This window comes from Nostoc sp. (assembly GCF_036916735.1).
Lineage (GTDB): Bacteria > Cyanobacteriota > Cyanobacteriia > Cyanobacteriales > Nostocaceae > Nostoc.
Window position 1 is genome coordinate 57,672 of sequence record NZ_JBALFV010000041.1, and the last position, 57,671, is coordinate 115,342.

The following is a 57,671-nucleotide window of genomic DNA, read 5'->3' on the forward strand; positions in this document are numbered from 1 at the left end:
TACGTGCTGGTAAAACTTTATATCGTTCTCTAGAGTCAGGATTCTACCGAGCTTGGTCTAGCATTTTAGATAGTCATGTCACATCATTAATTTCTTGTGCAGCACTGTTTTTCTTAGGAGCAGGTTTAGTTAAAGGCTTTGCTTTGACATTGGCGCTAGGGTTAGGGGTAAATTTGTTTACTGCCATTACTTGTAGTCGCACACTGCTGTTTTTAACATTGGGATTTCCCAACTTGCGTAAGCCAGAGTTGTTTTGTCCCAATCTTTCAACATCAATTAAGTCTAGTGCGGAGGTGCAGTCATGAAATTTAGTGTCATCAAACGTCAAAGACTTTGGTGGACAATTTCTGCCACCCTGATAATCGTTAGCATTGTAGCGATGGTGATTTCTTGGCAACAACTAGGCGCACCACTACGTCCCAGCTTAGATTTTGTTGGTGGTACACGACTACAATTTGAACGTGATTGTACACAACCAAACAGCTGCACTCAACCGATTAATATTTCTGATGTCAGGGAAGTAGTTGACGCTCAAAATCTAAATAATAGTAGCATCCAAGTTGTTGGTCAAAAACAACAGGGAATATCTATTCGCACAAAGACATTAAATGTCGAACAACGCACCCAGTTGCAAACAGCTTTGACTGAAAAAATTGGAGTTTTTAATCCAAAAGCTACTCAAATTGACACCGTTGGTTCAATACTTGGTCGTCAGCTATTTTCTCAAGGGTTATTAGCTCTGGTTGTCTCCTTTGCTGGAATTGTTATTTATTTAAGTGTGCGGTTCCAGGTAGACTATGCTGTAATTGCAATTCTTGCCTTGTTCCATGATGTTTTGATTACGCTGGGTGTTTTCTCAATCTTAGGATTAGTAGTAGGTATTGAAGTTGATAGCCTTTTCGTGGTTGCTATTTTGACTATTACTGGTTTTTCGGTAACAGATACTGTGGTCATTTATGATCGCATTCGGGAAATACTGAATCTACATCCTAATGATCGCATTGACAAAGTTGTTGATGATGCAACCAATCAAACTCTAACGCGATCAATTAATACCACGTTGACCGTTTTGCTAACATTATTTTCCCTGTTTCTATTTGGTGGTGAAACCCTGAGAAACTTTGCCCTTGCCTTAATTATTGGATTTACAATGGGTGCATATTCAAGTATTTTCATCGCCAGTACTCTCCTTGCTTGGTGGCGAGAACGCAGGGGTGAATCTCAGATGCTAGACAACGCAGAGTCGATTGATACATCTGCTAGTTCCCAGGATGGTTAAACTTGTATATATTTCACAATTGGGTGAAAGGATTTTGAATTGCTCACCCACACCTTGCAATTTTATTCCCCTATGGATCAACCCGAAGAACCATTAACTACTGTCCCAGACTTAGACAAATCTGACCCATCCTTTGCTCAACAAGTACAAAGGTTACACCAGCTAACAGTATATGGCAGGTGGCTGTTTGTGGGCTGTTTATGGCTCACCATTGCGCCTGTCTCTTTGTGGGGTCTACGTGCAGAAATCTCTCTATGGGAACAATATTTTACCTGGGTAGCGGTGCGATATGGACTCTTCTACCATCCACTGTCTACCTTCGGTTTAGCTTTTTGTATTGGAATGACTGCTGCTGTTTTAGTTTGGCAAAGTCGAAATATCTTACTCGGACTCCCGAAACAGGAAAAACAACGTTTAGAAAAACAAGTTTATCGGATACGTCAGCAGGGGCCAACTCATCCTTTATGGAAGTGGGTTTGTCATTAAATTTTCTTTTTCGTTGCATATACATATATACGTACAGCCATTTCTCGCAAAATATGACTTAAATATACAAAGATATTGCCAAAACTGGATGCCATACATGAACGAGTCTCAGATTCAATTTAGCGATCGCAAGTCTGAAATTGACCTTTACCAACTCCAAGAACTGTTAAACATTTCAGCTTTCTGGGCAAAAGGTCGCAGTATTGAAGATTTAGGTATAGCCATTGTTAACAGTGAGCCAGTAATTTCCGTTTGTGATCGCGATCAACTCATTGGCTTTGCTAGAGCAACATCTGATGGCATATATCGCGCCACAATTTGGGATGTTGTGATTCATCCAAAGTATCAAAGTAGTGGGTTGGGAAGCAAGTTAGTAGAAACCGTTTTGAGTCATCCCCACATGAGGCGGGTTGAGCGCATTTATTTAATAACTACTCACCAGCAGGGTTTCTACGAAAAGATTGGTTTTCAACCCAATACTACCACTACGATGGTGTTACACAACCTACCTAACCTTACTTTTGTTCCTGATACAGAAGTTCAGTTTCAGGAATCACTAGGGGGATAGAGATTTGTAATCTGCTAATCTCTTGAGGTGATTCCTTCGCAATGGTCGAGGACAAGATTTCTAACTTTCCTCCCATAACTTCCACCAGAGTCTGATTGATTAATAGCCTCATTCCTGGGGAAAGAGCAGCTTTTTCTTGGTCAATGGCCGGCTGATTTTCAGATTCAATCAAATCAATCGCTTCGCTCGAGGGTATGGCATGGGTTGGTACATCCAACCAAATGTTGACAAAATTACTTGTAGGCACTGTGCTGCTAGAAATACAGATGCTGCCTTCTTGCATTTGATTAATAGCAGTGTCTATTAAACTTATTAATATTTGGCGCAGCCAAAGGTAATCTGTCAAAACATAAATTTCTGGGTCGGCGGGTAACAATTGTAAGGGAAAATTGCGATTGGCCGCCAGCATATAAGTTAATTTATGAACATCTTCTAAAATTTGAGCTAATGATCTAGCCTGAATATCTAATTTATTAGTACCGTGTTCAGTTCTGGCAACGCTGAGAATTTCATCCATCAGCTTGAGTAGCTTCAGCGTTCGTTCGTGAGCTTGGGCAATAAATTCTCGCTCTTCAGCCGGATCTTCACACAGATCCGACAAAATTAACTGATGTAAGCCTATTAGACCACTGAGGGGCGATCGCAATTCATGGGTAGTCCGCGCCAAGAAACCACCTTTAAACTGGCTCATTTCCTTTGCCATCTCGTATGCCAGCTGCGTTTGCTGTAGCTGTTGCGATATTGGTGGCATCTCCTGTTGATTTAATGGCGCTACTGGAGATGAGCTAGATGAAACATTAGGCGATGCCTGCGGGGGGCGTAGCCATCGCACAAATAACTGACGGAAAATCATACCTAGTGCTATTCCTGCTCCTAGATATATCCAGTTGCTCCAATTCATAATCTGGCAATTATTAACTTGTTAATTAACCACACCAGCGCAAACCAAAGTTCCAGATTTCTCTGTTGTTAAAACCACGAAAACAACATTATACCTACCTATATTTAGTTATCACTGGAAATATCTAACTTTATCGCACCTTGCCGCAAAATCTGCCAATTTATTCCTGTCCATTTAGCAACGGTGGAAGGTACACCCACCCCCAGCATTTCACCCTGATATTCTAGAGTCAGAACTTTCGGAAACTGAACTTCAATTTCTGCCATCGTTGGCAAAGGCGGCTGACCAGAAAAATTGGCGCTAGTAGTAGCAAGGGGTCCTGTTTGCGCCAAAATAGTTTGAGCGATCGCACTGTTTGGGACTCGAATACCAATTGTCGTTGGATCAGTAGGGTTCATTACTTTTGGAACGCTATCTGAAGCTGGTAAAACTAGCGTCAACCCTCCTGGCCAATATTTATCTGCTAATTCTTGCCAAACTTTATACTCATTCTTATCACCTTTAACATAGAGCCACAAATCTTCAGCACTAGCAGCCATCAAAATCAAAGGTTTATCCTGACTGCGTTGCTTCGCTGCAAAAATTAATCCTGCTTTTTCTGGTATAGCTGCAAGTGCAGGCACAGTATCGGTGGGAAAACTCACCAACAAGCCAGCGCGTGCGCCAGCTATTAGGTCTGGGAGGAAAACTTGCGTCATCTATTTTACTAAATAAGTTGGCAAGAACAATTCCATATACAGTAGCTTTCATTTGCATGAAGTACAAAACTACGGGTTTTGAGGCAGGAAGCAGAAGGCAGAAGCTCTTTAATATCTGATGCATGAGTCCTACATTCTGTACCTCACTTTCTTGCAAGCTGCTGTAAGTGATTTTGTGTAAACCTAAAATTTCTCATATTTGCGAAATCAGTAATTAAGATAATGTATTTAACATTTAAGTATTATGTTGCTAAATAACCTGGTGGAGCTATTAACTGCTATTGCTTGGATAAAATATTAAAACTTCGGTTTTTCTTGAGGGTATTTTTCAAAAGTATCTAAGAGTAAGCTTACATAATTACGGTATTTATTCAATAGATTGGGGTTTACATAACCAGGAATCCATTCTTGGAATCTTCTGTCAACTATCAAAAACTGAGCCATTTCAGTACATGACTCTATGCATTTTGCATCATCTTGTATATATTTGTGTTCCCTTAATGTTACACGCCTTATCCCGTCCCCATAAACTCTTAATTCTGCTGTAAAATCTGGCTTTCTACCTTTTGTATTTCTATATAACTCAAGTAGGTCAAAACTTTTACCTAGTGCTTCGTTATAACTTATATTTAATGCTTGTGGGTCTATAATTCGGCAAATAACTGTATGTGGCTCAACTACTTTAACTGTAATAACTGCGGATGCAATTGATGATATTCCAGTGATATTGCAATGGCTCAAACAGATGGAGATAGCGAAATTAAGCAAGGGGAACCCTAACTTCTATAAGCTAGGGCAAAGCGTTCAATTCCAGCTAAATCAGCATGAATTTGAATTTTACAATAGCTACCTTGATTTTGCAAAAGTTCTTGCACTGCATCGGCCTGTCCTGCCATCATCTCAATCAGCCACACCCCACCCGATCGCAAATAGCTGGGAGAAATTTCTATCAAATGGCGAATGCAATCTAAGCCATCACTGCCACCATCTAAAGCTAAATGTGGTTCATGGTTAACTACTTCTGGTTGCAGGGTAGGTAAGGTACTGGTGGGTATGTAAGGGGGATTCGACACCATACCACTGAATTGACCTTTGAGAAATGTCAGTGGCTCCCACCAGGAACCTTGATAAAATTTAATCCGGTCAGCAAAACCTAAATTACGGGCGTTAGTTTGGGCGATCGCTAAAGCTTCCAAACTGTAATCAACAGCATGAATAGTTGCTTTTGGCAAGACATCTGCCAATCCCAATGCGATCGCTCCACTCCCAGTGCCTAAATCAGCCCAGTTTCCTGAAGAATTACTAGCAGATGCTAAAGCTAAATCTATTAAGCATTCTGTCTCTGGTCTGGGAATCAAAACCGCACTTGACACTGCAATTTGAAAGTTACGCCAAGGTGTAATTCCGGCAATATACTGCACTGGTAAGCGGTCATTTAATCGCCTCTGCCACAAACGATCTAACTCTTCTAGAGGTAATTGCAGTTGAATTTGGGGCCAGTTTTTAAAAGACTCCAAACGCAGTGCCAAGCGGTCTAACCCAGCAACTTCAAGCAGCAGCCAATCTACCTCGGTAGGTGGGACATCAGTGGCGATCGCTGCTTGGTGAGCTACATTTCGCCACTCCCAAAGTTGTAAACCAGAAACGATCAGATGTTTCTCCCCCATACCTCAACCTTGGAGCGCATATCCCTTATTTTTTCGGAGCGGGTGCTGCAGCAGGCTTGGCAGCTGGAGATTGATTCTGTACAAGGGAGCGAATAAAATTGATCGATTCCCGCGATGGATAGAGAACAATTTTATTGATACTAGGGTCGGTACTGCTATTAAGAGCCTCCATAACACCGTATAAATCCACCACCTGAATTTCAGTGTTGTTTGCTTCCTTTGGAACGGCTTTTTTGAATTGGTCTAACAGAGCCGTTGCTTGCTCTTTCTCAAAAAAGAAAGGGATATACCGCTCTTTGCCGTTGGCAACAGGAATGGTCAAATAGCTATTATCTTTCTTAAATTTGGGTACAAATAAGGGAATACCATTGAATTGCTCCCCTTTTTTACCATTTTGATTTAGCATACTTGTTGCTGAAGCTACCTGTGCTTGCGTCGGTACTAGAGTATAAATTACAGAGTCTGATTTCTTTTTACTTTCTTGGACTATTTTATAATAGTCTGCCAACGACAAAGGTCTAACCTGTAGGGTGCTTGCCAACTGAGGGTTTTCTTTTTTGAGGCGATTGTCAAGGAATTTTTGAGCATCTTGCTTGCTAATAAAAAATCCCACTTGCGAGATTGGTTTGGATGCGTTGTTCCTCGAAAGTACTACAAATTCGCCTTTAGGATTGGTGAGCGTGAATACAGGCACTTCTTGGAGCTTTTTCACTACCTGATCTTGTGGTAATGCGATCGCCTCTTGATTGCCTATTCCTGGTAAATTGCCTATTCCTGAAAGCCCTGTTAAAAATACAGTGCCAGCTATACTCAATGTTGCGCCCAAGCGAATAAATGATTTCATGATTGCCCCTCGTATTAATAGACTAATTAGTTAAACAAATGGTTGGATGTTGCACAGCATCAACTAGCTTTAGTTATATAGCAATCTATTTCAATTGTAAAAAATTCATTGTGCGCGTTGAGGTTAAGCGTTAACCGTCAACGGTCAAGATCCAATATTCCGCAACTATTTAGGCTTGCTATAGTAGCGTTTTGAAAAATCGACTGTGCAAAAGTTGTGTTTTTCTCGATTTCGTTTTTTTATTGACGACGAAATGCTGTAGATGCTTATTAGATGTCTTCTCAAACAGTCAAAAGTCTCTCTGTCTCTCGAACTTGGAGCTGATAAATGCCATTTTATCTGCTTTCTCTAATATCGGGTGACGCTATTACTTAATCAATCGTTCCATCGTGTTTGCTTTAATATCTTCTCAAATCTATACAAACCTTAATGCCAGGAATATCTTACTGCTTAAAAGGTAAATTTGCCTGTTAGACTTCAACACTAATTCAACACTATAACAGGCAATTTGTTTTTATCGGTAAAAATTTACAATTTAATTGCACACCTTATAAAGAAAGCTTGAGTGCAATGTGCCTTAACTGTTAAGCATATTAATTATTTAAAAAATCGGGATGACAGGATTTGAACCTGCGGCATCCTGCTCCCAAAGCAGGCGCGCTACCAAGCTGCGCTACATCCCGTTTCAACTTATGTGCTTTTTGTGGTTTGCTTTTATCCCATCAAAGCGATCGCGCTTTGCCAAAAGCATTAAGCTTACTATATCACATTAGACCGCTTATGCCTAATCTTTTTTATTCTTTGGCAAAGACAAGATAGATTACATTTTCACACTGATAAAGGTTTTTGCCGACTTAGTTTTACAAGATAGATACTTGCGCCTTCGTCGGCTGAAAAAAAGCAAAACCACATCAAAATAATAGATTTTCACTATTTTACCTGATTTACACAAGAAAATCAGGTTTGATTTTGATTAAGTGTTAGTGAGGATACCAGAACATGCCTTTAATGCCTTCCGGATCAGCCATAAACCCCATAGTTCGGTAGAAATCTACAACATGGGGGTCAGCAAAGAGAGTGACATTACTAATTTCTTCACTCCTAAGTTTTTTGAGAACGTATTTCATCAGTGCCTTACCCAGTCCTTGACTTTGAAAGTCTGGGTGAACCACGACATCCCAGATAGTGGCATTAAAGGCGTGATCTGAGGTAGCACGGGCAAAACCAATGAGCCGCTTTTGGTTTCCTCTCACCTGCCACATTGAGGCGACAAGAAAACTATGCTCAATAGCTTTTTTCACTTTTCTTAGAGGACGACGCGACCAACCAACTGCATCACAGAGTTCTTCTAGCTCATACAGGTCAATGTCTCGCTCCGTACTGAAGACGATGCGAGTCTCCTTTGAAGAAGCTTCGCTAATGCTGCTGGGGTTGGAGTTGCCTGCAGTATCGGCTCTATATTCTTCAAAAGGGTTTGTCCTACTAGGCGCTACAGATTCAGGAGTACTAAACCAAGTTTTCCAAAAACCCATGCCAACGTGGTTCGGGTAGTATAACTGAATTGGTTTCCACTCTCAGGAGTGTTGATTCCCGTCTAACATAGCTATCCCATTTACTACCTTTTACACTCAAATTTTTTCGGTTGTTTTCGGGATTTGCAATGGTAACAGCCAGTTAGGGCGTGTTTCACACCAATCATTTTCAACTTTAGCATTTTGTTGTAGAAGCTAGGAGAAATTCACCAAAAGGGTAAGGATATGAATACAGGAGTTTTCTTTTGCATGAAATATTGCAGGTTTTGAGGCAGGAGGTAGAAACTTTGTATAGATGATGCGTGAGTCTTACATTTTGTACCTCACTTCAAAAGCAAACTGCTGTAATTCAAAATTCAAAATGGAAAAACCTAATCTTGGCAATTGCTCGTATAGAGCTTAAATGCACGTTAGTTTAGGAGTGAATCGTATATAAGAGATTGAGTATTTGATAAAATTCTTCCCCAGTCTCTAGTCCCCAACATCCAGCCCCTAGTCCCCAAGTGATGAAAGCAAGCGAGTCTTACCTTTAACAATGGCTTCTGGTTTAAAATCTTCGACACTAGAACTCCTAAAACGCTTTAATCGAGCGTTTCCCCAGTTTTATGAGCAATTCGTCAGCAGTGAGATTCAACTGCAAAATTTGCGGCTAGCCTACCGTCTCTATAAAACTAGACGCGCTGTTATTGAGCTAAAACCTGAAGGTAGCAAAAGTGCCTTGCATTTTGCTTACCGTAACCAGTCTTTTCTTCTAAGTGATATTTTTGGTGTACTAGCAGCTTATGGGTTGACTATTCACGGTCTGAGTCTATACGGTCAGATCCGTCCGCCAATGTTAGTTTTTATCAAACTGTTGGTATCTCGTGGTAGTAAAGCCTTGACCGAGAAAACCGCAGAAAATGTCTGTCGTGCTATTCGTGAAGCTTTAGGAGGTCGGTTTGAGGTAGAAGAGATGTTGGCAGTAGAATTCAATCTTGATACTGGCTTAGAGCAGGTACAAACTGAGTTCTATGTCGATCCGGTCTTTCATCTTCCTGCTCTAATGATTGAAGCCGATAATCAACCAGGATTATTTTACAAAGTGATGTACGCCATCTGGCAGGAAGACCTGCTGGTAGTCAATGCAAATTTACTGGTTTGGCGCGGACGCACACGGCTAATTCTCTACTTGTTGGGGCCGAATGAAAGTCTTATCCCTGAATATCTGGGTCACAAAATTGCTGAAGGGGTGCGACAGAGGTTGCTAGATAAATGAAAAAGTTATGAGTTAGGAGTTATGAGTTATAAGTTAAAAACTAACAGATCCTCACTCTTGTAAAGACGCGATTAATCGCGTCTCAACTCCTAACTTTTCGCACTCCGTATTTAGTGGCACCCATCCTTCGGGGTACGATATAAGTATGGCAACTATTGAAATCTTGGGCGTTCCACACGCATACGAGCTAACGGCTCCCACTTCCTGCCTTCATGCTTTAGTATTTATCCACGGTTGGCTCAATAGCCGTGGATATTGGCAACCTGTGATTTCTCGCTTATCAGATGATTTGCAGTGCCTTTCTTATGATTTGCGGGGTTTTGGTGAATCTCAGTCTCAGGTAAAAACCGATTTTAGTCGGGCAGAAACGTCTTTTAGCCTGACGCCCATCTCCAGTAGTGCGCTTGGCTCAACAATCGATTCTCTTTATACTCCTGCTGCGTATGCTCAGGATCTAGCAATTCTCCTGAAACAGTTGAATATTAACAGTGCTTGGCTCATTGGTCACTCTTTGGGAGGCACGATCGCTCTTTGGGGAGCAGATCAAATACCTGAGTGTGTTAAGGGAGTGATCTGTATCAACGCTGGTGGTGGTATTTACCTCAAAGAAGCTTTTGAGCAGTTTCGCTCGGCGGGTCAGAAATTTTTACAAATCCGCCCGCGCTGGCTGTCCCAAGTACCTTTGATTGATTTGCTGTTTACCAGAGCCAGTGTCGCTCGTCCTTTGGGACGCCATTGGGCACGTCAACGCGTAATAGATTTTGTTGTGGCTGACCCAGAAGCGGCTCTGGGAAGTCTGTTAGACTCCACAACCGAAGAAGAAATCAATCGTTTACCTGAACTAGTATCCCAATTGAAGCAGCCAGTTTATTTTTTGGCTGGTGCTGAAGATAAGGTTATGGAACCTAAGTATGTACGCCATTTAGCTAGCTTTCATAGACTTTTCCAATATTGTGGTGACAATGTTTTGGAAATTCCTGATTGCGGACACCTGGCTATGTTGGAACAGCCGGATGCTGTAGCTGAACACATCCGATCAATAGTCAATAGTTATAGGGCATAGGGCATTGAAGCAAACAGAAAGTTTTTCTCTCCTGACAAATGAGCAATGACTAATGACTAATAACTAATGACTACTCTACAGATTGATACAACTTCATCACTTGGGTAAGGGCTAACCTAGACTCAACGCCTAGTGTGAGGGGGGATGTATGACCACGAGATAGGTGTTCGGCGGCAGCACAGCCGATCATGGCGGCGTTATCGGTACAGAATTTTAGAGGTGGGAATAGGACGCGTAGGTTATGTTCGACGGCGGCGGCTTGGAGGTTTTTTCTCAAGCCGCTATTGGCTGCTACACCGCCACCAATTGCAATTGTGTCTAGACCATAGTCTAGGGCACAGGCGAGCGCTCTTTTTGTAAGCGCTCGCGCGACAGTTTCCTGAAAGCTAGCTGCTACGTCTGCCACTGGTACTTGTCCACCATCTTTCTCTAACTGCTGCACTAAACGCAATACAGCCGTTTTTAATCCACTAAAACTCGCATCATAACGATGAAATCCTCCACCAGGTAAAGAAACTTTTCCTTCTGGTAGAGCAAAGGCTTGGGAATTTCCTTGTTGCGCCAACTTGTCAATTATTGGGCCACCCGGATAACCCAGGTTTAACAATCGCGCCACTTTATCAAAGGCTTCACCCGCAGCATCATCACGAGTTTGTCCCAGCGTTTCATAGTTACCACAATCTTTGACATAAATCAAGCTTGTATGTCCGCCAGAAACTAATAAACTCAAGAAAGGGGGATTTAAACTTGGTTCGCTCAAATAAGTTGCGTAAATGTGACCTTCAAGGTGATGAACTCCCAAAAATGGTTTGTTGTGTACCATCGCCAGGGTTTTGGCAGCAGTTAATCCAACTAACAGCGCTCCTACGAGTCCAGGGGCAGAAGTGGCAGCAATTGCGTCAATTTTCTCCCAGTTTAGTTGGGCTTGCTCTAAGGCTTGAGCGATCGCAACATTTATCGTTTCCAAGTGTTCACGAGACGCTACTTCTGGCACTACCCCGCCATACTGCTGATGGACTGGAATTTGCGAGGCTACAATGCTACTGCAAACTTTACGATTGTTTACAATTGCGACTGCTGTTTCATCACAACTGGTTTCTATTGCTAAAACGGTTGCCATTGAGGGTGCTGAGTGCTGAGTTTTGAGTATTAGAGATAAAATCTTGCTTCTTTACTACCCTACAACAACAATTCTGATACTCAGGAATCGTTTTCACCACTTAGCACTCGATAAAGACTTGGTTGAGAAGCTTTAACTTTTATTTACTTAAACTTTACTCGGTTCCCACCCAAGAGTATGATGACTTCCTAGTTATGCAAATAAACAACTGTACAAGCCGCTTCGTTTTGTACATAAAACTTTTTGTTTTGTAGTAAAAGGAAACAACTCTATGCGACGATTGTTTGCTTTGATTTTAGCGATCTGTCTTTGGTTCAATTTTGCCTCCCCAGCAAAAGCTTTAGGGGCTAATTTGACACCGTGCAAGGATAATCCCGCTTTTCAACAGCTAGCAGCTAATGCCCGTAACACCACTGCTGACCCCGAATCCGGAATAAAGCGATTTGAGCGTTATTCTCAAGAGATGTGTGGTCCTGAGGGTTACCCCCACTTGATTGTTGATGGCCGTCTAAATCATGCTGGTGACTTCTTAATCCCTAGCATTCTGTTTCTCTATATTGCTGGTTGGATTGGTTGGGTAGGTCGTGCTTACCTACAAGCGATCAAGAAAGAGGGTGGCAGCGTCGAATTGAAAGAAGTAATCATTGAAGTTCCTTTGGCACTGCCAATTATGCTCTCAGGCTTTACTTGGCCCCTAGCAGCCGTAAAAGAACTTCTGTCTGGTGAATTAACAGCTAAAGATACAGAAATCCCCATTTCGCCACGCTAACCCTTCTGACAACTTTTGATTTATTTAGGAGAATGATTCATGCAGCAAAATTATTTCGTAAAATATCTATCCTTGGGACCAGTTTTGCTTTTTGTCAATTTGTCTTTAACAGCAGTTTTGTTGATTTTATTCAACTATTTGTTTCCTGACCTACTTTTCCACCCACTACCATAAGTTGAAGAAAGGATTTCAAAATTTTGTTAGCTGTTAGTTGACAATTAACTAGTAACTAGTTACTACTAACAAAATAGTTCTTTGAAACTCGTGATGCTGGGAACAGCTTACGAGTTTCATACTTTTGAAAGCAGCTAAATTAACTTTTCTAAACTTCCTAGTCAAAAAGCATCTTTAGCCTCAATTATTATTAATATAAAAATGCCACCATTTTAAATTTAGAGGCGAAGATAAAACTATGGCGCAAGCAGTAGATGCATCAAAAAATCTCCCTAGCGATCCCAGAAATCGGGAAGTTGTTTTTCCTGCATTCCGCGATCCGCAGAAGGGTAATCTAGAAACCCCGATTAATGCTTCTCCGTTAAGCAAGTGGTTCATTAATAACTTGCCAGCTTATCGCCCAGGACTCGCTCCTGCAAGACGCGGTTTAGAAGTTGGTATGGCTCATGGTTACTGGATATTTGGCCCCTTTGCCAAATTGGGCCCACTGCGCGATACAGATAATGCCAACTTAGCTGGATTATTGGCAGCTATTGGCTTGGTTGTTGTTCTGACGGCGAGCCTATCCCTCTATGCCAATAGCAATCCTCCGAAAGCGCTTGCTAGTGTTACTGTACCCAACCCTCCAGTAGATGCTTTTAACTCTAAAGAAAGCTGGAACAACTTTGCCAGTTCTTTCTTAATTGGTGGTATAGGTGGTGCAGTAGTTGCTTACTTTTTGACTAGCAATCTGGGAGTAATTCAGGGTTTATTTGGTTAATTTAGAAATGAGGAGTTAGGAGTAGAGACGCGATTAATCGCGTCTGTACAGGAGTTAGGAGTTAGAAGTTTAAAATTGATAACTTCTAACTTTTAACTCTTAACTTATTGAAATAAAACTGTCTCAATGTCATTTAAAGCAGTTTCAAAATCGTCATTAACGATTTGAATATCAAATTCATCTGCGGCTTTAATTTCTTCTTGGGCGCGAAGTAGACGACGGGCGATCGCTTCTTCAGAATCTTGGGCGCGATCGCGTATCCGTTTCTCCAATTCATCAAAAGAAGGCGGTAAAATAAAAATGCTGAAGGCACTGGGGAAGGAAGCACGAATTTGTCTTGCTCCTTTTAGCTCAATTTCTAGCACCACCAACCTGCCAAAATGAATTTGGTTAAGTACAGCTTCACGGGGAGTGCCATAATAGTTCCCAGCAAATTCTGCCCATTCCAAAAATTCGCCTTCAGCAAGTAATTGTTCAAACTTACTGCGACTGATAAAGTAATAATCTTTGCCATCGATTTCTCCTGGACGGGGAGAACGAGTCGTCACAGATACAGAATAATACAGTTCTGGATGACGGTTTAGGAGCGATCGCATTAAAGTGCCTTTACCGACCCCGCTGGGGCCAGTTAAGACAATCAACCTGCCTAAATGTAAGCGTTCTTCGGTAGTAGCAATACTCTGGATGGGTAAAACTGGCATCATCTCCTCAATCTGTGAATCAATCAATAGATATTATTTATTAGTCTTGTGTTCCTGGCCAAGTTCATTAGTACCGTAAGGCAGACATCAAAAGTCACGCATTCACGCCTGCTTTAACTTTGACATTTTTGGCTGTAATAAAATGGTAGGTTTATTTCCGCCGACCTGTACTAGTGACTAAAGAATTTGTAGCAAGGGTGACAGAAAACATGTCTAATTCACATAGTACTGCTGATGTGGTATAAATAGAAGTGAGATTGTTAATCTACTCCTAATCAATTATCTACAGTTTGATGCTCGCGGGAAATTACAAAGCGATTCGCTACCGTTTCCGGCTGAATCGCCGACAGAATTACGTGGCTGGAATCGGTAATAATTACAGCCCTAGTCCGCCGACCGTAAGTTGCATCAACCAGTTGACCCCTGTCCCGTGCATCGGTGATAATCCGCTTAATCGGGGCAGACTCTGGACTGACAATGGCAACTACTCGATTGGCAGACACGATGTTACCAAAACCGATATTGATTAACTGAATCTCCATAAAAAAATGACGCCAAACGCGGTTTGAGAAGCTTGAAGTAAACTTATTTACATGTTATCGCCAAAAAACGGGAGTCACAACGATTAAATTCAAGCCAGCCTTCGTTTTTAAATAATGTCTGCTTTTTTTCCCTATTTATCAGCTATTTTTCCTCAAAATCTTCCCATAGATACAGGCGCAATTACACTGATACAAGCTAGTTGGGTAATGTATCTTATCAATAAATAAATGGTGGTAAATAATCCACATCTAAAATTTGCTCAATGCTATATGGGCAAGTTTGCAGAAAACAATTCAATCCACTTTTCTTTTTCGCTTGTCGTAGCGCATCAATGTAGACTTCTTCAAGCACCGTGAGCAGATAGTTGTAGAGGTTTTTAGATTTGGTTAATTTCCTAAGTTCCACCCGAAAATTATCAATTTCCACTTCCCAATGATTTTTACATTCAGGAAGACTCCAATGCTGATACAAAAGCAGATGTTTGAGAAGTTGCAGTAGATAACTTTCCAGCTTGTGTTTCTGTTCATTACCCAATCTTTCAATCTCCTCAATCAAATGATCCCAATCAAGATGCTCTAAATCTCGTTCTTGCAATTGTTTCAACGTAGTTTCTAACCACAAGTGATAATCCTGTTCATAAATAATTTGAGTGAGTATTTTAGACATTATTTAATATTCTCCTAATTTACGAAGATTTGGAATTAGGTTTTCTTGACCGAAGTATTATGAATTACGAATTATTGTGACGTATACTTCCAGCTTGACAATCGCGTAACCAAGTTTTAACTCCTTGAGCAATAGTGCCGTTACTACTATCGCGTGGTGGATATAGTGGTTGCTGTGTTGAATAGGAACCAATTTGAGAAAACATCATCACTAAACGCCAACCAATTTTAGTTTTAGTCAACAATAGCCAGTGGAATTCCTGCAATTCTACCGCTTTCTTTCCTATGTATTGCCGTTCTAAGGTAGTAAAGAAAACTTGCTCAACTCCTGATGCAGAACTTTTAGAAGCGTCTGCACTATATTCTTCAAGGTTAAGGGGCAAAGGAGTAAACTCAGGTCTTCCTGCCACTAGGATATAACTGTAAATATCACTGCTTCTTCTAAGGCGGCGGGCACGTTGACTAGCACGATTAGTATAACTAGGTAAATCTTGCAGTAGCTCTATAGTTAATGTCTCTAAATTTTGCTCAGAACATAAAGACTTCGCCCCGTCGTTGACATTTTCCTTTTCTGCTAGCGCAGAGGGTTTAGGGGTGAGGTTTATCGAGAACGCTGGGTAAGCAAGGCTATTTGATACTAAAACCCAGAAGCCACAAGCTAAAAGCCAACTATAATTTTTCTTTTTGAGCGAAGAGGTAAGATTGTTCTCCCCTACACACTGCACCAGATTCCCTGGCTTCTTACTGACTTTTAGCTTCATGCAACTGTGGTTAACTCCTGAGAAATCCTCTTCCAAGCTAACTCCGGCTCAGTAGTAGCAGTGATGGGACGCCCAATTACTAGATAATCTGCGCCTGCTTTAATGGCTTGTGCTGGGGTGAGCGATCGCTTTTGATCGCCTTTATCTGCCCAAGTTGGCCTAACCCCTGGACAAACAAGCAAAAAGTCATCTCCACAACTTTGTCGTAGCTGTGCCGCCTCTTGGGGCGAACAAACTGCCCCATCCAATCCCGCCTCTTGAGCTAGCAGTGCCATTTCTAGCGCGTACTCTGGTAACTCTAGGGGAATCTTTAAATCAAACGCCAGCTGTCTAGCAGAAATACTCGTTAATAAAGTAATGGCAATTAACTTAGGCGGTTTTACACCTGCTTGGGCTGCCCCTTCTTGTGCCGCTTCTCTGGCAGCTTTCAGAGCCTCAATACCACATATTGCATGAATTGTCAACAAATCTACCCCGTAACGGGCTGCACTACGACTTGCACCAGCGACTGTGTTCGGGATATCGTGAAACTTTAAATCTAAGAAAATGCGCTTTTGTTTGGACTTTAGCACTTCTAGAATTTTTGGGCCAGTACTGGTAAACAACTCTAAGCCAACTTTCCACCAAACCACTTGCGGGAGTTGATCTATAAGAGCGATCGCACTTTGTTCATCTGCCACATCCAAAGGCACTATAATTCGTTGTGCCTGTTCACTATTCCCCATTCCCTACTCCCCATTTAAGGCACTAAACGCACAAACTTATTTTTTCCAACTTGTAAAACCTTACCTTGTAACTGGGCGGGTTGAGCAAAAGTAGTATCAACATCGGTAATGCGATCGCCATCTAAGCGCACTCCACCTTCTTGAATTTTTCGCTTTCCTTCCCCAGTACTTTTGCATAAGCCAGTGACATTCAGAATATAAGCTAACTTAACGGGATGCGATACCTCAGCTAAAGAGAATTCTGGAACTGCACCGAACATTCCACCACTTTGGGCAGCTTCTTTAGCCTCTTGGGCTGCTGTTTCACCGTGGTACTGTTTGACAACTTCCCATGCTAAAAGTGTCTGGCGATCGCGGGGATTTTTTGGCAGTTGATCCAGAGGTAAATCTGTCAACAGTTCAAAATACTCCTTCAGCAGATTATCGGGAACTCCTTGTAATTTCTGATATTTTTGCCCAGGATGTTCCGACAACCCAATATAATTACCTAAAGACTTGGACATTTTTTGCACCCCATCCGTGCCAATCAAAATTGGCATTAGCATCCCAAACTGGGGCTTTTGACCAAAATGGCGTTGCAAATCTCTGCCCACAGCAATGTTAAATTTTTGATCAGTCCCTCCTAATTCCACATCTGCCTCAACGGCAACAGAATCAAAACCTTGCATTAACGGGTACAGGAACTCATGGATAAAAATTGGATTCTCTTTTTTATAGCGATCAGCAAATCCTTCCTTAGCCAACATCTGCCCCACGGTCATTGTGGAGAGTAACTCTAAAATTTTCTCTAAGTTTAGCCCAGAGAGCCATTCGGAGTTATAACGCACCTCTAATCTTCCTGGTGTGTCAAAATCCAAGATAGGACGTACTTGATCGAGATAAGTCTGAGCATTTTGGGCTACATCTGCTTCTGTAAGCTGACGACGCACTTCAGATTTACCTGTCGGATCGCCAATACGTGCTGTAAAATCGCCAATAATCAGAACTGCTATATGTCCTGCATCTTGAAACGCTCGCAGTTTCCGTACTGGTATGCTATGACCAAGATGAATATCAGTACCTGTAGGGTCAATGCCCAATTTGATCCTCAAAGGTTGGTTTGTAGTTAACAAGCGCTTTTCTAGAGTTTCACTGTTAACATCAGTTGGTTGTGGGAAAACTTCTACCACACCACGACGCAGCCAAGCTAAATCTTGCGTCATACTAGAAAATCCACTATTAGCTATGTTTTGCACACTAGAAGTTAAGTTGGTTATATTCACTGGCAATTTATCCGCTTTCTGATCTGCAAAACTACTATAATTGCAAAAAATTAACCGCCTTGCTTCGCCCAATCAATTACAGTTAAATTTACAAGTGAGGAAGTGAAATCGCCGTGTCGTCGTCTAGGACTTTTGAAGATAAACAGCCACAGCGTCGGGCTTCATCAGGTTTTGAGTTTTTGAAAGGAGTCGGTCAGGTAACTGGCGGTACTCTCCTCTCAATGACCATGCTGGCAAGTTCCATTGTAGCCGGAGGACTGGTTGGTTTAGCCATTAGTTTCCGCAATTTGCCAGATGTGAGACAGCTACGTAACTTCTTTCCCTCAGAAACAACTTACATCTATGACGTTAAGGGTAAACTTTTAACGAGTATCCACGGGGAAGCCAACCGGGAAGTCGTGCCCCTCGATAGAATTTCCCCGAATTTAAAACGGGCAGTATTAGCAAGTGAAGATAGCCACTTTTACGATCACCACGGGATCAACCCTACTGGTGTTGGCCGTGCTGTAATAGTTAACGCTGTAGCAGGTGGAGTCAAAGAGGGTGGCTCTACTGTTACTATGCAATTGGTAAAAAATCTATTTTTGTCTCACAAGCGTGCCTTTACCCGGAAGTTAGCAGAGGCTGTGCTGGCAATTCGGTTAGAACAAATTCTTACTAAAGACCAAATTTTAGAAATGTACCTCAATCAAGTTTATTGGGGTCATAACAATTATGGTGTACAAACGGCAGCCCGCAGTTACTTTAATAAGTCAGCAGAATATTTAAGCTTGGGTGAGTCAGCAATGATGGCAGGTTTGATCCAAGCACCAGAAGAATTCAGCCCGTTTGTGAGTACTAAACTGGCAAAACAGAAACAAAAAGAAGTGCTAGGACGGATGCTGGAGTTGAACTGGATCAGCCAGTCAGAGTACGACAATGCCCTCAAACAAAACATCAAATATGGTAGAATCAAATCCTTTCAAGGTAGTGCCCTACCTTATGTAACCAATACCGTAGCCCAGGAGTTGGCTAAAAAGTTTGGGCGTGAAACACTGCTCAAAGGCGGGATGCGGGTTCAAACTACGGTTGATGCCAACTTCCAAATCATGGCAGAGGAAACTGTCACCAAGTGGCATAAAACACTTTTGGAGCAAGGATTATCTAAAAATCAAATGGCTCTGGTGGCAATAGATCCGCGCACACATTTTATCAAAGCATTAGTGGGCGGTATAGATCCTAAGACTAGTGAATTTAATCGTGCAACTCAAGCTCAACGCCAGCCCGGATCTTCTTTTAAACCGTTTGTATATTATACTGCTTTTGCTACTGGTAAATATGGGCCAGACTCAACGGTGGTAGACGCTCCAGTTAGCTATAGAGATGGTAATGGTTGGTACTTTCCTAGAAATTATGATGGTGGTTTTAGGGGAGCGATGCCAATTCGCACAGCTTTAGCTCAATCGCGTAACATTCCCGTGATCAAAGTTGGTAAGGCTGTGGGGATGAATAGAGTCATAGAAACTTGCCGTACCTTGGGCATTACGAGTCCAATGGAACCTGTGACTTCTTTACCACTTGGTGCAATTGGTGTCACACCTTTGGAAATGGCTAGTGCTTATGCTACCTTTGCTAATTATGGTTGGCAATCGCCACCAACTGTAATTGCCCGTGTCACCGATAGTAGTGGTAACGTGTTGCTAGACAATACCCCTAAACCACAGCTAGTTCTCGATCCTTGGGCCTCAGCAGCAATTATCGATGTGATGCGATCAGTAATTTCTGAAGGTACAGGTAAAGGTGCTGCTATCGGTCGCCCAGCCGCAGGGAAGACGGGAACAACATCATCAGAAAAAGATATTTGGTTTGTGGGTACTGTACCACAACTAACAACTGCTGTCTGGGTGGGGAGAGACGACAACAGACAATTAGCTGACCATGCTACAGGTGGTGTTATGGTTGCTCCTATCTGGAAAGATTTTATGGAGAAGGCACTGAAAAACACACCAGTAGAAAACTTCAAGCCACCTTCCCAGTTTCCTCGGCCCAAGTCACAATAATTTTGGATTTTGAATTGTGAATTTTGGATTTTGGATTGGCAATTAATCCAAAATCTAAAATCTAAAATCTAAAATTGACTAGGCTTGTTTTTCTAGTTCGGCTTTCATCCGTTCTAAAGTGAGGTGCATTTGGTCAAACATTTGTTGTGGGGTGACACCGAATTGACCTAATTGTGTTTTTAGTTGTTCTACTGTCATTTGTGCCATGAAATCTTCTGATAGCTCGAAGCGCTTCATAAAGATGCGATACCGATCCATCATGGCTTCCATTTGCTCAATAAATAGCTTTTTGCCATCGCGGTCAAATTTACCGTAGTTATTACCAAGCTTGATTAATGCTTGATAATCCTCAAACAGCTGTTTTGCTTCTTGCTGAATTATCTCAGAATCGAAGAATCCCATATTGCTTATATTAAACTAAGTGTCTATACTCAGCAGCTTAATAGTTTTACTTCTATTATTATTTTAGTCTAGGAGAGTAATCTAGTAACGAAGCTTCGTTTTTAGTACGGTTTGTTACCGAAATTTCAACACTTGACTAGAGAACCTTTCCTTTGAGTAAACCGACTTAATAGAGCTGCAATACTCATAGCTGTAGCCATTGATTTAGGATTGGTGCTTTCACAAGATTGAATTTTCAGTCCGGGAGCGTATTTCAAAGCTAGTGAATTTTGTGGATTCAGTTTTAATGCTTGGCGGATGTAAACCCTAGCCATCCCGATAAATTTCTGTTTTAAATATACCAAACCTAATAAGGCATAATATTCGCTGTTATTTGGCTCTAAGTTGATAGCATCGCGCAATTCTTGCACAGCTAGAGACCATTTGGCTAGCCTGACGTACTCAATAGCTCGTTGGTAGTGACGTTGAGCGTAGTTTGTCACAACTGGTTTGACATCAGTTTTTTCATTTAATGTCAATTCAATTGGCTTAACTTCTACCTCAGAGAGGATGCTAAGAGCTTTTTGTGTTGCTCGGAAGTCTGGTTTATGTAACCGTAAGTATACTAAATTCAGTGTATTAATTTGTTGCGTTACCTGATAAAACTGCTCTAATAATTTATATTGATCTTCTGCATAGCAGGTGATCGCTTCTTCATAAAACAATTCTGCTTGGGGTGTAGACATTTCGATAACTTTCTGAGCTATGGGACTTTGAGAAGACAAAGGCTTCTGCTCGAAAGCTTTTGCTTGCGATCGCAGCATAGCAATCGCTATCAAACGCTTATCTTGATGTTTCAGTTGTTCATAAGCTGGATTGATTAAATGGCTAAATATTGCCGTTGCTAATTCTTGGTCTGGATTGCAGTTTTTAGCATGGCGATCGGGATGTAGCAGCTTCGCTAAAGAGTGATAGCGCTTTAAAATCTGGCGATTGTCAGCAATTACAGAAATTCCTAGCACAGCGTAAGGATCACAAAGCTGTTCAAGCCATTTTGGCGGTAGGAAGGTCTGTGACATAGTAGTAGTAATAAAGCTGTTAAAAACTTAAAATTAGCATCAAAGCTCAATGCACGGTCATGTGAAACTTACTCAAATTTCTGCAATTACTAAATTATGTCCGGGAATTTCCATCTAAAAGTTTGAAGAGCAAGGCAGGATAATTGACTGTCTGATTGTCAAAACTGTGGTATTGGTATATTTATTAGAAATATGTTGACTAAGCGCAAAAGTCGAAGTGTTGCTGCTGTTTTAGCTTTTTCTGGCACGCTGACAATTTCAGGATTACATAAATTCTATCTGGGACAGCCATTTTGGGGTGTTTTGTATTTTTTGCTTTCCTGGACGCCAATCCCCAGAGTAGCTAGTGCCATTGAAGGAGTTTGGTATTTAGCCCAAAATGAAGAAGCTTTTGATCGTAATTTTAATCTAGGTAAGTCAGCAATAAGAAACTCACAAAAGGTGAGTAATCAGGTAGGAGTGATCGCTGATGCAATGCGTGAATTGGATGCTTTGCGCCAGGATGGACTAATTTCAGAGTATGAATTTGAGCAAAAGCGTCGCCAATTGCTAGACCAGATTTCTTGAGGTAAGCAACAACATGAATAACTGGCTACCTTTGAACCCCAGGCTGCAAAAGCTCCGCACCAAGCTCCTCAACGATCCCTACTATCGCCTACAATCTGGGGAAGAAATTCAGCTAGCGGCTAAATTAGGTATCCGCATTGATGCTAATCAAGCGACTGTAGATGATTGGTTACGCCTACCAGGTTTGTCAATTCACCAAGCGCGATCGCTTGTAGAACTTTCGCATTCGGGTGTTAAATTTTACTGTATTGAAGATATCGCTGCGGCTTTAGCTATACCAGCGCTGCGCTTGGAGCCATTAAAGCCTCTGCTGAATTTTATTTACTATGACCACGAATCTTTAGAAAGTCCGGCCCATTTAGTCAACCCAAATACAGCAACAGTTGAAAATTTAGCCCAAATTCCATTTATAGATTTGTCTCTAGCACAAGCAGTGGTGCAAAATCGGCAATCAGCCGGGCCTTACCGTAACCTAGCTGATTTCCAACGGCGGTTGGAGTTAACTGGTGATGCGATCGCTCAACTGATGTATTACTTAAGGTTTTAAGTTAGAAGTTTTAAAATAACTCCTAACTTTGCCAATTTTAGATTTTGAGTCACATCTTTGATGCCCTGACAGTGCAACTTGGATTTTCGATTAAAGGAAAAATCTAAAATCTAACATCCAAAATCTAACATCCAAAATCCAAAATTGATTAAATGAACCCAATGCGATCAAGAGGCCAAAAGCGAAATGCTGCACGACCGATGATATTTTCTCTGGGTAAAAAACCCCAATAACGAGAGTCATTACTATCGTTGCGGTTATCTCCCATAACAAAAAACTCATTTTCTGGGACTTTCACTGGTCGATATGGCTGATTTGGGGGTTCAGCGATGTAGTCTTCTGTCAAAGGTTCACCATTAAGATAGACTTTGCCAAAAGCAACACTAACTACCTCACCAGGCTGGCCAATAACCCGCTTGATGAAGGCTTGGTCTTTGGGATATCCTCGACGTTGTAGTTCTGCGGGTGGCTGAAAAACAATAATATCCCCAGTTATGGGAGGGTGAAAATGGTAGGATATTTTTTCAACTACCAAGCGATCGCCTGTATGTAAGGTAGGCAGCATCGAATCCGAAGGTATATAGCGGGGTTCGGCGATAAAAGTCCTGATTATAAATGCCAAACACAATGCGATCGCAATTAAAATCAGATTTTCTTGCCAACTACGCCATACTTTTAACGACGCACGCTCTTCTTTTGCATCACTTTCGTGAGGAATCATAAAAGTTTTTAGCCAGTTCAAGAAGTGGAACAAATACCTTGATTATTTTGACTCAAAAGGTATACTAATAAACAAGCTGGATTCTGCAAAAATCCATACCAGATATTAAACAATACAATTATCGCATCTACCAAAGATAAGCAAAACTACTGGAAATAAACTATGACCTGTCTAAAGCAATATAAACTGATGAATAGGATTTTTAGATAGATAATTAAAAATCTTAATTCTAATTGCTGCAATTATAAGGCAAGTTATGAGATGATTTTCAATTTTGCTTCTTACTGCTAAAAAAGCAGTTACCGATTGGTAGAGCGATACAGCCAGTCGGTTTTTTCTTTGAGAAAAAATTGGTCGTTGAGTGGCAAAACAGTTTAGAGACTTTCAACAAATAAATTACCAATCTTGTGGGGTCAGCTTCTTGCCTGTAGCCCAAGGTAGGCTTTTTGGTCTACCCTACAACAAATAGTCAAGTATTTTTTATTTGGAAGTCCCTTACTGAATGCCTTACTTAAATATAGTAATCCGATTGAATTACGTGAAAAAATCTAAGTATATGTACTGCTGTGACCCAGATAATAGGTGTCAACTTAACGTATAAGCTAAATTTGGCAAACTTTCTAGATTTGACCCTTACCCCCAACCCTGAAGGCAATTTTGCCAGAGGCGAGCAAATTCTCTAATTCCTTGAATCCCAAGTTGGGAGAAGGGGTTAGGTGATGAGGGCAAAACGTCCTCTCAAAGCAGATTTTTTCTTAAGTTGACACCAATGGACACAAGCTAAATTAGCGCAATAAATTTTGTAGTTGTGTCGTTCGCGTCAGCGTCGCGCAGCGAAGCATGAGATCCAACACCCCGATGAATGTTGAGTTTCACGTTGCATCATTTTATCTGTATTACGCGGTATACTTCAAAAATATGATAATAAACCTCTCTATTAGTATATATATATACTAAGTTACTACTGTGAGAACGGTTTTGCTATAAAGATTTGAATAAATTGCGTAATTTTACTGTGACAGTATATACTATATTGTACTATTAATAATATATAAATCTCCCTTACTATCAAGAAGAAAATTAACAGACAAAAACCTACTAGTAATTTAGGCTTAAATATCAGCATCAAAAACAGAGTTAAGCTGCTGATACAATCATTTTTGCTGAATGATTTAAAAGCATATAGATTAACGAATAAATGCCCCTTGGCAATGAGAAACTATATTTAATTAATTTCCGTCTGTCTATTTCATAGAAAGTTCAAGGCAACATTCTGGAAGTTAAAAATTTAACTTTTTCTTAAAAAGGAAGGAATGGCAGCAGGCAGTAAGATATATCTTATCAAGAAAATGGCTAATAGTTTATTAGACTCTTTTCATAAAGATACCCCGCTCCTTGTAAGTAGTTTTGTATGTTAATTAAATAATTTACTCAGCTACAACCTGTACAGCTTTTTTGTCAGGAAGTATTGCTATAAAAACTTCAGCCTACAAAAAACAGTAATTGTAGGCGTGATAGTTGAGCTACATTTTATTTGCAAAGCTATAAAACTTAAAAGGATAATGCTGCCTTAGTGGTGAAGTAAAAGACAGAAACTAATTCAGAACTGTGATAAAGAAGATTTTGCGGTGTCATTAATTATTCGATTGCACTCCTTCTTAGAGCTAGGGGTAAGAATCTCCTCTTTTATAAATGGATTGACATTAAACAGTATCAAGTATTGTATAAGCGATCGCCCAAATCTAGAGCATCTAGATTTCAGTTAAAGCTGTATAGTCTATCTTCTCAATTTTGAATTTTCGTTATTCCCGATTCTAATTTTCAGGATTACCAGAAAGCAGCGGGTAGCTAGGATATCCAAAAAAAATGTGCTATAACGTACCGTCATAACGTGGTGGATGGTTCGATCTTTGAAGGAGCTATGAGGTGGAAAACAATAAGTCGTTTCTGTGGCCAGAAGGAATATTAATTGCACTGCTTGCGTTATGTGGTGTTTTTAGCCTTGCTTTCATGATGCTTCTAAGACCAAACCCTTCAGAAGCTCAGAGTAGACAAACTATAAATGTCAAGGATGTAGCTGCAAATGTAGGAACTGAGGAGCGAATTGAGAAATTAAAGTCGGCCATGCTTACAAGTTGGCAGCTAGAAGCACAAACAAAAGGACTATCCTACGCTATACCATCGCGTTTTCAAGGGGCAATAGTTGGAGCGGCAAAACTCACTAAGGGGCAGAAAGTAATTGCTCTCACTTTTGATGATGGCCCTTGGCCCAAGACCACAGAACAAGTATTAGATATTCTGAAATCAAATAATATCAAAGGGACGTTTTTTGTCATTGGGCAGAACCTAAAAAATTATCCAGAATTAGGAAAGCAAATTGTAGTTCAAGGTCACGTCATTGCCAACCATACTTGGCATCACTGGTATCACTTCATGAATCCACAAGCAGCTGCTTTTGAAATTGATCGCACAGAAGACCTAATTTATCAAGTTACTGGTGCTAAAACACATCTTTTCCGACCGCCTGGTGGCATCCTACATAATGGATTAGCTGCTTACGCTAAAGGCCAAAAATATACTGTGGTAACGTGGTCTGCTGACTCTACAGACTATAAATTACCAGCTGTACCAAGGTTGATCAATAACGTGATTAAAGATTCAAAACCTGGTGGTATTGTCCTAATGCATGATGGTGGTGGTAACCGTTCCAGAACTGTGCAAGCTTTACCAGAAATTATTAGCAACTTTAGAAAACAAGGCTATCACTTTGTTACTATTCCAGAGCTTTTAGAAATGGAAGATGCAGACCAAAAGTTGATTGCTAACAAAAATAAAAAAGAATAATTCTTAATTATGGGTAATTAAGTCGATGAGGAAATTGATAAGTATGTAACGAAAAATTAATCAGAATAATTGAAGTTAAATTTAACATGCGTTTACTTCAATTAAATCGCGTTTAACCCAGCGATGGAGAGGCAATAACTGTCTAAGCTGCCCATATTATGTTTTCAGGTACTTATTGCAATGGTCAGTAGTGCTTTTAAAGTATGAAAAATAATCATTTTGAAAACTTTTTATTCAGAAGTCAGAAGTTTTCTGCTCGGATGTTTTCTTTTTTATAATAATTGCTATAAACAAATTCTATTTGTTAGCAAACATTTATATGGTAGTTTACCAGCATTTAGATAATACCTTCTATTCCCAATTAGGTAGATTTCAACAATTATCAGTTATCGGTTATCAGTTAAAAAATGCAACTCAATTGGGAGTCAGAGCCTCACACTTCTAATAAGTGCTGTGTTTCAGTCGGGGTCAAATCCTCGACTGAAACCGTGATAACTAATAACTGTTGACTGTTCACTGATTTAAAACAGTGCTGATCTCGACTTTATTACTAAACTTCACAATCTAGTTGCTCAGTCACTTTTGTTGCCTTAGTCTAAAGTCCAGTTGTAAATAATTTAGTGATATTCCCCCTAAATAAGGGGAAATATATTTTCTCTCTACAGTCTTTGTAAGGGGTAAATTCAAGCGACTGTTTTAAGTATCCAAAGGGGTTTTCACAGAGTACCTGTTTGTGCAGCTTCTCCAACAGGAGAATGGCTTAAGGCTGAGTATGAGAATGGTTACAGTTACTAATGACTGCTGACTAAACTGAACTCAGTTGTGTTTTTTTGTGGATCAGCTTCGGAACTATCAGCTTCAGAAGGTGGAACCAACTGCCAGAATTTAGGTAAAAATTCTTGCCAGTTTTGCAAAATTTTATTCGCCTTTGGTGAACCAGTGCGTTCCGCATGAGTTTTGATTAACTCTTGCAGTTGTTTTGCACCTGCTTGTGTAATCACCCGTTGGATTTTGACAATTTCCGGGTTGACTAACTCACGAAATGAGTCGTTTTCATCCAAAAAGTATGCCAGTCCACCAGTCATTCCGGCTGCTACGTTACGTCCTACTTTGCCGAGAACGACAATCACACCACCAGTCATGTATTCACAGCAGTGATCCCCAGCGCCTTCAATCACTGCTATGGCTTTGGAGTTTCTTACAGCAAAGCGTTCTCCTGCTAAACCGTTTGCAAATAACATGCCACCAGTAGCACCATAGAGGCACGTATTGCCAACTATCACGTTTTGTGATGCGTTATAGGTAGCATCAGTTGGAGGTTTGATGATGATTTCACCACCATGCATCCCTTTACCTACGTAGTCGTTTGCCTCTCCTTCTAGGGTCAGAATTATACCAGAGAGGTTGAACGCACCAAAGCTTTGCCCAATACTGCCTGTGAAGTTGAGATTAATTTGTCCTTCAAAGTCGCTATCACCGTATTGAGAAGCGATCGCTCCCGCTAATCTTGTGCCTACTGTTCTGTCAGTATTGACAATAGGGTAAGTCTTGGTAACAGTGGACTGATCCCTAATGGCAGTCTGAATGTCGGGATCGGTAAGCATCTTGTCATCCAAAACTACGCCGTTGCTATGGACTTCTTCATGCAGCAACCAACTACGATTGTCTCTGGTATCTGGTAGCTTCAGTAAACAGTCCAGGTTCAATGATTGCGTTTTAGTGAGTTTTGCCTCTGGGCGCAGTTTCAACAAATCTGCACGTCCAATGATTTCTGATAAAGAACGGTAACCTAGTCTTGCTAACAAACTACGCACTTCTTCGGCGATGAAGTAGAAGAAGTTGACAACCTGTTCCGGCATTCCCGTAAACCGCTTGCGGAGTTCTTCTTTTTGAGTAGCAACACCCACAGGGCAGGTATTCATGTGGCAAACTCGCGCCATGATACAGCCTTCAGCAATCATGGCGATGGAGCCGAAACCAAATTCTTCACCGCCCATCAATGCACCTATTACCACATCCCAGCCACTTTTCAGTCCACCATCTACGCGCAAAATCACGCGATCGCGCAAGCCATTTTCCATCAAGACGCGATGCACTTCACTTAAACCCAGTTCCCACGGTGAACCCGCGTGTTTTATCGAACTTAATGGCGATGCACCTGTACCACCATCATGACCAGAAATCTGGATAATATCAGCGTTTGCCTTAGCTACACCAGCCGCGATCGTGCCAATGCCAACTTCTGCAACTAGCTTCACCGACACCTTTGCTTTCGGATTAATTTGGTGTAAATCAAAAATCAGTTGCGCTAAGTCTTCAATAGAATAGATATCGTGGTGTGGTGGTGGTGAAATCAGCGTCACACCTGGCTTTGAGCGTCTTAACATCGCAATGTATTGGCTCACTTTTGGCCCTGGTAGCTGTCCACCTTCCCCAGGCTTGGCACCTTGGGCAATTTTTATTTCAATTTGTTTGGCGTTGACTAAGTACGCTGGCGTAACACCAAAGCGTCCTGATGCAACTTGCTTAATGGCACTATAGGCTTTATCACCATTTTGCAATCCTTTTAAATGAGGAAGGGTTGGTGAATGACCAGACTCGTCTACATCATCTAAAACTGTATAGCGCACTGGGTCTTCACCGCCTTCTCCTGAATTTGATTTACCGCCAATGCGGTTCATGGCGATCGCTAAAGTTTCATGAGCTTCTCTTGACAAAGCGCCTAGAGACATGCCGCCGGTGCAGAAACGTTTGACAATTTCAGTTACCGACTCTACTTCTTCTACAGAAATTGGGGTGCCCTCGCCCTGGAAGTCTAGCAAGTCCCGCAGGGCAGTTACTGGTCTACCTTGGAGGTGCTTTTTATAAACTTCGTAGTGGTCGTAGTTTTTGCCATCTAAAGCTTTATGCAGCGCCTTAACCATTTCTGGACTATTCATGTGGTACTCGCCGCCTGGACGGTACTGCACAAAGCCCAGGTTTTGTAACTTATTGGCTGTCACTTCTGGGAAAGCTTTGCTGTGGAAGGAAAGCACTTCATCAGCGAGTTCGCCAACACTCAAACCTCCGATGCGGGAAGTCGTACCACAAAATCCCAGTTCGATTAAATCTCCACCGATGCCAATAGCTTCAAAGATTTGGGCTGCTTGATAGCTGGAGAGCAGAGAAATTCCCATCTTGGAGAGAATTTTTAGCAAACCTGACTCTACTGCTTTGCGATAGTTTCCTAAAGCTTGTTCTAGGGTGAGGGTTGGAATTTTTTGCACACCCATTAACTTTTGAGTTTTGGGATCAGACCACCAATCACGCACCGTATCCAAAGCCATATACGGGCAGACTGCACCAGCACCATAGCCAATGAGACAAGCAAAGTGATGAGTACTCCAGCATTGGGCAGTATTGACAATCAGGGATGTTTTCATTCGCAACCCTTCCCGAATCAGGTGATGATGTACAGCACCCACTGCTAACAGGGGAGGAATGTATGTATTTTCTGGGCTGATACCGTCATTTCCCTTATCACTTAAGATTAAAATCTTTGCACCTGCGCGGACTGATTGAGCTGCTTGTGCTTGTAAAGATTGGACTGCGGCTTTTAATCCTTCAGGGCCACTGGCGATCGCAAATAGGGTTGACAACTCGGCTGTGGCAAATCCCGACAGCTTAATCGCCTCTAATTCAGCATCCGTTAAAACTGGCGATTCCAGCTTCAATCTTTGAGCATATTCTGGCTTGGGTTCTAATAAGTTACCCCGTTCACCCAGTTCAACTTTCAGAGACATCACTAGCTTTTCCCGTAGGGGATCAATCGCCGGGTTTGTCACCTGAGCAAAACGCTGTTTGAAATAGTCATACAGCAGGTGGGGTTTTGTTGACAGCACTGCTAAAGGAATATCATCACCCATGCAGAAAGTCGGCTCCGAACCTGCGATCGCCATTGGATGAATTACCATTTCCACATCTTCTGTGGTGTAGCCAAAAGCAGTTTGCAGCTGAAGCAATGTTTGCTTGTCAATTGTCACCTGTTTTTGGTCATTTGTCATTTGTCCTTTGCCATTGCCATTTGCTAATGACGGATGACCAATGATCCCTTCAGGGTTCGCCAATCGCTCATGGGGGAGACCCCCAGACGCTCGTTCGCTCTTAGCGTCTCCCCTTGGGAGAAGACCGCGTTGGCTTACCAATGACTTTAATTCTTGACGGTACTGTTGCAGCCATTCACCATAAGGGTGCTGCTTGGCAATGCGCTGCTTAATCTCCCAATTCTTCAGGACTTCATGATTTACTAAATCCACGGCAATCATTTGCCCTGGCCCGAGTCTACCTTTTTCGACAATATCGGCTTCTGGAAAGTCTACTACACCAGCTTCCGAAGCTACTACAATGTAGTCATCTTTGGTGATCGCGTAGCGAGCTGGTCTTAAGCCATTACGATCTAGTGTTGCACCAACTTTTTTGCCATCACTGAATACTAAAAGTGCTGGCCCGTCCCATGCTTCTTGCAGACCACTGTAATATTCGTAGAAATCAACAATTTCTGGATAATTATCTAAAGAAGGCTGATTTTGGTAAGCCTCTGGAACCATAATCATTAAAGCTTCCAAGGGGCTGCGTCCAGAACACACTAGCAATTCTAGTACGTTGTCTAGGGTAGCTGAGTCGCTATTATCAATATGAACTAATGGCTTAAGTTCATTGATGCGATCGCTCCATACAGGATGATTCAGGCTAGCTTCTCGTGCCATCATCCAGTTGATGTTACCCAATAAAGTATTGATTTCACCGTTGTGACCCAAAAGCCGCATCGGTTGTGCTAGAGGCCACTTGGGCATTGTGTTGGTACTAAAGCGGCGGTGATAGACAGCAAAGGCGCTTCTGTAAATTGGATTTTTTAAATCGTCATAAAAGTCGCCCAATACAGCAGAACGCACCATGCCTTTATAGACAATTGTGCGGCTTGACAATGAGCAGATATAAAATTCTTCTGAGATGTTGGTTGCAGCTTTACTAATTCGGCGACGGGTAATATACAATTGTCGTTCTAATTCATCGCCACTCTTGTCAACAGAAGCTAACAAAACTTGTTCAATTTGGGGTTGATTTTCTCTTGCTTGTACTCCAAGTAAATCAGGTTGCACTGGCACAACTCGCCAACCAAGTATAATGAATTTTTCTTCAGCAGCTACTTGCTCAACTGCCGCTTTAGCTTTTTGTGCTGCTTCCTGGTCTTGTGGTAGAAAGATCATCCCAACAGCTATATTATTGATGCATGGAAATTCCTTTCCACTTTCGGCAAAGTCTTGTTGGAACAACTCCCAAGGAATAGCTGTCAATACTCCAGCACCATCACCAGAGTCTTGATCGGCGCTACAACCTCCTCGATGTTCTAAGCAGGTTAAAGCAGCTAAGGCTTTTTCAACAATTTCGTGGCTGGTATGATTTTGGCGATGAGCAATAAAACCTACACCACAGGCATCTCGTTCCTCTACTAACCACTTTTGCCCCTGATAGGTATCTCTTGAGTTTATATCCTTTGTGATTTTCTGGTCTTGATTCATCGGTTTATTATTCATACCCTGTTCCTGAAGTATTGAGTTACCAATTTTGCCACTACGTTATGGAAAAAAGTTCTAAATTCAGCGATGGAAAAATATACAGACACCGAAATTTAGGGAAAAAAAATTTTAACTTCGGTTTTACTTTGTTAGTTAACTCGTGTTAAAATTTTTGCTTATTTTTATGTATTTATGCGGTGTTAAACAACTTACCTGCGCCAAGACATCATTTTTGCCCTGACAGTTCCTTTTTTATATTTTGAAGCTAAGTATTTTCTCAATTCTCTTTTTCCAGATGCACGCTAGCTACTCATAGAGCCTATTCCGGCTCACCTGAAACAAAACTAAAACTGAAGGCTGTACTATTTTTTCAAGCCAAAGCCAAGATAATTTGTAATTGATCGTGACGATCAAGAACTCACTCTAAGCATTTGCGTAGCATCTCGTCTAGATAGCTATGCTAAAGGCTTTACGCTACGCTACCTTAATTCGTGGTTGCAATCAGTGAGGGGTTCTACCCTCCATTGTCTTGTTAACCATTGAATTAAAACTGAGTCTGAGCTGGTGTACCCTTTTAATTACAAATTACGTTAGCGTAGCGGGGCGTAGCCCATTACGAATTAGTAATTATTTGGTTATCCTGATCCAGCAATAAAATCAGCGTATTACAATATATACCCATTTGACAATTCCCAAATATCTTTGTTGTCTAGAGTTTTGCCGCTTACCAGTTCGCACATGTATTACTACTAACTAGACCTTACTGAATTAGTAACGATCAGTCAGGATTAAATATCTTAATCCAGTTTTGATTATCAAAACTACCGTGTATATTGTGGTTAGAATTAGTGCCAGTTAAAACACTTGATTGCAGTGGCTTTAGCGTCTAAATAAATTGATTAGTTTTTAAAAGATATAAATAGCCAATATATAGGATAACATGTTTTATCAAAAATAAACTCATGTTTTTTTTATATTTATAAATCAAATAATTAGTTAGTTTATACCTTGGCTGATAGCAATACGGTTTAAATAAGCCTTTTTCTATCCCCCTGCCTCAAGAGCTTCCCCTGCTCCCCCTGCCTACCTAAACAGATAAATTTCCTTAACCCAAGCATATTGTGGCTGATAGTTTTCAAAAAACCTACCTAGCAAATTATGGTAAAAATGCTGAATTATAGCCAATCAGGCAATGCCATTGGCAAAGTCCGCCGTTCGCGTAGCGTCTCGCAGAGAAGGCATCACAGATTTTTACGGGCTACTGTATCACCAATATTTTTAATAACACTATGTTTAACTACTACCTGTACTACCAACGCCCAATCAATACCAAGGCTGATCTCCCAGTTACCTGCACCTGCTTTAACAGGCGTAGCATCCTCTGGTAATCAAATTTCCCTGAATGGTCGTACTTTAGCAGGAACATGGTTGCAGCAACCTGGAAAAGCTGGTCAGATTACAACTTATTTGAGTGATGGGGGATTTAGGCAATTAATTGGAATAAATTTTTTAAACAGTAGTAACTCAGCAAGGCAACCAATACAGTGGTTTTCATCGGTGACAAAGCCACTGGTTTTATCCACCAAGCTACTAGGAGCATATCGCTATTTGGATATTAGCAATTTTGCTCAAACATCTGGATGGGAGATCCGAACCAATGGCAACATTTTGGTAATTGCTACCCCAAAAGCACAAGTCACAAATATTGTTCAGAGCCAGGAGCCTCCAGAGGCTAATGTTAATCCTTTGCAACAGGCTCGAATTCTTGTCGATTTAGATCGTGCAACTCCCTGGCAAGTTGCACAAGGGTCAGCGATCGCAAAACCCCAAACTCCATCCCCCGATCCAGACACACCAACTCCCAAACCCACTACACCGCCGAATCGAAAGTGGACAATTACCCTTGATGGAATAGCCGATCCTGTTTTAATAGAACGCTATACCCCCCAGCCACCAGCAGCACCAGCACCACCAACATTGCTGCCAAACTTGCTCAAACAATTATTACCAGTTACACCAACACAACCAATACCACCGGCACTGGTCCCTGAACCACTGATTCAACAAGTGGAGGTGGTGAAAAACCAAACCATCATTAGTCTGAGCGTTCCCTTCGGTCTATCGCCTCAAGTTAGTACTGTAGATAACCCCAATCGCCTGATTATCGATATTCGACCCGATCCTCTAGAAGAAAGAGATATTACTTGGGCCCCAGGATTGCGCTGGCGACAGCATTATGTCAACTTAGGCACAGAACGTTTCCCGGTGATCTGGTTAGAAGTTAATCCTCGTAAATTTGGGCTAACGTTGAAACCTATGTGGGCTAGTCTTGATGGGCTTGCGGGTACTGCTCCCTTAATTCAAACAGCACAACGTTACTTAGCAGTAGCTGGAATTAACGGTGGTTATTTTAACCGCAATAACAGATTGCCATTGGGTGCAATTCGTCGGGATGGCCAGTGGTTATCAGGCCCTATTCTCAATCGGGGTGCGATCGCTTGGAATGATTCTGGCCAATTTTACTTCGGTCGTTTCACCTTAGAAGAAACTTTAATTACAGCAAATGACCAGCGCCTACCAATTCAGTTTCTCAATAGTGGCTACGTCCAGAGTGGCATTGCCCGTTACACCCCAGCTTGGGGATCAACTTATACGCCCTTGACCGATAACGAAATTATTCTAGTGGTACAGAAAGACCAAATTACTCAACAGTTACCAGGCGGCAAAGTTGGTGAGACGGCCGTTCCCATTCCCCAGGATGGCTACCTACTAACCTTACGCACCAACGCTGCTAGTGTTGCCTCACAGCTACCTATTGGAACTACATTAAGTATTTCCAGCGCCACTAATCCGGCTGATTTTAATCGTTATCCCCACATTATCGGAGCCGGACCGCTATTAGTTCAAAATCGTCAAATTGTCCTCGATGCCAAAAGCGAAAAATTCAGCAATGCTTTTATTGCCGAAAAGGCAATTCGTAGTGGTATTTGCACAACAGCAACAGGCACATTAATGATTACCGCTACACATAATCGTGTTGGCGGTTATGGCCCTAATTTGGCAGAACATGCCCAATTGCTACAACAGATGGGCTGTGTGGATGCCCTAAATTTGGACGGAGGTAGTTCTACCAGCCTTTACTTAGGAGGACAGCTACTTGATCGCTCGCCTAGTACAGCTGCTCGTGTTCATAATGGAATTGGTATTTTCCTGAAACCACGATAATCAGAGAGTAGGGAGTAGAGAATGGGGAATGAAAAAGTCTGTTAATCACCAATGCTCAATGCCTACCCCTCAAGGTCCTGAGTTCCTCTTTTCCGAGTGCTGAGTGGGGAGTGGGCAGAGGGGAGAATAAATCTTAACTTTTGTACAGACGCGATTAATCGCGCCTGTACTCCTAACTCCTAACTCAGCACTGTTTTGCCCCATGCCCAATGCCCCATCTTTTTTAAAGTTTAGAACAAGGTGTCATTTTGTCTGATGAAGACTTGGTGTAGATGCAAGAATTTTAGGAGTGATGATTTACACCATCATGTTTGATTTTGCTATCTTGATCAAAGTGCGACAAAATTAGTGATTTTCAACATTGCAAGATTGCGCCAGATTTTTTATCAATAGTAAGAGTATCAACGGTTTGTTATGTCTCCAAATAAGGTAAATATGGCTCGATATCAAGAAACTACACAGATTGAGACTCTACACCTACCTTCAACTATCACATCCAAAGGCGTTTCTGCAACTGAGTTACGTCCTTGGGGTGCTTTTACAGTTTTGGAAGAAGGGCGCGGATACAAAATAAAGCGCATTGAAGTTAAGCCCGGACACCGCCTCAGTCTACAAATGCACCACCATCGCAGTGAACATTGGATTGTCGTATCTGGTACAGCTAGGGTAACTTGTGGCGAGAAAGAAGTTCTACTGAGCAATAATGAGTCAACCTATGTACCCCAATGTACATCTCATCGTTTAGAGAATCCTGGCGTGATCCCCTTGGTATTAATTGAAGTGCAAAATGGCGAATACTTGGGTGAAGATGATATTATTCGCTACCAAGATGACTATGCCCGTACCAAAGATTAAAGCTCTAATCTAAAAACTGAATACATTTTTGTTTGTGCAAACCATATTTGGGAACCACTACACCCCGGAAGTCCCTACCTCGTTAAGGTGGGGACTGAAATATTTTGTGCTATAAATGTAGTAATAGCAATCTCGCTCATCGCTTTGATGATTTGGAATTTTCAAGAAGCTAGGATTAACCCATCTGTCTGTAAAATCAAGATGGGGTCTTCAATTGCAAAAAACGAGTTTTATGATTCATCTGAGTCAAGCCGCCGCCAGTGAGATTGGGCGAATCAAGTCCAAGCAGCAGCCAAATGTTTTGTTTCGATTGGCAGTCAAACCAGGTGGTTGTTCTGGATTATTTTATGATATGTCCTTCGATGAAGCAATAAAAGTTGACGACCAAGTTTTCAACTTGGATGAAATTCAAGTAGTCATAGATGTCGCCAGCTTAAATTACCTCAACGGTTTGAGGGTAGATTATTCAGAAGACTTAATGGGTGGTGGTTTTCGCTTCCACAATCCCCAGGCGATCGCTACTTGTAGCTGTGGCAATTCATTCTCCATAACTAGTTAATAGTCCTTAATTAGTGATCGTTTGCCAATAAAAAAGCAAAATGACCAACTAATTAAGGAAAAATTACAATTGACACAAAACCATAAAAAACGATATAATTAGGATTTGTTAAAACTTAGACATATAAGCAGCTTTACGCGCTGTAACTCATGCCAACAATACAGCAGCTAATACGTAACGAGCGCGAACAAGCGCGTCAGAAAACCAAATCCCCGGCTCTGAAACAATGTCCCCAACGTCGGGGAGTTTGTACCAGAGTATACACGACCACACCAAAAAAGCCTAACTCAGCTCTACGTAAAGTAGCAAGAGTCAGACTGACCTCTGGATTTGAAGTCACAGCTTATATTCCAGGTATTGGTCACAACTTACAAGAACACTCAGTTGTAATGATTCGTGGCGGTCGGGTTAAGGATCTACCAGGCGTGAGATACCACATTATCCGTGGCACCCTAGATACAGCCGGAGTCAAAGACCGCAAACAAGGGCGTTCCAAGTATGGAACCAAGCGTCCGAAAGAAGCGAAAAAATGAGATTAGGCGATTAATCGTATCCAACACGATTAATCGTCTACCTGAGAAACGCTCAAGGACAAAAAACTATCAGGATCTGTGTTCTAAGAGTAGTTATGAAAGCTGCTCAAGTCTGTTAAAAAAATCAAGCAAGCTACATCTACACTAAGCGAGCAAGTGTAGAAGTTCAGAGGAAAACGCTGTAACCCACAGCAGAATTCTATATCTGGATATTAAAGTTTAGAATGTTGTCGCCTTAAGTATTTAGTTGCAGCTAGCAAGTCAATGAATTTTAGACTTCGACTACGCTCAGTCGAGCGATTTGCAGTTTTGGATTGGTCGAACCCACAAGGGGATGAGGCTTACAGACTTTTGATTTTTTCCAATCCTTGTGGTCGGAACATCTACCAAAAACTCTAATCCAAAATTGGCAGTTAATAAGTCAGCCTAGCTGTAACAATCGAAAACAAAATTGAGAAAGTCTGAGGGTTGAGTTCCACAGCTTTTGGTTTCCGGTGTCTGATAGCATATAATTTCGTTGCCAATTGCGAATTAAAGGTGAAGTATGTCTCGTCGTGGTGTTATTCAAAGGCGTCCAGTTCCGTCTGACTCCGTATATAATAGTCGCCTTGTGAGCATGATTATCAGGCGGATCATGCGTCATGGTAAGAAATCACTTGCCGCACGGATTGTTTATGATGCATTAAAAACTATTGAAGAACGCACTGGTGCTGGTGCTTTAGAAACCTTTGAAAGAGCAGTGCGAAATGCCACGCCTTTAGTAGAAGTAAAAGCTCGGCGAGTTGGTGGAGCAACCTACCAAGTACCAATGGAAGTGCGTACAGAACGGGGCACTACCCTAGCGCTGCGTTGGTTAGTGCAATATTCCCGCTCCAGACCAGGCCGAACAATGGCAAGCAAACTGGCAAATGAATTAATGGATGCTGCCAATGAAACTGGCAATGCGATTCGGAAACGCGAAGAAACGCACCGGATGGCGGAAGCTAACAAAGCATTCGCACACTATCGTTACTAAGTAGAAAAGCGATATATCGCCCTCCAGAAGCGGTATATCGTAGATTTACAAAAAAAAGACGGTTTTCCGTAAAAGTATAGAATCTTAACAAAGAGTAATATACAAGATATCATGAGGCAAAAACTATAGGAGGTAGCTGTGGCACGCACGATCCCGCTAGAGAAAGTACGCAACATTGGTATTGCGGCGCATATAGATGCGGGCAAAACAACAACAACAGAGAGAATATTATTTTACTCTGGGATAATTCATAAAATTGGCGAAGTTCATGAAGGAACTGCCGTCACAGACTGGATGGAGCAAGAGCGGGAGCGGGGAATTACCATTACTGCTGCTGCTATCAGTACCAGTTGGAAAGATCATCAAATTAACATTATCGATACTCCGGGTCACGTAGACTTCACAATTGAAGTTGAGCGTTCCATGCGCGTGTTAGATGGTGTAATCGCAGTATTTTGTTCTGTGGGCGGCGTGCAACCGCAGTCTGAGACAGTGTGGCGGCAAGCAGAACGCTACAAAGTTCCTCGGATAGCCTTTATTAACAAGATGGATCGTACCGGAGCGAACTTTTATAAAGTTCACGATCAAATCCGCGATCGCCTACGGGCGAATGCGATCGCCATTCAACTACCAATTGGTAGCGAAAATGACTTCCAAGGGATCGTTGATCTAGTCCGGCAACGTGCGTATATTTACGCCAATGACCAAGGTACTGACATCCAGGAAACCGATATCCCGGAAGCATTGCAAGCGCAGGTAGACGAATACCGCACTAAGCTGATAGAAGCCGCAGCAGAAACCGATGATGCTCTGATGAATAAGTACTTTGAGGGCGAAGAACTTACAGAAGAAGAAGTTCGGACTGCTCTGCGTAAAGGCACAATTGCGGGGACGATTGTACCAGTACTTTGCGGTTCAGCATTCAAAAACAAAGGCGTGCAGCTGATGCTGGATGCCGTTGTAGATTACCTGCCAGCGCCAAGTGAAGTACCGCCAATTCAAGGCTTACTGCCCAATGGCGATACTGTTGAGCGGCGGGCTGATGACAACGAACCCTTAGCGGCTCTGGCATTCAAGATTATGGCTGACCCTTACGGTCGCCTGACATTTGTTCGCGTTTATTCCGGTGTCCTGAAAAAGGGCAGCTACGTTCTCAACGCTAGTAAAAATAAAAAAGAACGGATTTCCCGCTTAGTTCTAATGAAGGCAGATGATCGGCAAGATGTCGATGAACTGCGAGCGGGTGATTTGGGAGCAGCTTTGGGATTGAAAGATACCTTGACAGGTGACACGCTCTGTGATGAAGGATCGCCAGTAATTCTGGAATCTTTATTCATTCCTGAACCTGTGATCTCGGTGGCGGTTGAACCCAAAACCAAAAACGATATGGACAAGCTGTCCAAGGCTCTGCAATCTCTCTCAGAAGAAGACCCCACCTTCCGTGTCCGCGTCGATCCAGAAACTAACCAGACCGTGATTGCGGGAATGGGAGAGCTACACCTAGAAATCCTAGTAGACCGAATGTTACGAGAATTCAAGGTGGAAGCGAATGTAGGTGCGCCACAAGTAGCTTACCGAGAAACAATTCGGAAAGCTGTGAACAAAGTTGAGGGCAAATTCATTCGCCAAAGTGGTGGTAAAGGTCAATACGGTCACGTTGTGATCAATTTGGAGCCTGGAGAACCCGGTACTGGCTTTGAATTCGTTTCCAAAATTGCCGGTGGTTCAGTACCAAAAGAGTACGTTGGCCCCGCAGAACAAGGGATGAAAGAAAGCTGCGAATCCGGTGTTCTAGCTGGATATCCGTTGATTGACGTTAAAGCGACGCTAATTGATGGGTCATACCACGATGTAGACTCTTCGGAAATGGCTTTCAAAATCGCCGGCTCAATGGCGATGAAAGAGGCTGTGCTCAAAGCATCACCTGTCCTCTTAGAGCCTATGATGAAAGTTGAGGTTGAAGTTCCTGAAGACTATATGGGGAACGTCATTGGCGATCTCAACACCCGGCGAGGGCAGATTGAAAGCCAAAGCACCGAAAAGGGACTCGCTAAGGTAACATCCAAAGTTCCACTAGCGAGTATGTTTGGCTACGCCACTGATATCCGGTCAAAAACGCAAGGTCGGGGTACCTTCACGATGGAGTTCAGCCACTACGAAGAGGTGCCTCGCAGCGTAGCTGAAACTATCATTGCAAAAAGCAAAGGGAACGCTTAGTTAAAATAAGGAAATGAGCATTCATGGCACGCGCAAAGTTTGAAAGAAATAAACCCCACATCAATATCGGTACTATTGGCCACGTTGACCACGGTAAAACCACGTTAACGGCAGCTATCACCCTGACCTTGGCAGCTCTTGGTCAAGCTACAGCTAAAGGCTACGATCAAATCGATAACGCGCCAGAAGAAAAAGCACGGGGTATTACCATCAATACCGCTCACGTTGAGTATGAAACCGAAAGTCGGCACTATGCTCACGTAGACTGTCCTGGACACGCTGACTATGTGAAGAACATGATCACCGGCGCTGCCCAAATGGATGGAGGTATCCTTGTAGTAGCTGCTACTGATGGCCCTATGCCCCAAACCCGCGAACACATTCTGTTGGCAAAACAGGTGGGCGTTCCTAGTCTAGTTGTATTCTTGAACAAAGAAGACTTGATGGATGACCCAGAACTCTTGGAACTAGTAGAGCTAGAACTGAGAGAACTGTTAAGCAGCTATGACTTCCCTGGTGATGATATTCCCATTATCAAAGGCTCTGGTCTGCAAGCTCTTGAAGCAATGACCAAGAATCCTAAGACCAAAAAAGGTGAAAATCCTTGGGTAGACAAAATCTACGAATTGATGGACGCTGTGGATTCTTTTATCCCCACCCCTGAGCGGGATGTTGATAAGCCCTTCCTGATGGCTGTAGAAGACGTATTCTCAATCACAGGTCGTGGTACTGTTGCCACTGGTCGGATTGAACGGGGTGTTGTCAAAGTTGGCGATAACGTTGAACTAGTGGGTATCAGAGATACTCGCGCCACTACCGTCACTGGTATTGAAATGTTCAAGAAGAGTCTAGAACAAGGTATGGCTGGAGATAACGCTGGCGTACTACTCCGGGGTATTCAGAAGACTGATATTGAACGGGGCATGGTAATTGCTAAACCAGGTTCAATTAAGCCTCACCTGGAATTTGAAGGTGAAGTATACGTCCTAACTGAAAAAGAAGGTGGTCGTAAGACTCCATTTTTCGCTGGCTACCGTCCCCAGTTCTACGTGCGGACAACTGATGTAACTGGTACTATCAAAGCCTACACCTCTGATGAAGGCAAAGAAGTAGAAATGGTGATGCCAGGCGATCGCATCAAAATGACAGTAGAATTGATCAACGCGATCGCTATTGAACAAGGAATGCGCTTCGCTATCCGCGAAGGTGGTCGCACCATTGGTGCTGGTGTCGTCTCCAAAATTATCAAGTAGCACCTTTTCGCTCATAACAAAGGAGCAGAGATGGTATTTATTGTGCCTCTCTGCTCCTTTCTCTTCCCTCTATAAATAAGGTAATAGGTTACAGGGGACAGGTAATAGTTTTCTGTAACCTTTACCCTGTAACCTTTAACCTGTAAATACTCCCTTAATTACGCAGAACCTGGAAAATTAAAATGGCAACTCTACAGCAGCAGAAAATTAGAATTCGCTTACAAGCTTTTGACCGACGCTTATTAGACACATCTTGCGAGAAGATTGTAGACACAGCTAATCGTACCAACGCTACAGCCGTAGGCCCAATTCCTTTACCAACAAAACGCCGGATCTATTGTGTGCTGCGATCGCCTCACGTAGATAAAGATTCACGGGAACACTTTGAAACCCGTACTCATCGCCGGATTATTGATATATACCAGCCCTCTTCTAAGACTATAGATGCCCTGATGAAATTGGATCTACCATCGGGTGTAGATATCGAAGTCAAACTTTAATTTAGTCATTGGTCATTAGTTATTAGCAAAGGACAAAGCGCAAAGTCTGAGCAGAGGTTTCCTCCGTTGGCGTAGCCCCCGTTCGCATAGCGTCTCGCACAGATGGCATCAGAACTTTGTAAGAGAGGACAAATGACATTAGTATAAACTTTTACATTGCCCTGAAGAAATATATCTCAGGGCTTTTATTTCGCTAAGAAACAAATGATAGAATGTAGACAATGTACGGGGAAAGCAGAGAAAAATGATTTTTAAGATTAAGTTTATACCAAAGTAACAATGACATCATCTTCTAAAATTGCAGTTCGTGAACTACCTCTGTTCCCGTTACCCGAAGTAGTTCTGTTTCCTACCAGACCATTGCCTCTGCACATCTTTGAATTTCGCTACAGAATCATGATGAACACGATTTTGGAGAGTGATCGCAGGTTCGGTGTTTTGATGGTCGATCCTGTTAAAGGTACAATTGCAAATACTGGTTGCTGTGCAGAAATCGTTCATCACCAACGGCTGCCAGATGATCGTATTAAGATGTTGACTTTAGGGCAGCAAAGATTTCGGGTATTAGAGTATGTTCGTGAAAAGCCATACCGCGTTGGCTTAGTTGAGTGGATTGAAGACCAACCACCGACTAAAGATTTGCGACCTTTATCTTCTGAAGTAGAACAACTATTGCGGGATGTTGTGCGTCTATCAGCCAAATTAACCGAACAAAATATTGAACTGCCAGAAGATTTGCCTGACCTACCAACAGAGTTATCTTATTGGGTAGCCAGTAATCTTTATGGTGTCGCTGCAGAGCAGCAGTTATTGCTAGAAATGCTAGATACTGCAACTCGTCTTGAGCGGGAAGCAGAAATTTTAACTTCTACTCGGAATCACTTGGCAGCTCGCGCTGTTCTCAAAGACACGTTTAATGAAAAGTGAGGAGTGAGGAGTTAGAAGTTGAGAATAAATAACAAAAAATAAAAAATTGGAAACTTATAATTTATATTCCCTACCTGATAATTAATAACTGATAATTCCTAAATCCTAACTAATAATTCTTAACTCCTAACTCCTAACTAATCACTCCTCACTTTTAACTCCTAACTTTTCAAGTAACAGTGCTTATCGGCAAAACATTATAAGCGCCAAGAATTTTTAAAATTTCTGTGTGCATAGTTAACTCTGCTAAAGCAAATTGCATTTGTGCTTCTTTGGCATCCGCTTCTAAATCCATGAAAAACAAGTATTCGCCTAGCGATCGCTTCGTCGGACGAGATTCAATTCGGCTGAGGTTAATTCCTAGTTGAGCAAATATTTGCAAGGGTTTGAGTAATGCTCCAGGTGTGTTGGCAGGCATACTAAAAGCCAGCGATGTATGGCTAGTAGGTGTTGTTGATGCCTGGTATCCAGCCTCCCCTTCACCCTGACTTACTACCCAAAAACGAGTAAAGTTTTCTGGATTGTCGTTGATGCCACTAGCAAGTATGGGCAGATTGTATAGTTGAGCTGCTCTACTAGATGCGATCGCTGCTGTTGTTGTCTCTTGCTCTAATCGCTGTAGTGCTTCGGTTGTAGAATTGCTCGGAATAATCTGTACAGTCGGGAGAAACCGCTCTAACCATCCCTGACATTGTGCCAAAGCTTGCGGGTGAGAGTAAACAGTTTTTATTTTATCTAAGCTAGACGCGCAAGAAATTAACGTATGAACAATGGGTAATACCAAAGCTAACTGAATTCGCAAATTGTCTAACTGCCAAAGTGTATCCAGTGTTGTTGTAACACTTCCTTCAATAGAATTTTCTGCTGGCACAACAGCCAGGTAGGCTTGACCATCAGCAACGGCGTGCAGTGACTGGGAGATGGTGGGATAAGGACTTAACATAGCTTCAACTCCCATACTTTTAGTCAACCAGTTGATATAAAGAACAGCTGCTTGTTCTGTATAAGTGCCGGGAGGCCCTAAATGTGCGATCAATAAAGTCATGTGTTCATTAATTATCTGTTTAATTTATAGACTATATCGTGAGTAAACCCACCCTTTCTTTATTGACCAAGAATATTGCTTTAATTTGATTTATTTAATTACATAATTAAATTTATATTTAGTATAAATATATACTTTTAAAACAGTATGGGTGCTTGACTAACTAGAGCAAATGTACTATTTTGACTTCAGTGTTTGTTTTAGTAAAAAATTAAAGATTATGAAGTTCTCTTACACAATTCTCTATGTAAAGGATGTTGTTCAATCGGTCGCTTTTTATGAAAAGGCGTTTGGTCTGAAACAGCAGTTTATTCACGAGAGCAAACAATACGCCGAGATGGAAACGGGTGGAACAACTCTCGCTTTCGCCTCAAATGAACTTGCAAAATCTAACCTTCCCCAAGGATTCCAAGAAAACAGCCTCTCAAATCTACCTGCTGGTATTGAGATTGGTTTTGTAACAGACGATATAACAGCAGCTATATCCCGTGCCATAGAAGTTGGTGCTGTGATTGTTGTAGATGCCAAAGTTAAGCCTTGGGGACAAACAGTGGCTTATATCCGTGATTTGGATGGAATTATTGTTGAAATTGCTAGCCAAATGTAAACTAAATTAAAAAAAATAAACATAATAAATTAATTAATATATAGAAGTATCAAACAATTACTTCCTTCAATTCATGGCTACCAAGTTTACTGCTTCCCAATCAGTGGAAATTGCTGTTCCACCAGAGCAGCCTATTCCTATTCAGCACTACTTGCGCCAGCCTCAACGTCTAGTTAAGGCATTGGCTGACACCAGTAGAATTGAGCAGCTTTCTGAGGAAGTATTTCGCTTGAAAATGCGTCCGTTAACTTTTATGTCATTGAGTATTCAACCTACTGTAGACATGAGAGTTTGGGCAGAATCAAATGGAATAATTTATTTGCGATCGCTAGGCTGTGAAATCCTGGGCTTCGAGTATATTAACCAACGCTTTGCTCTCAATTTAAAAGGGCATCTGTCTCCCAAAGAGTTAAGCACTGGCACTCGCCTACAAGGAAGGGCTGATTTAGAAGTGCTGGTAGATTTGCCAGCGCCATTTTCCTTCACTCCTAAGCCAATTTTAGAAACTACTGGCAATGCTTTGCTCAAAAGCGTGCTGTTGTCAGTTAAGCAACGATTATTAAATCAACTTTTGGCGGATTATCGCTACTGGGTGATATCACAAACCAAAGATAGAGGACTTAGCGGTAACAGTACTGAATTGCCAATCCTGAATGCTGAGTAATTATTTAACTAATTTGTAATTCGTAATTTCCAGCTAGAATTCCCCTTTCCTGCGGGTATGGAATCTACATCTATAAGTTGGCTAAGTTTTCATCGGGGGTATAAATCGGCTTGTGTAACTGTTTCTAATTACGAATTACGTTAGCGTAGCGGGGCGTAGCCCATTACGAATTACGAATTATTTTGATTTGGCAAGGACGAAAAGACTGACGATGTAATGGCGAGGGCCCATACTGTTGCAGAGCCAGCAAATGCTGCTGGCTACCATAACCCTTGTTACACTCCAGGCTGTACATAGGGTATTTTGATGCTAGACGCACTACTAGTTCATCACGCCAAACCTTGGCAATAATACTAGCAGAGGCAATAGCGAGCGATCGCTCATCCCCCTTAATTATTGTTTGTTGCGGCAATAGCAAGTCTTTGATTGACTGATTACCATCAACCAGGCAGAGTACAGGCTGTACTTTTAACTTGAGTACAGCCCGCTTCATTGCTAACAATGTCGCTTGCAAAATATTTATCTTGTCAATTTCGGCAGTCGATGCAAACCCAATTTTCCAGTCTATAGCCAGCCCACAAATCTGCTGGGCTAACTGAGTTCTACGAGAACTAGATAACTTTTTACTATCTTTGATTTTAGCTGCCATTAGTATTGGCAAAGCATGATCTGGTAGGATTACTGCTGCCGCTACCACCGGGCCAAATAGAGCGCCTCGCCCTACTTCATCCACACCTGCAACCAACCCTGGAATCCCTGACAAGGTAGAAAACTCCAGCCAATTGGATTGTTCCAAGGGCGTTGGCCACGTTTCTAGCATAAAGCAAGTTAATTATCCTCGATCGCTGAGGAACGACGGCGACGACGACGGCTAGCAGTGGCGGCGCTGTTCGCATCATTTTCATCTTCGTTGGCGGAAGCTTTCGCAGACAAGCTACCCGTTGGGTTAGTAGTCAACTCAGATGGTTTAGTTGTTTCTTCTATCAAAGGTTTTGGTTCTGCCTCAATAACTTTTGGTATTGGTATCTTGCTTGGGATTATTTCAGGTGTTGCTTTTTGAAAAATGGTTGATTCTGAGGTTGATTCAGTTGGAGTTGTTGGCTTTTGACCAGGCTGAATCACGTTAATAATTACAGACTTAGGATTTTTAACCTCTTGCTCTAACTTCACCAAGGGGGATATTCCCATTAGGGCAAAGATATCCTGTTCCTGGAGGCTCATTTCTACAGTTCTAATCTCCGGTGGTTCTACCACTGGTTTGACTGGCTCTGCCTTGGTAATTTTAGTGCGATCTATGGTCCGATCAATAGTGCGATCTACTACAGTGCGCTCTACTCTTTCACTCCAACCTGGTTTACCAAGGGTGGGTGAGGGGATCTCTGGTGCAACTCCTAGTTCTGGTTCAACATCAAGGTCTAAGTCTGGCTCATTAACAAAAGCCAGTGGATTAGCTATAACCCGAGTTTCATCTTTCCCGTTTAACCCATTGATGGGAATTCGACTGCGGCGAGTGCGGGTACGACGCTTATTATCATTAAGGTCTTGATAACTAGGATGATTGATCAAATTTAGGTTACCCGATTCTAGATCGCCGTCAAATGCTTCCCCAAATCCATCATAGGTTTCTCGTGGTTCTAGGATGCGGGCAGCAGGCTGACGTGGTTCTCGGTGAGGCAGGGGTACAAAACGCTCACGTTCACGCTCTGGAGTTTCTGCTGGTATTGGTAATCGGTTTTCGATTTCTCCAGGCAGACGCACAGTATGCCCTAAACCGCCACAGGTGGGGCAAATTTCACCAAATAATTCGTAAATATTTTGACCTTGGCGTTTCCGGGTCAGTTCTACTAAACCCAGTTCGGTTAATTGGGCAATCTGCGGACGAGCTTTGTCTGCTTTAAGTGCTTTATTAAAGTGTTCGAGAACTTGCAGCTGGTCGCGTCGTGATTCCATATCAATAAAATCAACAACGATCACCCCGGCAATATTCCGCAGACGCAACTGGCGAGCAATTTCTGTTGCAGCTTCGCAGTTTGTCCACAAAACTGTTTCTCTAGCTGTTGCTGATCGCGTGAAGGAACCTGAGTTAACATCAATTACGGTTAATGCCTCTGTCGGCTCAATGATGATGTAGCCTCCAGAAGGTAGGTCTACTCTCGGTTTTAGGGCTTCTCGAATGGCGGCACTAATGCGGAAATACTCTAAAATTGGAGAGCGATCGCGGTGATGGTCAATTAACAATCCCTGCGGTGTTTGACCTCCGCTCCAGTTCTGCAAGTACTGCTTCACGCGCTTCAAACCAGTACTGGAATCCACGACAATCCGATTTACATCCGCGCCGTACATATCCCGCAATACGCGCTGAATGAAGTCATCGTCGCGGTTGAGTAATGCTGGGGCACGTGTGGAATGTGCTTCCTGCTGAATGGCTTCCCATTGCTTTTGCAGCAATTCCAAATCTTCCATAATCGCTTCTTCGGGTTTGCCTTCTGCTTCTGTACGCACAAGCAAACCCATTCCCGCCGGTTTGACTAAAATTGCTAGTGCCCGCAAGCGGTTGCGCTCACTTTCACTTTTAATCCGTCGGGATAAATTTACGCCTCTACCATAAGGCATCAATACTACGTAGCGTCCAGGTAAAGTGATATTACCCGTAAGCCGAGGGCCTTTTGTCCCCGTTGGCTCTTTCATTACTTGCACCAAAACTTTCTGCTGTGGTGTTAATAATTCTGTAATTGCTGCTGCGGTACGCTTTAACTTCAGTGGCCCTAAGTCGGTGACATGAATAAAACCGTTGCGCTCTGGGTCGCCAATATTGACAAAAGCCGCATCTATCCCAGGCAATACGTTTTCTACTACTCCTAAGTAGATATCACCTATTTGGTGATGACCCGTAGCAACAACTAGTTCCTGTATTTGATCTTCAGAAAAGACAGCAGCAATTTGGTGCTGTTCCGCGATGATAATTTGTTTTGGCATTCAATTTCCTCAAAATTAGCAGCACCAATAGGTCTGGAGGTTTGTTATACCTTTGTTGCCCCTGCAACCCTTAAAAGGCGCTACTGATAATAAAATTCGCAAACTTGAGCTTCTAAATTAAATAGCTATTAGCGCTCTTAAGAGCATTTTTACGGCGGATTATTCCAGAAATGCTTCATGTTTAAGCAATTAAATCAACCGTCTGTGGTTGATTTGTGATGCAATACTCTCAATAAAGAGAGTTCTAAGTTAAAAGTCCTGAATCCTGAGTGAGTTTTAAACTCAGGAAGCTTCATTTGATAGTAACCTACTGATGTCTTTAAGAAAAAGAAACTATTTCTATTTTCTATTCCCCGGATTTATCCTTAGAGTTTTACTCAGCGATGCCAGCTGCTACCCTACTTTAAGCCGCGCTTTGCCTGTCTGGTGAACGTCTGCAAATTCGGACTAACCGACGGCAGTTGTTAACCTAAGGGAACGCCAAAGGCGAACAACTTTAGAAAAGTAGCTCACTAGCTCTTCGGCACTACTGGGGATTAAACAATTTAGCAGCTGTTTAAAAAGCATGGATTTAGAGAATCTAAGCGAAGCTGCTGTTAGTTATTGATTCACAAGGTAGCCATAGAGAGAGTGTATGTTCTTTAATCTGCCTCAGTTTGTCTGGGATAAAATCCTAGAATTTGCACTTCTTCAATCTTGGCTTTCGCCCCCTGAACACCAGGGTAGTGAACCAGCTAATTCAATGCAGCGCCAGAAAATTTCTCTTCACCCCATTCTAACGCAACCTTGCTAAAAATCAATTCCAACGATATAACCACGTTAAGACAACTACTAGCAAGCTGCCCTACAGGGATTATACCCTTAAAATTAGCCGATTGCGGTGGATGTGCAGGAGTTGGAATTCTCCACTAGCCACCATCCCTAGCATAAACAGGATTTGTTCAGGACGCAATAGAAAACTATCTTGGCGATAGCTACCTACATAACGGATAACAGATATAGATTCTGCAATGCTTTTGCGGGTTTCTACTAATTCCAGTTCAAATAAGCGATCGCGCAGATTTATTAACTGGCTCTTGCCTGACTTTGTTGTATGCTCGTACCACAGTTCATCTTTTACTTTGATGGTATCAATCCATTCTTGCCATTGTATAGGTGTTACTTCTTCAAATGCTGCTACGGTAATTAAATATTCTGCGGTTTCTAGCAGTTGAGTCGCTGCTAAAGTTTTTAAATCTATCTGCTCCACATTATATATAGGTATGTCTGTGGGCATTTCCCGAACCAACTGTTCTCGAAAAGCATCAACTGCCACTGGTACAGTTAACTCAAAATCCGCAATCTCACCACTACTAGTAGCCCCTAAAGCCAAAGCAGTTGCTACAGAAATTCGCGGCATTGGATGAAATCCACCAGTGAAAGCGATTGGTAAGCCTGCTCGCCGCACGACTCGGTCAAACAGACGGATTAAATCTAGGTGGCTTACCAAAGCCATATTACCTTGTTTCCCAAACCAAACTCGCAGTCTTTGTACCTTACTTGTATTAGGAACAAACTCGCCAGCGAACTTGGGGATAGCAGGTGATTCAATCACGACGTTGTGGCCAAAGTCGATTCCACATACACCACAGTGAGAACAACCTTCAAAAGAGCAATCGGGTACAATTGCAGCTTCTAAGGCGCGTTGCAAGTCTTCTTGGAGCCACTTTTTGTCAATTCCGGTATCAATATGATCCCAAGGTAGGGGAATACCGAGGGAATGGGGAGTCCTGAGTGGGGTATTCTCCTCTGCTTCTTTGACCTTCTGCGCCTCTGCGTCAAACAAATTCCATTCGCCATTTTCTACTTGGCGGTATTTCCAGTCTAGATCGGCTTGAGCGATCGCAGACCCCCAAGCGCTAAAAGCCTGATCTAAATTTTCATACCAGGAATCCATACCTGCACCCAATTCCCAGGCACGCCGGACTACTTTGCCCAAATTGCGATCGCCTCGTCCCACAAAATCTTCCATTGCCGAAATGCGAACATCGGTAAAATTTACCTTCACTCCCTTGATTCGGCGGAATTCTTGGCGCAACAGGTTTTGTTTGCGCTTAAATTCAGTGGTAGAAACTGAATGCCATTGGAATGGCGTATGGGGCTTCGGTGTAAAGTTAGAAATTGTCAGATTAAAGTTTAAGGGTTTTCTGCCCTTGCCCCGACATTCTTGCTGTAGCCAGCTTACTGTTTCGGCAATACCCAAAACGTCAATATCCGTCTCACCCGGCAAGCCAATCATAAAATACAACTTGATTTTATTCCAGCCTTGCTCCCAAGCGGTTTTCACCCCCCGCAACAATTCTTCATTCGTCAAATCTTTATTTACTATGTCTCGCATCCGCTGAGTTCCAGCTTCTGGAGCAAAAGTCAGTCCACCTTGCCGCGTACCTCCCACGATATTGGCAATATTTTCATCAAATCTGTCTACCCGTTGGCTTGGTAAGGTCAGAGAAATATTTTCATTTTTTAAGCGATTTTTGATTTCCATCCCCACTGCTGGTAGAGACAAATAATCAGAACAACTCAGAGATAGTAGGGAAAACTCATTGTAACCAGTTGCCCGCATCCCCTGTTCAATTGCATCTACAACCCGATCGGGTTCTACATCTCGTGCTGGTCGAGTTAACATTCCTGGTTGACAGAAGCGACAGCCACGAGTGCAACCACGCCTAATCTCAATGGTCAAGCGGTCATGCACCGTTTCCACGTAGGGAACTAACCCAATGGAATATGCGGGTATGGGAGTTGCAACCCGTCGCAGAATTCGTTTTGGTACGTCTAGGCGACGAGGATGAACTGAGCCATCCTCTGCCATGTCGTAAAACTGAGGGACATATACACCTGGTATCTGTGCTAAATCCAGTAACAGATGTTCCCGACTCAATCCTGCTTGTTTGCCTTCTTGCAATACCAAACCAATTTCTGGCAGCAATTCTTCTCCATCTCCAAGGGCGATAAAGTCGAAGAAGTCGGCATAAGGTTCAGGATTAGATGTTGCTGTTTGCCCACCAGCAAAAATCAACGGAAACTGGGACTGGAGATTCGTAAATTCTCCCCCTGCTTTCCCCGCTTTTTGCCGTTCTCGCCACGTCAAGGGAATTCCAGCCAAATCCAACATTTCTAAGATATTAGTTGCACCCAGTTCGTAACTGAGGCTAAAACCTAAAATGTCGAATTCTGTGAGCGATCGCTTTGATTCTACAGCAAACAACGGCGTATTCGTTTCGCGTAGTTTGGCTGCCAGGTCTTTTCCTGGGAGGTAGGCGCGATCGCACAATTGACGCGGTTGGGCATTCAAGATGTTATAGAGAATGATATGCCCTAAATTGGATGCACCGACTTCATATACTTCTGGATAAGTTAATACCCAGCGTATTGCTGCCGTATCCCAAGGTTTATGTACTGCTAAACGCTCATTACCCAGGTAACGTCCTGGTTTTAAAATATCCGATGTTATTAATTTTTCAACTGCAACAGCCACTGTGCTATCTTCTAGCTACCTTAATTACAGCTACTCAAACCCAACATTAGCATGGAATTAGGTCTTATGACAGAGTTTACTGTTGCAACTTATAACTCCTTTACATAAAGTCCACTTCATATCCGAGACTTAGGCTTTTATATAAAGTTATGTTGCAGCCAACTCAACTTTACCATCCAATATTTCAAACACCCTATCGAGTTGCGTTAATTCAAAAATAATTCTAATTGACGGAGCAACAGCGCAAAGTTGAAAGCCCCTTCCTAAACTAAGAGCCAGCTTGTGTATAGATAACAATGCCATTAAACCCGCGCTGTCTAACGATTCTACTGCTGCGAGGTCTACTACCAAGATAGAAATACCATTTTGTGCTAACGCTGTGGTCATATCTCGTTCAAATTCCAAGGCGTTTGTAGCATTCAAAAAGCCTTGGGGGCGAATAACTGCAATCTTCGGATAGTTAAGCACTGCTTGCATAGTTACATCCTATTGAGAATTATTAAAGCGTCAAGCTAAGAGTTATTTGAACATAAACTCTATTTTGTTGCATCGACCATATGTCTGAGTTCACTTTGCTGAATCTTTATTGCTTTAGCATCTCTGTTTAAAGATTGTCATAATTCCAGGTGAAAATGTGATTATATATACTTTTTTTTTCTGGTAGTTCAAAAACAATCAACTATAGACAGCCGTAGAAGCGACAAATCATCAGTAAGTATGCTGATAAAACTTGCTTAGTCTATAGCTAAAGCTGATTTAGCCAAGCCTTAACGGTTAAGTTAAATTCCTCACTTTAGCGTTGCTGATGGCATCCGACATACTCATAGCGAATTATTTCTTTAACTAATTAAAATATGATCTATGTGACTATTAGATCACTATTTGTGCTTAGATAAATCGGAAATAATTAGTATCATATAAACTTAGGTTATTACTTATGAGAACTAAGTACGCTATTCGTAAATTAGTAGAAAAGGCTCTTGACATTAAAAAATTGACTCCTGAGATAGAAAATGAAATCAACTCAGAATTGACGGAACTGGGTTATATTTCTGATGTTGACTACGAAGCTTTGGAATTATTAATGGCAGAGATGGATGCTGGTAAAATTCAGTTGGTTCCTAACTTGGGATATTAGAATAATTCCTAATTCATAATTTGTAATTAAGTTTTGTAACGGAACGATGAGGGAGCAGAGGGAGAATAATAATTTCTAATTCCTGGCAAATGCCCAATGCCCAATGATTAATGATTAAGGAACAAGAATTAAATAACATACAATTTATTATGTCCCTAGCTTACCTCACCCTCAATCTCTCTTCTTATAAAGCAGAGAGAAGCTAGATACAGGATGAAGTTTTGCATTTTATTTAATCTACGTTCCTAATGCCCTATTGATATGCTTGCCAAAGTTGGTGAATAAACTGATTGAGTTGCTGCTTGGCGGCTGAGTCAGGTTCAGTTTTTGGTTCTTTTGCTAAAACTTGGCTCAAGAAGGTAATTACTTCTGTGTCTAATGCTGGTCGAAATAAATTGGCAGGCCAAAGCAAGTCAGACGCATCTCGCAAATCCGTAATTAGCGGCGATTCTTGAATAAAAGTAACCATTAATAAAGGTCGTACCCAGCACAACTGGCGGGAAACTACAAATTGAATGACTTCTGCATACAGATTCCTGTCGCCATGCTCTAAAGACACAATTTGTCCTGGTTGAAGAAAATTTAGGCTAATGTCCATCATTATGCAGTTTGGGCAGCGACAACGATTGTTTTGTAACTTTTTTAATTTAAAAGTGAAAATGCGCTACTTTTAAAGCAACTTCTGTAACATTAGGGTAGCACTCTCATGGCAACCATGTCTTAAGAGATATGCCTCACAAGTGCCTACGCAAAATTAATATGACCAATCCTTAGCAGCAAAGGGTTTTCCTAGCATAGTATCTGGACAGAAATACTATAGAATAGATAAATAACTGTTAAGCGATCGCAAAACAGAAACTTTGTTGTAGTGAATTAACGAGAAAAGAGCAGAGAGCCGTGTCAGTTGAAACTATTGAAAAGCGTTCTACATCCCGCAAGCTCGCGCCTCGGTATCGCGTTTTGCTCCATAACGACGACTACAACTCGATGGAGCATGTTGTACAGTCACTCATAGCCACTGTGCCAAGCCTTACCCAACCACAGGCTGTGAGCATCATGATGGAAGCCCATACTAATGGGCTAGCTTTAGTCATTACTTGCGCCCTCGAACACGCTGAGTTTTATTGCGAAACCTTGAAAAGTCATGGTTTAAGTAGCACCATTGAACCTGATGAATAGTCATTAGTTATTAGTCATTGGTCATTGGTCATTAGTCGAAATTTAGAGTATTGGCTGCTGATTAGTGACTTATTTAGTATGAAAAAAAACCTTGTCCATTTAGCTGAACGCCCTGCCCTTATTAGGCTGGGTGCTTTTATTTTGACTTTATTGTTGCTATGGTTGCCATTGGCTACACCAATATACTTACTAGTGCATGATTCAAACTTAGAAAGTATATTGACATTGGTATTATTATATGCAGTATTTATTTTTATTCTGAGATTATGGGGTAAATATGTCTACCAGCAGCCCCAAATTCTGCGGCATTATGGCTTAGAATTCACGCGGCAAAACGGTGTGGATTTACTGCGTGGCTTGGCTCTGGGCATAATTAATATTCTGATACTTTTTGGGTTAGAAAGTTTATTGGGTTGGCTAGTGTGGCAACAACCGAAAGTTTTTTTGGTGAAAGTGATTTTAGAAGGTTTACTTGTTGGCTTAGGTGTTGGATTTGCTGAGGAATTGTTATTCCGAGGCTGGTTGCTAGATGAATTACAACGAGATTACAGTCTGCGTGTGGCACTGTGGACAGATGCAACTGGCTTTGCTACATTGCACTTTATTAAACCCTGGGAGGCAATTATTCATACACTGCCGCAATTCCCAGCTTTAGTACTGCTGGGGTTAACGCAGGTATGGGGAAAGCGTTGGCAAAGGGGACGCTTGGGTTTTCCAATTGGTCTACATGGTGGTTTAGTTTGGAGTTACTACATTATTAATGTAGGTAAATTAGTGAAATATTCTGGTCAGGTTCCTGATTGGGTAACTGGTGTGAATAATAATCCCTTGCAAGGAGTGATGGGGGTGTTGTTAATGAGTGTACTAGCTTTGTGGATACGAGGGCGAACTGAGCGATCGCGTCATATATGAAAATAAAATTATTAATCGTATCAGCTTTATTACTTACTTTTCTTTCTAGTTGTAAAGATTGTCATCACAAATTTTCACCTGCTTCATCTACAAAATTTTAATAATAGCTAAGAATACTGTAAAACGGCGAAGCAGTGAGCTTCGGATTGGAATAAAAACGATCGCTATAATTCACCTTGTATGATCGCACCTAAGCCACATTTTTGACTGAAATAATTCCTTCACCACACCACTGGATTAGTAGGCATCTATCAAAATCTTTATCCAGTGCTGGCTTGAGATGAAAATAAAAAACCTTTTGCCATACCTCTACTCCATACTGGGATACAAAATTTGCCTCCAATTCTTTAAACTGTTCTCATTGCCGATTTGCGATCGCGATCAACATGGGAATAATTGCGGTGATTGAGACTTGTGCGCCAATGGGTATCATTTGCGAAAAATTTAACAATACCCAAGTATACTGGGCTTTTCGGTACAATCTTTATGCAAGAGTCTCAACCACAGTACCCACTACACACGCTTTATTCAAATTAACGCCGCTCAAATTTGCACCTTCTAACTCTGCACAAAGCAAATTCGCCCCTGAAAAATTCGCCCCTGCTAAATTCGCCCCTCGCAAGTCAGCTTCTTCCAGGTTTGCTTCACTCAACAAAGCCCCTTGCAAATCGGCGCGACTCAAGTCTGTACCTTTAAGGTTTGCCCCTGTCAGGTTTGCACCGCGCAAGTCAGCACCCCGTAAGTCAACGCCTTGCAAGTTCACATTCATCAAATTGGCACCACTTAAGAAAGCACCCACCAATGACACATCACTGAGTCTTGCTCCCATCAAGTTAGCGCCACGCAAATTGCTACCCCGCAAGTCAGCGCCTGTTAAATCTGCTTGCATCAGGTTTGCTCCCATCAGGTTCGCGCGCAAGTCAGTTTCTTGGAGGTTGGCTCCCATCAAATTTGCCCCCTCCAAATGCCCACCTTCAAGTTTAGAACCAGCAAAATTAGTGCCGACAAGGGTAGCACCAACAAGATTAATCCGGCTTAAATCCAGTCGAGAGAGTTCTTCGTCTTCTAAATTTGCCCCTGGAAGTTGTTTGAGTTTTCCTAATTTAATCGCTTCAATATTCATGTAAAGTAACTACCAATCTCCTCACTTATCTTGTTGTGGCTATCCCATTGGGAATCAAGTATCCAGATGCCGGCGCTGAATTTGGGTGTCATCAAGGGTAAGTCAAGTCCCTGTTGTAAACCCATTACTAATAAAGCTAGGGTATCTACAAGTTTAGGGTCAAAGCGAGTAGATTGTTGCTGTCTGCACTCATCTAAAGCTTGAGTAAATATCTGTTCTTGGCTTTGATTTGACGATTTTTGCTGATTGAGTCGCCACTGAAAGTCTGCCAATAATGCCAAAATTCTCGACTCTAAAGGAATTTCATCTCCAGTTAAACCTCCTGGTTCTCCTAAACCATTCCACCACTCGGTTTGGTGAGTAATAATTTGGGCAACGGCTCGCAGTCGTGGCATTGTTCGCAAGACTTGCGCTCCTGGTATTAAAGGACAACAGGGGGCGTCTTCTTGATAGCGTGTCGGTGTATTACTAGAAGTGAGGACACTTTCTGCATTTTGTAATGGATCTATGCGATGCAACAAAGCCGCTAGCCGCAATCTCTTAATCTGCCATGCGGGAAGATCCAAAAGCTGGCCGATCGCTTCAGCAAGAACTACTATTTCCGTAGCTGCCATTGGATTGTTGACATCTGCCATATCCATCAGTTGCGCCATTCGCAAAAAGGCTTGGATTTCGTTAGAAACCAAGTTGCGATCTAGCGTTTGTTTCTGAAGCGCTGTTGGTATGGATAAATTATCTTGCCCAGTTTGGAGGTAATCTACTACACGGGAGACAACTGCACCTAAATTTTGGGATCTGTCCATTGACGGTACAATTTGTTGTTTATCGGCTGTGAGTTTTTCTGCCAGTTCTGGGTTGTATTTTCTGATGTGAGCGATCGCTATTTCTGCTGTCTCTTGTACTAACTCTGGCTCAAATGTCCACAAGCCATAGAATTTACGCTCTAAATCTGATGTCGGCACTCCAGTGCTGCCATAATCAGCCTCTGATAGCTCTTGACAAATTACCATTGCTGTGTATTTAGGCGATAAAATAATTAAGTGCCACTCCTGAGCTACTGGATCGACTGAATCTAATGCTACTAAGTCTACATTGGGTAAAAGGCTTGTGGGATGTTCAGCAAAGCCAGATTCAGAGGCAGCCATGATGGCAATTTCGCGGCTGCACTGGGCGATATCTGCATATCGCCCGGCTTCTTGTAGATACCATTTCCCCTGTTGGAAGGCTGTGATTACTAGGGGTGTACCGTCGTCGGTTAAGATATGGTCTTCAAGAGCATGGCACAGGGCAACTAAGGTATTTTTGTAGTAAACACCAAATCGAATTGGCCTGGTGGTGTGGCGATGGGCTGATTCTAGCTTTTGTAGGATTGAACCTTCTAACATGGGATTGGGTGAAAATAACCGCAGAGGAGGAGTAGGTAGGGTAGGGGGCAGGCGAGAGACAAGGAGATGAAATTTGCTCTTGTCTGATTCTGGAAATTTTATCAAACAGCTGCTAACTGTTTGTCTTTTGTTTCTATTGGTGCAGAAAGTGCTGCTTCTAAGTCGGCACAACCCAGCTTTTCTTCTAAAATTTTCATGACTTCGCGTCCGAAATCGTTGGGGTTTTGTTGCCAAGCTTGCAAGCAGACTTCTCCAAAGAATGAACCAAGAGGTTCAGGATTCCAGAGAAGCTTTTTGGCTGTCCACGGCATCAAGCTCATTGGATCATACCCTGGTTTGAGGATACCTTCTTTAAAAGCGTATTCTTCCAAATGGGTATGGGGTTGCAATCCAATAAAGAAAATGGCAGGTTCGACTTTATCAGCACCAAAAATCCGTTCTAGTTCGCGGTGGTAAGCGATAGTTTGGCGGATGGTTTCAAGACGTTCGTCAATGACGTTAAAGGAGTAGTTGACGGAAACCAAATCATTAA

The 57,671-nt window shown here is 42.1% G+C and carries 53 protein-coding genes and 1 tRNA gene (2 of these 54 cut by a window edge); 27 read left to right on the plus strand and 27 right to left on the minus strand.

Annotation, left to right across the window (positions count from 1 at the left end; genetic code table 11):
• The 4 genes from secD to V7L20_RS10180 form a co-directional block, all read left to right on the plus strand.
• Window positions 1-305, plus strand: partial view of a protein translocase subunit SecD gene (gene secD, locus V7L20_RS10165; protein WP_334743956.1) — the 3' portion only. 1,114 nt of this gene lie to the left of the window's left edge; 305 of the gene's 1,419 nt are visible here — the last part of the coding sequence; its start codon lies off the left edge, out of view; the stop codon is at window positions 303-305.
• Window positions 302-1,279 (plus strand): protein translocase subunit SecF, encoded by a 978-nt coding sequence (gene secF, locus V7L20_RS10170; protein WP_334743957.1) that lies wholly within the window; start codon window positions 302-304, stop codon window positions 1,277-1,279. The genes secD and secF overlap by 4 nt, the downstream gene beginning before the upstream one ends.
• A gap of 72 nt (window positions 1,280-1,351) precedes the next feature.
• Window positions 1,352-1,765, plus strand: coding sequence for a hypothetical protein (locus tag V7L20_RS10175; protein ID WP_334743958.1), 414 nt, complete (start codon window positions 1,352-1,354; stop codon window positions 1,763-1,765).
• A 97-nt stretch (window positions 1,766-1,862) separates the two neighbouring features.
• Complete coding sequence (locus V7L20_RS10180; RefSeq protein WP_334743959.1) at window positions 1,863-2,333, plus strand: GNAT family N-acetyltransferase; 471 nt, start codon at window positions 1,863-1,865, stop codon at window positions 2,331-2,333.
• Here V7L20_RS10180 and V7L20_RS10185 read toward each other — a convergent pair.
• The 7 genes from V7L20_RS10185 to V7L20_RS10215 form a co-directional block, all read right to left on the minus strand.
• Window positions 2,281-3,234 (minus strand): sensor histidine kinase, encoded by a 954-nt coding sequence (locus V7L20_RS10185; RefSeq protein WP_334743960.1) that lies wholly within the window; start codon window positions 3,232-3,234, stop codon window positions 2,281-2,283. The two genes, V7L20_RS10180 and V7L20_RS10185, sit on opposite strands and share 53 nt — an antisense overlap.
• Before the next feature lie 104 nt (window positions 3,235-3,338).
• Window positions 3,339-3,932, minus strand: a complete 594-nt coding sequence (locus V7L20_RS10190; protein ID WP_334743961.1) for an L-threonylcarbamoyladenylate synthase — start codon at window positions 3,930-3,932, stop codon at window positions 3,339-3,341.
• Between the two features lie 297 nt (window positions 3,933-4,229).
• Window positions 4,230-4,700 (minus strand): hypothetical protein, encoded by a 471-nt coding sequence (locus tag V7L20_RS10195; RefSeq protein ID WP_334743962.1) that lies wholly within the window; start codon window positions 4,698-4,700, stop codon window positions 4,230-4,232.
• Window positions 4,701-4,708: 8 nt separating this feature from the next.
• Window positions 4,709-5,599 carry a peptide chain release factor N(5)-glutamine methyltransferase gene (prmC, locus tag V7L20_RS10200; RefSeq protein WP_334743963.1) on the minus strand — a complete coding sequence of 297 codons (891 nt, stop codon included), beginning with the start codon at window positions 5,597-5,599 and terminating at the stop codon, window positions 4,709-4,711.
• Window positions 5,600-5,624: 25 nt separating this feature from the next.
• Entirely contained in the window at window positions 5,625-6,443 is an 819-nt protein-coding gene (locus V7L20_RS10205; RefSeq protein ID WP_334743964.1) for a Tic22 family protein, read from the minus strand.
• Between the two features lie 609 nt (window positions 6,444-7,052).
• Window positions 7,053-7,126: transfer RNA gene (locus V7L20_RS10210), tRNA-Pro, on the minus strand.
• A gap of 297 nt (window positions 7,127-7,423) precedes the next feature.
• Window positions 7,424-7,975: a GNAT family N-acetyltransferase gene (locus tag V7L20_RS10215; protein ID WP_334743965.1), complete on the minus strand. Its 552-nt coding sequence runs from the start codon at window positions 7,973-7,975 to the stop codon at window positions 7,424-7,426.
• 535 nt (window positions 7,976-8,510) lie between these two features.
• Here V7L20_RS10215 and V7L20_RS10220 point away from each other — a divergent pair.
• Both V7L20_RS10220 and V7L20_RS10225 read left to right on the plus strand, forming a co-directional pair.
• Entirely contained in the window at window positions 8,511-9,230 is a 720-nt protein-coding gene (locus tag V7L20_RS10220) for a hypothetical protein (RefSeq protein WP_100899857.1), read from the plus strand.
• 145 nt (window positions 9,231-9,375) lie between these two features.
• A complete protein-coding gene (locus tag V7L20_RS10225) occupies window positions 9,376-10,293 on the plus strand; it encodes an alpha/beta fold hydrolase (protein WP_334743966.1) in 918 nt (305 codons plus the stop codon).
• 70 nt (window positions 10,294-10,363) lie between these two features.
• Here the strand turns inward: V7L20_RS10225 and tsaD are convergent, their stop codons facing one another.
• Window positions 10,364-11,413, minus strand: a complete 1,050-nt coding sequence (gene tsaD, locus V7L20_RS10230; RefSeq protein WP_334743967.1) for a tRNA (adenosine(37)-N6)-threonylcarbamoyltransferase complex transferase subunit TsaD — start codon at window positions 11,411-11,413, stop codon at window positions 10,364-10,366.
• 271 nt (window positions 11,414-11,684) lie between these two features.
• On the opposite strand from tsaD, the gene V7L20_RS10235 reads away from it, so the two are divergent.
• The 3 genes from V7L20_RS10235 (at window position 11,685) to V7L20_RS10245 (ending at window position 13,116) form a co-directional block, all read left to right on the plus strand.
• Entirely contained in the window at window positions 11,685-12,182 is a 498-nt protein-coding gene (locus V7L20_RS10235; protein ID WP_334743968.1) for a Photosystem I reaction center subunit III, read from the plus strand.
• Between the two features lie 39 nt (window positions 12,183-12,221).
• Window positions 12,222-12,356: a Photosystem I reaction center subunit IX gene (locus tag V7L20_RS10240; protein WP_334743969.1), complete on the plus strand. Its 135-nt coding sequence runs from the start codon at window positions 12,222-12,224 to the stop codon at window positions 12,354-12,356.
• A gap of 238 nt (window positions 12,357-12,594) precedes the next feature.
• Window positions 12,595-13,116, plus strand: a complete 522-nt coding sequence (locus V7L20_RS10245) for a photosystem I reaction center protein subunit XI (RefSeq protein WP_334743970.1) — start codon at window positions 12,595-12,597, stop codon at window positions 13,114-13,116.
• Between the two features lie 104 nt (window positions 13,117-13,220).
• Here V7L20_RS10245 and gmk read toward each other — a convergent pair whose 3' ends face one another.
• The 6 genes from gmk to tyrS form a co-directional block, all read right to left on the minus strand.
• Window positions 13,221-13,820, minus strand: coding sequence for a guanylate kinase (gene gmk, locus V7L20_RS10250; RefSeq protein WP_334744042.1), 600 nt, complete (start codon window positions 13,818-13,820; stop codon window positions 13,221-13,223).
• Window positions 13,821-14,092: 272 nt separating this feature from the next.
• A complete protein-coding gene (gene remA / locus V7L20_RS10255) occupies window positions 14,093-14,359 on the minus strand; it encodes an extracellular matrix/biofilm regulator RemA (RefSeq protein WP_109011161.1) in 267 nt (88 codons plus the stop codon).
• Window positions 14,360-14,576: 217 nt separating this feature from the next.
• Complete coding sequence (locus V7L20_RS10260) at window positions 14,577-15,026, minus strand: DUF29 domain-containing protein (protein WP_334743971.1); 450 nt, start codon at window positions 15,024-15,026, stop codon at window positions 14,577-14,579.
• 64 nt (window positions 15,027-15,090) lie between these two features.
• Window positions 15,091-15,786 (minus strand): hypothetical protein, encoded by a 696-nt coding sequence (locus V7L20_RS10265; protein ID WP_334743972.1) that lies wholly within the window; start codon window positions 15,784-15,786, stop codon window positions 15,091-15,093.
• Window positions 15,783-16,511, minus strand: a complete 729-nt coding sequence (gene pyrF / locus V7L20_RS10270; protein WP_334743973.1) for an orotidine-5'-phosphate decarboxylase — start codon at window positions 16,509-16,511, stop codon at window positions 15,783-15,785. Before pyrF ends, V7L20_RS10265 begins: the two co-directional genes overlap by 4 nt.
• Before the next feature lie 14 nt (window positions 16,512-16,525).
• Window positions 16,526-17,773 (minus strand): tyrosine--tRNA ligase, encoded by a 1,248-nt coding sequence (gene tyrS / locus V7L20_RS10275; protein WP_442943523.1) that lies wholly within the window; start codon window positions 17,771-17,773, stop codon window positions 16,526-16,528.
• A 113-nt stretch (window positions 17,774-17,886) separates the two neighbouring features.
• On the opposite strand from tyrS, the gene V7L20_RS10280 reads away from it, so the two are divergent.
• Window positions 17,887-19,812: a transglycosylase domain-containing protein gene (locus V7L20_RS10280; protein WP_334743974.1), complete on the plus strand. Its 1,926-nt coding sequence runs from the start codon at window positions 17,887-17,889 to the stop codon at window positions 19,810-19,812.
• 78 nt (window positions 19,813-19,890) lie between these two features.
• Here the strand turns inward: V7L20_RS10280 and V7L20_RS10285 are convergent, their stop codons facing one another.
• The gene (locus V7L20_RS10285; RefSeq protein WP_109011164.1) at window positions 19,891-20,214 is read right to left on the minus strand and encodes a DUF1825 family protein; all 324 of its coding nucleotides are present in this window, start codon (window positions 20,212-20,214) and stop codon (window positions 19,891-19,893) included.
• Between the two features lie 125 nt (window positions 20,215-20,339).
• Window positions 20,340-21,272 (minus strand): J domain-containing protein, encoded by a 933-nt coding sequence (locus V7L20_RS10290; protein WP_334743975.1) that lies wholly within the window; start codon window positions 21,270-21,272, stop codon window positions 20,340-20,342.
• Between the two features lie 192 nt (window positions 21,273-21,464).
• On the opposite strand from V7L20_RS10290, the gene V7L20_RS10295 reads away from it, so the two are divergent.
• On the plus strand, window positions 21,465-21,839 hold the full coding sequence (locus tag V7L20_RS10295) for an NINE protein (RefSeq protein WP_334743976.1): 375 nt from the start codon (window positions 21,465-21,467) through the stop codon (window positions 21,837-21,839).
• A 13-nt stretch (window positions 21,840-21,852) separates the two neighbouring features.
• The gene (locus tag V7L20_RS10300) at window positions 21,853-22,386 is read left to right on the plus strand and encodes a ComEA family DNA-binding protein (protein ID WP_334743977.1); all 534 of its coding nucleotides are present in this window, start codon (window positions 21,853-21,855) and stop codon (window positions 22,384-22,386) included.
• A 148-nt stretch (window positions 22,387-22,534) separates the two neighbouring features.
• On the opposite strand, the gene lepB is transcribed toward V7L20_RS10300, so the two are convergent.
• Entirely contained in the window at window positions 22,535-23,107 is a 573-nt protein-coding gene (gene lepB / locus V7L20_RS10305; RefSeq protein WP_334743978.1) for a signal peptidase I, read from the minus strand.
• Between the two features lie 1,926 nt (window positions 23,108-25,033).
• On the opposite strand from lepB, the gene V7L20_RS10310 reads away from it, so the two are divergent.
• A complete protein-coding gene (locus tag V7L20_RS10310; RefSeq protein ID WP_334743979.1) occupies window positions 25,034-25,951 on the plus strand; it encodes a polysaccharide deacetylase family protein in 918 nt (305 codons plus the stop codon).
• Window positions 25,952-26,742: 791 nt separating this feature from the next.
• Here V7L20_RS10310 and gltB read toward each other — a convergent pair.
• Window positions 26,743-31,524, minus strand: a complete 4,782-nt coding sequence (gltB, locus tag V7L20_RS10315; RefSeq protein ID WP_334743980.1) for a glutamate synthase large subunit — start codon at window positions 31,522-31,524, stop codon at window positions 26,743-26,745.
• 1,140 nt (window positions 31,525-32,664) lie between these two features.
• Between gltB and V7L20_RS10320 the strand changes: the two genes are divergently transcribed.
• From V7L20_RS10320 to V7L20_RS10360, 9 genes are all read left to right on the plus strand, one after another.
• Window positions 32,665-34,731, plus strand: coding sequence for a phosphodiester glycosidase family protein (locus tag V7L20_RS10320; protein ID WP_442943524.1), 2,067 nt, complete (start codon window positions 32,665-32,667; stop codon window positions 34,729-34,731).
• Window positions 34,732-35,166: 435 nt separating this feature from the next.
• Window positions 35,167-35,586, plus strand: coding sequence for a cupin domain-containing protein (locus tag V7L20_RS10325; protein ID WP_334744044.1), 420 nt, complete (start codon window positions 35,167-35,169; stop codon window positions 35,584-35,586).
• Window positions 35,587-35,818: 232 nt separating this feature from the next.
• Window positions 35,819-36,145 carry a HesB/IscA family protein gene (locus V7L20_RS10330; protein WP_334743982.1) on the plus strand — a complete coding sequence of 109 codons (327 nt, stop codon included), beginning with the start codon at window positions 35,819-35,821 and terminating at the stop codon, window positions 36,143-36,145.
• 149 nt (window positions 36,146-36,294) lie between these two features.
• Window positions 36,295-36,678 (plus strand): 30S ribosomal protein S12, encoded by a 384-nt coding sequence (gene rpsL / locus V7L20_RS10335; RefSeq protein WP_012410236.1) that lies wholly within the window; start codon window positions 36,295-36,297, stop codon window positions 36,676-36,678.
• Between the two features lie 544 nt (window positions 36,679-37,222).
• A complete protein-coding gene (gene rpsG / locus V7L20_RS10340; protein WP_069070112.1) occupies window positions 37,223-37,693 on the plus strand; it encodes a 30S ribosomal protein S7 in 471 nt (156 codons plus the stop codon).
• A 138-nt stretch (window positions 37,694-37,831) separates the two neighbouring features.
• Complete coding sequence (fusA, locus tag V7L20_RS10345) at window positions 37,832-39,910, plus strand: elongation factor G (RefSeq protein WP_334743983.1); 2,079 nt, start codon at window positions 37,832-37,834, stop codon at window positions 39,908-39,910.
• Window positions 39,911-39,933: 23 nt separating this feature from the next.
• Complete coding sequence (gene tuf, locus V7L20_RS10350; RefSeq protein ID WP_334743984.1) at window positions 39,934-41,163, plus strand: elongation factor Tu; 1,230 nt, start codon at window positions 39,934-39,936, stop codon at window positions 41,161-41,163.
• Window positions 41,164-41,345: 182 nt separating this feature from the next.
• Window positions 41,346-41,663, plus strand: coding sequence for a 30S ribosomal protein S10 (gene rpsJ, locus V7L20_RS10355; protein WP_017320518.1), 318 nt, complete (start codon window positions 41,346-41,348; stop codon window positions 41,661-41,663).
• A 279-nt stretch (window positions 41,664-41,942) separates the two neighbouring features.
• Window positions 41,943-42,590, plus strand: coding sequence for an LON peptidase substrate-binding domain-containing protein (locus tag V7L20_RS10360; protein ID WP_334743985.1), 648 nt, complete (start codon window positions 41,943-41,945; stop codon window positions 42,588-42,590).
• A gap of 169 nt (window positions 42,591-42,759) precedes the next feature.
• On the opposite strand, the gene pheA is transcribed toward V7L20_RS10360, so the two are convergent.
• The gene (gene pheA / locus V7L20_RS10365; RefSeq protein ID WP_334743986.1) at window positions 42,760-43,635 is read right to left on the minus strand and encodes a prephenate dehydratase; all 876 of its coding nucleotides are present in this window, start codon (window positions 43,633-43,635) and stop codon (window positions 42,760-42,762) included.
• 220 nt (window positions 43,636-43,855) lie between these two features.
• Here pheA and V7L20_RS10370 point away from each other — a divergent pair, with 220 nt between their 5' ends.
• Both V7L20_RS10370 and V7L20_RS10375 read left to right on the plus strand, forming a co-directional pair.
• Entirely contained in the window at window positions 43,856-44,242 is a 387-nt protein-coding gene (locus tag V7L20_RS10370) for a VOC family protein (RefSeq protein WP_334743987.1), read from the plus strand.
• Between the two features lie 73 nt (window positions 44,243-44,315).
• Window positions 44,316-44,906, plus strand: coding sequence for a DUF1997 domain-containing protein (locus V7L20_RS10375; RefSeq protein ID WP_334743988.1), 591 nt, complete (start codon window positions 44,316-44,318; stop codon window positions 44,904-44,906).
• Between the two features lie 163 nt (window positions 44,907-45,069).
• Here V7L20_RS10375 and V7L20_RS10380 read toward each other — a convergent pair whose 3' ends face one another.
• The 4 genes from V7L20_RS10380 to V7L20_RS10395 form a co-directional block, all read right to left on the minus strand.
• On the minus strand, window positions 45,070-45,726 hold the full coding sequence (locus V7L20_RS10380; protein ID WP_334743989.1) for a ribonuclease HII: 657 nt from the start codon (window positions 45,724-45,726) through the stop codon (window positions 45,070-45,072).
• Between the two features lie 8 nt (window positions 45,727-45,734).
• Complete coding sequence (locus V7L20_RS10385; protein ID WP_334743990.1) at window positions 45,735-47,882, minus strand: Rne/Rng family ribonuclease; 2,148 nt, start codon at window positions 47,880-47,882, stop codon at window positions 45,735-45,737.
• 853 nt (window positions 47,883-48,735) lie between these two features.
• Window positions 48,736-51,402, minus strand: a complete 2,667-nt coding sequence (locus tag V7L20_RS10390) for a TIGR03960 family B12-binding radical SAM protein (RefSeq protein ID WP_334743991.1) — start codon at window positions 51,400-51,402, stop codon at window positions 48,736-48,738.
• Window positions 51,403-51,549: 147 nt separating this feature from the next.
• A complete protein-coding gene (locus tag V7L20_RS10395) occupies window positions 51,550-51,879 on the minus strand; it encodes an STAS domain-containing protein (protein ID WP_334743992.1) in 330 nt (109 codons plus the stop codon).
• Between the two features lie 460 nt (window positions 51,880-52,339).
• Here V7L20_RS10395 and V7L20_RS10400 point away from each other — a divergent pair, with 460 nt between their 5' ends.
• Complete coding sequence (locus tag V7L20_RS10400; protein ID WP_334743993.1) at window positions 52,340-52,540, plus strand: hypothetical protein; 201 nt, start codon at window positions 52,340-52,342, stop codon at window positions 52,538-52,540.
• A gap of 253 nt (window positions 52,541-52,793) precedes the next feature.
• On the opposite strand, the gene V7L20_RS10405 is transcribed toward V7L20_RS10400, so the two are convergent.
• The gene (locus V7L20_RS10405; protein ID WP_181374237.1) at window positions 52,794-53,138 is read right to left on the minus strand and encodes a hypothetical protein; all 345 of its coding nucleotides are present in this window, start codon (window positions 53,136-53,138) and stop codon (window positions 52,794-52,796) included.
• Window positions 53,139-53,437: 299 nt separating this feature from the next.
• On the opposite strand from V7L20_RS10405, the gene clpS reads away from it, so the two are divergent.
• Together clpS and V7L20_RS10415 are read left to right on the plus strand one after the other, a co-directional pair.
• A complete protein-coding gene (gene clpS / locus V7L20_RS10410; protein WP_229451116.1) occupies window positions 53,438-53,719 on the plus strand; it encodes an ATP-dependent Clp protease adapter ClpS in 282 nt (93 codons plus the stop codon).
• 78 nt (window positions 53,720-53,797) lie between these two features.
• Window positions 53,798-54,631 carry a CPBP family intramembrane glutamic endopeptidase gene (locus V7L20_RS10415; RefSeq protein WP_334743994.1) on the plus strand — a complete coding sequence of 278 codons (834 nt, stop codon included), beginning with the start codon at window positions 53,798-53,800 and terminating at the stop codon, window positions 54,629-54,631.
• Window positions 54,632-55,115: 484 nt separating this feature from the next.
• On the opposite strand, the gene V7L20_RS10420 is transcribed toward V7L20_RS10415, so the two are convergent.
• The 3 genes from V7L20_RS10420 to V7L20_RS10430 all read right to left on the minus strand — a co-directional run.
• The gene (locus V7L20_RS10420; protein WP_334743995.1) at window positions 55,116-55,754 is read right to left on the minus strand and encodes a pentapeptide repeat-containing protein; all 639 of its coding nucleotides are present in this window, start codon (window positions 55,752-55,754) and stop codon (window positions 55,116-55,118) included.
• A complete protein-coding gene (locus tag V7L20_RS10425) occupies window positions 55,751-57,139 on the minus strand; it encodes a DICT sensory domain-containing protein (RefSeq protein WP_334744045.1) in 1,389 nt (462 codons plus the stop codon). Before V7L20_RS10425 ends, V7L20_RS10420 begins: the two co-directional genes overlap by 4 nt.
• 101 nt (window positions 57,140-57,240) lie before the next feature.
• Window positions 57,241-57,671 carry the end of a photosystem II high light acclimation radical SAM protein gene (locus V7L20_RS10430; RefSeq protein ID WP_334743996.1) on the minus strand. Its footprint extends 1,159 nt past the window's final position, so only the last 431 of its 1,590 coding nucleotides appear in the window; its start codon lies beyond the right edge, outside the window; it ends in the stop codon at window positions 57,241-57,243.

Coding starts and splice junctions, on each gene's coding strand:
- secF (WP_334743957.1), top strand. CDS start 302: ATGAAATTTAGTGTCATCAAACGTCAAAGACTTTGGTGGACAATTTCT.
- V7L20_RS10175 (WP_334743958.1), top strand. CDS start 1,352: ATGGATCAACCCGAAGAACCATTAACTACTGTCCCAGACTTAGACAAA.
- V7L20_RS10180 (WP_334743959.1), top strand. CDS start 1,863: ATGAACGAGTCTCAGATTCAATTTAGCGATCGCAAGTCTGAAATTGAC.
- V7L20_RS10185 (WP_334743960.1), bottom strand. CDS start 3,234: ATGAATTGGAGCAACTGGATATATCTAGGAGCAGGAATAGCACTAGGT.
- V7L20_RS10190 (WP_334743961.1), bottom strand. CDS start 3,932: ATGACGCAAGTTTTCCTCCCAGACCTAATAGCTGGCGCACGCGCTGGC.
- prmC (WP_334743963.1), bottom strand. CDS start 5,599: ATGGGGGAGAAACATCTGATCGTTTCTGGTTTACAACTTTGGGAGTGG.
- V7L20_RS10205 (WP_334743964.1), bottom strand. CDS start 6,443: ATGAAATCATTTATTCGCTTGGGCGCAACATTGAGTATAGCTGGCACT.
- V7L20_RS10215 (WP_334743965.1), bottom strand. CDS start 7,975: ATGGGTTTTTGGAAAACTTGGTTTAGTACTCCTGAATCTGTAGCGCCT.
- V7L20_RS10220 (WP_100899857.1), top strand. CDS start 8,511: ATGGCTTCTGGTTTAAAATCTTCGACACTAGAACTCCTAAAACGCTTT.
- V7L20_RS10225 (WP_334743966.1), top strand. CDS start 9,376: ATGGCAACTATTGAAATCTTGGGCGTTCCACACGCATACGAGCTAACG.
- tsaD (WP_334743967.1), bottom strand. CDS start 11,413: ATGGCAACCGTTTTAGCAATAGAAACCAGTTGTGATGAAACAGCAGTC.
- V7L20_RS10235 (WP_334743968.1), top strand. CDS start 11,685: ATGCGACGATTGTTTGCTTTGATTTTAGCGATCTGTCTTTGGTTCAAT.
- V7L20_RS10240 (WP_334743969.1), top strand. CDS start 12,222: ATGCAGCAAAATTATTTCGTAAAATATCTATCCTTGGGACCAGTTTTG.
- V7L20_RS10245 (WP_334743970.1), top strand. CDS start 12,595: ATGGCGCAAGCAGTAGATGCATCAAAAAATCTCCCTAGCGATCCCAGA.
- gmk (WP_334744042.1), bottom strand. CDS start 13,820: ATGATGCCAGTTTTACCCATCCAGAGTATTGCTACTACCGAAGAACGC.
- remA (WP_109011161.1), bottom strand. CDS start 14,359: ATGGAGATTCAGTTAATCAATATCGGTTTTGGTAACATCGTGTCTGCC.
- V7L20_RS10260 (WP_334743971.1), bottom strand. CDS start 15,026: ATGTCTAAAATACTCACTCAAATTATTTATGAACAGGATTATCACTTG.
- V7L20_RS10265 (WP_334743972.1), bottom strand. CDS start 15,786: ATGAAGCTAAAAGTCAGTAAGAAGCCAGGGAATCTGGTGCAGTGTGTA.
- pyrF (WP_334743973.1), bottom strand. CDS start 16,511: ATGGGGAATAGTGAACAGGCACAACGAATTATAGTGCCTTTGGATGTG.
- V7L20_RS10285 (WP_109011164.1), bottom strand. CDS start 20,214: ATGGGATTCTTCGATTCTGAGATAATTCAGCAAGAAGCAAAACAGCTG.
- V7L20_RS10290 (WP_334743975.1), bottom strand. CDS start 21,272: ATGTCACAGACCTTCCTACCGCCAAAATGGCTTGAACAGCTTTGTGAT.
- V7L20_RS10295 (WP_334743976.1), top strand. CDS start 21,465: ATGTTGACTAAGCGCAAAAGTCGAAGTGTTGCTGCTGTTTTAGCTTTT.
- V7L20_RS10300 (WP_334743977.1), top strand. CDS start 21,853: ATGAATAACTGGCTACCTTTGAACCCCAGGCTGCAAAAGCTCCGCACC.
- lepB (WP_334743978.1), bottom strand. CDS start 23,107: ATGATTCCTCACGAAAGTGATGCAAAAGAAGAGCGTGCGTCGTTAAAA.
- gltB (WP_334743980.1), bottom strand. CDS start 31,524: ATGAATAATAAACCGATGAATCAAGACCAGAAAATCACAAAGGATATA.
- V7L20_RS10320 (WP_442943524.1), top strand. CDS start 32,665: ATGGTAAAAATGCTGAATTATAGCCAATCAGGCAATGCCATTGGCAAA.
- V7L20_RS10325 (WP_334744044.1), top strand. CDS start 35,167: ATGGCTCGATATCAAGAAACTACACAGATTGAGACTCTACACCTACCT.
- V7L20_RS10330 (WP_334743982.1), top strand. CDS start 35,819: ATGATTCATCTGAGTCAAGCCGCCGCCAGTGAGATTGGGCGAATCAAG.
- rpsL (WP_012410236.1), top strand. CDS start 36,295: ATGCCAACAATACAGCAGCTAATACGTAACGAGCGCGAACAAGCGCGT.
- rpsG (WP_069070112.1), top strand. CDS start 37,223: ATGTCTCGTCGTGGTGTTATTCAAAGGCGTCCAGTTCCGTCTGACTCC.
- tuf (WP_334743984.1), top strand. CDS start 39,934: ATGGCACGCGCAAAGTTTGAAAGAAATAAACCCCACATCAATATCGGT.
- rpsJ (WP_017320518.1), top strand. CDS start 41,346: ATGGCAACTCTACAGCAGCAGAAAATTAGAATTCGCTTACAAGCTTTT.
- V7L20_RS10360 (WP_334743985.1), top strand. CDS start 41,943: ATGACATCATCTTCTAAAATTGCAGTTCGTGAACTACCTCTGTTCCCG.
- pheA (WP_334743986.1), bottom strand. CDS start 43,635: ATGACTTTATTGATCGCACATTTAGGGCCTCCCGGCACTTATACAGAA.
- V7L20_RS10370 (WP_334743987.1), top strand. CDS start 43,856: ATGAAGTTCTCTTACACAATTCTCTATGTAAAGGATGTTGTTCAATCG.
- V7L20_RS10375 (WP_334743988.1), top strand. CDS start 44,316: ATGGCTACCAAGTTTACTGCTTCCCAATCAGTGGAAATTGCTGTTCCA.
- V7L20_RS10380 (WP_334743989.1), bottom strand. CDS start 45,726: ATGCTAGAAACGTGGCCAACGCCCTTGGAACAATCCAATTGGCTGGAG.
- V7L20_RS10385 (WP_334743990.1), bottom strand. CDS start 47,882: ATGCCAAAACAAATTATCATCGCGGAACAGCACCAAATTGCTGCTGTC.
- V7L20_RS10395 (WP_334743992.1), bottom strand. CDS start 51,879: ATGCAAGCAGTGCTTAACTATCCGAAGATTGCAGTTATTCGCCCCCAA.
- V7L20_RS10400 (WP_334743993.1), top strand. CDS start 52,340: ATGAGAACTAAGTACGCTATTCGTAAATTAGTAGAAAAGGCTCTTGAC.
- V7L20_RS10405 (WP_181374237.1), bottom strand. CDS start 53,138: ATGGACATTAGCCTAAATTTTCTTCAACCAGGACAAATTGTGTCTTTA.
- V7L20_RS10415 (WP_334743994.1), top strand. CDS start 53,798: ATGAAAAAAAACCTTGTCCATTTAGCTGAACGCCCTGCCCTTATTAGG.
- V7L20_RS10420 (WP_334743995.1), bottom strand. CDS start 55,754: ATGAATATTGAAGCGATTAAATTAGGAAAACTCAAACAACTTCCAGGG.
- V7L20_RS10425 (WP_334744045.1), bottom strand. CDS start 57,139: ATGTTAGAAGGTTCAATCCTACAAAAGCTAGAATCAGCCCATCGCCAC.